The organism is Colwellia sp. BRX10-1 (assembly GCF_014077545.1).
Taxonomy (GTDB): domain Bacteria; phylum Pseudomonadota; class Gammaproteobacteria; order Enterobacterales; family Alteromonadaceae; genus Colwellia_A.
This window is the reverse complement of sequence record NZ_JACGWC010000014.1, coordinates 57,672-105,184: the sequence shown is the minus strand read 5'-3', so window position 1 is coordinate 105,184 and position 47,513 is coordinate 57,672. Positions and strand designations below refer to the sequence as shown.

General features: G+C 37.9%; 32 protein-coding genes. 14 read left to right on the top strand and 18 right to left on the bottom strand.

From position 1 onward, the window contains the following. From H4J75_RS12725 to H4J75_RS12695, 7 genes are all read right to left on the bottom strand, one after another. On the bottom strand, positions 1-818 hold an 818-nt coding region (locus tag H4J75_RS12725), incomplete at its 3' end, for a transposase (protein ID WP_182222344.1). A 165-nt stretch (positions 819-983) separates the two neighbouring features. Beyond that, entirely contained in the window at positions 984-1,727 is a 744-nt protein-coding gene (locus tag H4J75_RS12720; RefSeq protein WP_182222343.1) for an MBL fold metallo-hydrolase, read from the bottom strand. Between the two features lie 409 nt (positions 1,728-2,136). Next, positions 2,137-3,036: a prenyltransferase gene (locus H4J75_RS12715; protein ID WP_182222342.1), complete on the bottom strand. Its 900-nt coding sequence runs from the start codon at positions 3,034-3,036 to the stop codon at positions 2,137-2,139. A 192-nt stretch (positions 3,037-3,228) separates the two neighbouring features. After that, complete coding sequence (locus tag H4J75_RS12710; RefSeq protein WP_182222341.1) at positions 3,229-4,128, bottom strand: 1-acyl-sn-glycerol-3-phosphate acyltransferase; 900 nt, start codon at positions 4,126-4,128, stop codon at positions 3,229-3,231. Positions 4,129-4,706: 578 nt separating this feature from the next. Beyond that, the gene (gene pulA / locus H4J75_RS12705) at positions 4,707-7,514 is read right to left on the bottom strand and encodes a pullulanase-type alpha-1,6-glucosidase (RefSeq protein WP_182222340.1); all 2,808 of its coding nucleotides are present in this window, start codon (positions 7,512-7,514) and stop codon (positions 4,707-4,709) included. Positions 7,515-7,726: 212 nt separating this feature from the next. After that, positions 7,727-11,917, bottom strand: a complete 4,191-nt coding sequence (locus H4J75_RS12700) for an alpha-1,6-glucosidase domain-containing protein (RefSeq protein ID WP_182222339.1) — start codon at positions 11,915-11,917, stop codon at positions 7,727-7,729. A 273-nt stretch (positions 11,918-12,190) separates the two neighbouring features. After that, positions 12,191-14,329, bottom strand: a complete 2,139-nt coding sequence (locus H4J75_RS12695) for a pullulanase-associated domain-containing protein (RefSeq protein WP_182222338.1) — start codon at positions 14,327-14,329, stop codon at positions 12,191-12,193. 554 nt (positions 14,330-14,883) lie between these two features. Here H4J75_RS12695 and H4J75_RS12690 point away from each other — a divergent pair. The 9 genes from H4J75_RS12690 (at position 14,884) to H4J75_RS12655 (ending at position 28,724) form a co-directional block, all read left to right on the top strand. Further along, positions 14,884-17,895, top strand: coding sequence for a TonB-dependent receptor (locus tag H4J75_RS12690; protein WP_182222337.1), 3,012 nt, complete (start codon positions 14,884-14,886; stop codon positions 17,893-17,895). 83 nt (positions 17,896-17,978) lie between these two features. Continuing rightward, positions 17,979-19,568 carry a tryptophan halogenase family protein gene (locus H4J75_RS12685; protein WP_259366422.1) on the top strand — a complete coding sequence of 530 codons (1,590 nt, stop codon included), beginning with the start codon at positions 17,979-17,981 and terminating at the stop codon, positions 19,566-19,568. Between the two features lie 20 nt (positions 19,569-19,588). Beyond that, the gene (locus tag H4J75_RS12680; RefSeq protein ID WP_182222336.1) at positions 19,589-21,313 is read left to right on the top strand and encodes a CRTAC1 family protein; all 1,725 of its coding nucleotides are present in this window, start codon (positions 19,589-19,591) and stop codon (positions 21,311-21,313) included. A 96-nt stretch (positions 21,314-21,409) separates the two neighbouring features. After that, entirely contained in the window at positions 21,410-23,389 is a 1,980-nt protein-coding gene (locus H4J75_RS12675; RefSeq protein WP_182222335.1) for a vanadium-dependent haloperoxidase, read from the top strand. A gap of 41 nt (positions 23,390-23,430) precedes the next feature. After that, positions 23,431-24,843, top strand: coding sequence for an MFS transporter (locus H4J75_RS12670; protein WP_182214106.1), 1,413 nt, complete (start codon positions 23,431-23,433; stop codon positions 24,841-24,843). A gap of 168 nt (positions 24,844-25,011) precedes the next feature. Further along, on the top strand, positions 25,012-26,547 hold the full coding sequence (locus H4J75_RS12665) for an amidase (RefSeq protein ID WP_220465310.1): 1,536 nt from the start codon (positions 25,012-25,014) through the stop codon (positions 26,545-26,547). 104 nt (positions 26,548-26,651) lie between these two features. Continuing rightward, positions 26,652-27,230, top strand: a complete 579-nt coding sequence (locus H4J75_RS12660) for a peroxiredoxin family protein (RefSeq protein ID WP_259366421.1) — start codon at positions 26,652-26,654, stop codon at positions 27,228-27,230. A gap of 372 nt (positions 27,231-27,602) precedes the next feature. Further along, the gene (locus H4J75_RS19975; RefSeq protein ID WP_182231334.1) at positions 27,603-27,770 is read left to right on the top strand and encodes a hypothetical protein; all 168 of its coding nucleotides are present in this window, start codon (positions 27,603-27,605) and stop codon (positions 27,768-27,770) included. Between the two features lie 342 nt (positions 27,771-28,112). Continuing rightward, positions 28,113-28,724 carry a fumarylacetoacetate hydrolase family protein gene (locus H4J75_RS12655; protein ID WP_182222334.1) on the top strand — a complete coding sequence of 204 codons (612 nt, stop codon included), beginning with the start codon at positions 28,113-28,115 and terminating at the stop codon, positions 28,722-28,724. 397 nt (positions 28,725-29,121) lie between these two features. Here the strand turns inward: H4J75_RS12655 and H4J75_RS12650 are convergent, their stop codons facing one another. Further along, complete coding sequence (locus tag H4J75_RS12650) at positions 29,122-31,173, bottom strand: EAL domain-containing protein (RefSeq protein WP_182222333.1); 2,052 nt, start codon at positions 31,171-31,173, stop codon at positions 29,122-29,124. Positions 31,174-31,583: 410 nt separating this feature from the next. On the opposite strand from H4J75_RS12650, the gene H4J75_RS12645 reads away from it, so the two are divergent. After that, entirely contained in the window at positions 31,584-33,377 is a 1,794-nt protein-coding gene (locus H4J75_RS12645) for a lysophospholipid acyltransferase family protein (RefSeq protein WP_182222332.1), read from the top strand. A gap of 12 nt (positions 33,378-33,389) precedes the next feature. Here H4J75_RS12645 and H4J75_RS12640 read toward each other — a convergent pair whose 3' ends face one another. The 6 genes from H4J75_RS12640 to H4J75_RS12620 all read right to left on the bottom strand — a co-directional run bounded on the left by H4J75_RS12640 (position 33,390) and on the right by H4J75_RS12620 (position 36,969). Next, positions 33,390-34,136: an NRDE family protein gene (locus H4J75_RS12640; protein ID WP_182222331.1), complete on the bottom strand. Its 747-nt coding sequence runs from the start codon at positions 34,134-34,136 to the stop codon at positions 33,390-33,392. Then, positions 34,137-34,706 carry a hypothetical protein gene (locus tag H4J75_RS12635; RefSeq protein WP_182214097.1) on the bottom strand — a complete coding sequence of 190 codons (570 nt, stop codon included), beginning with the start codon at positions 34,704-34,706 and terminating at the stop codon, positions 34,137-34,139. Between the two features lie 39 nt (positions 34,707-34,745). Continuing rightward, positions 34,746-35,027, bottom strand: a complete 282-nt coding sequence (locus H4J75_RS12630; RefSeq protein ID WP_070374390.1) for an anti-sigma factor — start codon at positions 35,025-35,027, stop codon at positions 34,746-34,748. A 1-nt stretch (position 35,028) separates the two neighbouring features. Beyond that, positions 35,029-35,694 carry a sigma-70 family RNA polymerase sigma factor gene (locus H4J75_RS12625; RefSeq protein ID WP_182214095.1) on the bottom strand — a complete coding sequence of 222 codons (666 nt, stop codon included), beginning with the start codon at positions 35,692-35,694 and terminating at the stop codon, positions 35,029-35,031. 43 nt (positions 35,695-35,737) lie between these two features. Beyond that, the gene (locus H4J75_RS19970; protein WP_157470823.1) at positions 35,738-35,884 is read right to left on the bottom strand and encodes a hypothetical protein; all 147 of its coding nucleotides are present in this window, start codon (positions 35,882-35,884) and stop codon (positions 35,738-35,740) included. Between the two features lie 332 nt (positions 35,885-36,216). After that, positions 36,217-36,969 (bottom strand): ABC transporter substrate-binding protein, encoded by a 753-nt coding sequence (locus H4J75_RS12620; protein WP_182222330.1) that lies wholly within the window; start codon positions 36,967-36,969, stop codon positions 36,217-36,219. Between the two features lie 347 nt (positions 36,970-37,316). On the opposite strand from H4J75_RS12620, the gene hflX reads away from it, so the two are divergent. Continuing rightward, a complete protein-coding gene (hflX, locus tag H4J75_RS12615; RefSeq protein ID WP_182222329.1) occupies positions 37,317-38,669 on the top strand; it encodes a GTPase HflX in 1,353 nt (450 codons plus the stop codon). A 170-nt stretch (positions 38,670-38,839) separates the two neighbouring features. Here the strand turns inward: hflX and H4J75_RS12610 are convergent, their stop codons facing one another. Then, positions 38,840-40,513 carry a DUF342 domain-containing protein gene (locus H4J75_RS12610; RefSeq protein ID WP_182214091.1) on the bottom strand — a complete coding sequence of 558 codons (1,674 nt, stop codon included), beginning with the start codon at positions 40,511-40,513 and terminating at the stop codon, positions 38,840-38,842. 321 nt (positions 40,514-40,834) lie between these two features. On the opposite strand from H4J75_RS12610, the gene H4J75_RS12605 reads away from it, so the two are divergent. Further along, positions 40,835-42,058 (top strand): EAL and HDOD domain-containing protein, encoded by a 1,224-nt coding sequence (locus H4J75_RS12605; protein WP_182222328.1) that lies wholly within the window; start codon positions 40,835-40,837, stop codon positions 42,056-42,058. Positions 42,059-42,315: 257 nt separating this feature from the next. Here the strand turns inward: H4J75_RS12605 and H4J75_RS12600 are convergent, their stop codons facing one another. Further along, positions 42,316-43,572 carry a Y-family DNA polymerase gene (locus H4J75_RS12600; RefSeq protein WP_182222327.1) on the bottom strand — a complete coding sequence of 419 codons (1,257 nt, stop codon included), beginning with the start codon at positions 43,570-43,572 and terminating at the stop codon, positions 42,316-42,318. Beyond that, the gene (locus H4J75_RS12595; protein WP_146801079.1) at positions 43,560-43,973 is read right to left on the bottom strand and encodes a LexA family transcriptional regulator; all 414 of its coding nucleotides are present in this window, start codon (positions 43,971-43,973) and stop codon (positions 43,560-43,562) included. Before H4J75_RS12595 ends, H4J75_RS12600 begins: the two co-directional genes overlap by 13 nt. 151 nt (positions 43,974-44,124) lie before the next feature. Here H4J75_RS12595 and H4J75_RS12590 point away from each other — a divergent pair, with 151 nt between their 5' ends. Both H4J75_RS12590 and H4J75_RS12585 read left to right on the top strand, forming a co-directional pair. Continuing rightward, entirely contained in the window at positions 44,125-44,739 is a 615-nt protein-coding gene (locus tag H4J75_RS12590) for a PolC-type DNA polymerase III (protein ID WP_182222326.1), read from the top strand. 166 nt (positions 44,740-44,905) lie between these two features. Continuing rightward, positions 44,906-45,907 carry an endonuclease/exonuclease/phosphatase family protein gene (locus tag H4J75_RS12585; protein ID WP_259366420.1) on the top strand — a complete coding sequence of 334 codons (1,002 nt, stop codon included), beginning with the start codon at positions 44,906-44,908 and terminating at the stop codon, positions 45,905-45,907. A gap of 63 nt (positions 45,908-45,970) precedes the next feature. Here the strand turns inward: H4J75_RS12585 and H4J75_RS12580 are convergent, their stop codons facing one another. Further along, positions 45,971-47,170, bottom strand: a complete 1,200-nt coding sequence (locus H4J75_RS12580) for an ice-binding family protein (RefSeq protein ID WP_259364633.1) — start codon at positions 47,168-47,170, stop codon at positions 45,971-45,973. Between the last annotated feature and the right edge of the window lie 343 nt (positions 47,171-47,513).

Sequence of the window (47,513 nt, the reverse complement as noted above, 5' to 3'; positions counted from 1 at the left end):
AGTCTTGACAGTATATTTGCGGTTTTGTTATCGATAGCGCCTCGTTTGTCTGCTCTTATTACGCGACCTGTTTCATCTACAAGGGTTAAATAGTCCTTCAAGCTAAAGCGGATACCTGAGGTTTTCTCTTGCTGTTCATGGCCCGTAAAAGGTAATAACGTTGAGGGTTGCTCTCTGATAATGGCTGCTTTGATACGCAGTTGAATACTGGTAAAACTCGATTGCTCAGGTGTTGGGGCAATGCCCGCACGCACTGGATTTAAATCTACATAAGCCATACAAGCAAGTAATGCCCCTTCATCGAGCAGGGCTTGAGATTTAAAGCGTCCTTCCCAAAAGTGCCCAGTACATTCATCTTCTTTATTGGCTTGTCGAGCAATAGGCTCGTTTAATGCCCGCATATACCAACTGATATCGATTAAGCGCTGTTTATAGACCTGTGCTGTTTCTTCAACCATTTCCATTTCGAATGTCGTTAATGATTGCTCTTGTTGATATTGACGGGTCAACAGGGTGCCTTTAAACAACTTATGCCAACGGAACAGTACCTCGAGCGTCGTCCAGTTGTTAGCTTTTTCACTATCAACATGAAGGACTAAATGTAAGTGATTATTCATGACAGCGTGAGCACAAATATCAATAGCAAAGACTTGAGATAATGTAAAAATACGCTGTTCAATCCAATGACGCCTGTGCTCGTAACTGACACCGGTTTCTTTATCAACACCACATAAAAAGGCTTTTCGAACGGTTTGACTGCAAATATGATAATACGGTGTATCAGATAAACTAATTTGTTGTGAACGAGGCTTGGGCATAATAATTACCACACTTATAAGAGGGTAAACTAAGTGTAGTTTATTGTTGGAAAATTGAACGGTTTATTATGGGTGGCTTAATGGGGGATATTGAAAAAACAAACAGGTTATTATGGGTGGCTTAATTGGGGATATTTCTGTGTGACTAAATAATACCTTATAAAGCTATGTAAATATTTTTCGCAGTTTAGTTTTAATTGAGCGCCAATGTGTTAAAGGTAAATCTGGAGCTTTGGACAAGAGGTGTTGGTAGTCATCATCGCTAAGTTGAACCTCACCGCCATGAGCAAGCAAAATGGATTTAGGTTGAAGATTATGTAATTTAGTCAGTGAGCTTTTATAGCGATTGGGATAAAAAACGGGAAAAGGCGGAATAAATCGTCCTTTTACTTCCACCATTAGATCAGCTACATAAATAAGTTGACTTGGTTGGTGTAGCAAAGAGATATCTCTGTCGGTATGCCCTTGAGTATAAATGACTTGCCATTCAGCAAAGCCGGGTAAAACCTCGCCATCATTTATTTTTATGTCGGGCTTTAATTTGGAGGAGTACCAAAGGTTTTTTGCTGGTTTATTTTTACGTTTCGCAACCCAGCGAGTTAATGCCATATCGGTCAAGTGCATTAATAATCCGTCTACACCTGTGTACCAATGCCCAGAAACATTAGCAATGGCAATTTTACAACCAGTTTTTTTTCTCAATACATGAGCTGCTCCAGCATGATCTGGATGCATATGTGTGACGACTATGAGTTTAAGGTCCGAAAATGGACGTTGTAATTCTTCTGTTATAAAAGTCTGAATGGTTTCGACATCTGCACGGCAGCAACCATCGAGTAACAATAATTTTTCAGAATATTCTACTAAGTAAATAGATTGAATATAGCCTTCAATTTGGTGCAATTTCATTTTATAAAGATCATTAGTTTTTTGTTGTTTACTTATAACAAGCTTGATCCATAAATTCAAACACTCGTTTTAATCTTTATTTAATGCTGCGGCACAAATACAGTTATCCCAATGTAACATAGTGACGCCGGCAATGGTGGCATTTTGCCAGTCAGGTTATTCGATTAATTGGTAATATTTATAGTCAAACAATGCGTCTTTTTATCTGTGGGGAACGTCCGCTGCCGTATCAGATAAGACAGTTTTGGTACTGACTTAGGGTGTTAGGAAAGCTCTTTTGTGGCAACTGCTGCCCTTAGAGTTATATTTTAGAAGTTAGCTATTTCAGCGTTTGATTAAATTTTTTGAAAGGTATATTCGGTGCTTAAACGTAATAATTTCAGTTTCCAACGTTATTCAACTTCTACAATTAGTTAAGGAAAATGGTGATTGCTATCGTTAATGGTGTCAGTAATGCACAACTAACATTGTAAGCAAGGTATATAGGGTGTTGGCCAATATTTTCTTTAAATTTTATTGCTCCATATAAAGCGACAAAGGCCAATGCCAGTGGAATAAACGCCATTGCACTTAGTGTTGGTAATAGCTTTTGGCTAATAAAAAAGCCAAGTAATAACGTAGAGCACACCGAAAAGATGAAAAAAATGCTATTGCTTGCTTTTATGCCAAAGGCAATAGGAAAATGATTTCGACCAATACTTTTATCAGCATCAATATCAGGATATTGGTTTAAAAGTAATAAGTTGTTAATAAGAAAAAAAGGGATCAAACCTATTAGCCAAGGTGTTGTTGAAAAATGGCCAGATAAAATAACTTGGGTACCTGCCACCATCAGTAAACCAAAACAAAGACCAGGGGCAACTAAACAGATAATGGGCCATTTATTAATCCACTTTGTGTAACTAATAATAATGGCTAATCCAAGTAATCCCATTGGCACTAAGGCAATTACTGCTACGCCATAAAGGGTGACGAAATAAACACCAATCAGAAAGGTTAAAAGGGTTGTGACAATCGCGGCTCTTTTTACCCCAGGAAGTAACTCTGGATGCTGAGATAATAAACCGCTACCACCGCTAAAGGGGGTTCTAATTGTTTTCAGATCTAATCCGCTGACGTAGTCTTGATATTCATTAATGGTATTAACCGCAATGTGCGCAGAGATCGCCCCTAAAAAGGCAATGGCTAATACGGCATAATCAACCGCACTTTGTTCCATATAACTAATACTAGCACCCAGAAAAACACAAATAGGGGCTAATATTAAGAAAGGTAGGCGAAATGAAGGAATAATAGCGGTTAGTGTCATGTTTATTTATTATCCTTTATCTAGATAGTAAAATATTAGCGAAAAGTCTTTTATGTTCAAAGTTATTGGCGTTGAAGGCGTTATCAAGCCTTCAACGTGTTACTAAACCAAATTAACGTAACTAATAAGACTTAATAACGACAGGCATTAATTTTTAGATGGTTGGTAATAAGCACTCTTCGTAGTCATCGTTTATCCGTTAGGTATAACAAGTGAGTCATCTTGCGAATACAAATGTAAATAACAGCCTTTGCCCGCTAGAGTTAACCGGTAGGTAATTTCAGCTCTTTCTAAAAATCCTTGTTCAACAAGCCCGTTATCAATTAAAAAATCGAACATTGTATTCGACAGTTCACCCATTTTTGCTTTTGCACTTATTTCCATTTTAGTCGCAACACCTTTAATAGAGTTAATGGCGTAAAGTGCACGAATAATTGCCGCTTCTTTATCACCTATGCTTGGCATGGGTCCTTGGTAAGGGGGAAATTGTTTGGTGGGATATTTTCCATAAACACTTTTATAAGAGGCTTGCATCGCTTGAATATCATCGTCTTTATTATTGGTCAGTTTAAAGATGTGAAAAACACCTGTTTCTTTACTGAGGTAATCGACTTTGGCTAAAAAAATAGGTAATCCACATCCTTGAGCAACATGGTAAAAGCCTGTTTTCCATTTTGCTACTCCAGCTCTTGTACCTTCTGGAGTAAATAAGAAAAATACTCGTTTACCTTTTTGTGTTTCAATAAATTGCTTGATTTGTTCAACTTGCCCTAAGCCTGTAGATGAACGATCAATAGGCATAGCGCCAAGGTACATCAACCAACGACCTAAAAGAGGTATGCGGCACATGCTGTCTTTAATAGAAAAATATATTTTCACATCTTGCAATATCGCAGCGCCAAGCGCATAAACAAAATCCCAATTCGATGTGTGCGGTGCTGCAATAGTAATACCAGCACCTTCGGGAGTGGCTGTGCATAATTTCCAGCCCGAAATTTTAAACCAAAAACTAAAAACGAATTTTAAAATGTATTTACTAAAAATACCGTCAAAGATTGTTTTTTCACGGATACGAAGATTTTTTCTGGCCATAGTCATATAGTATTTAATGAGTAGTTAATATTTAATAATAGCATATTATACAGTTTATTTGACGCGATAGATCAATATATGAGGCGGTAGTTTTATTCATCAAAATACCGCTAAAATACTGTTTTAGGTTGCAGTAAAAAATATTATTTCCTTGTGTTCACCATCTGTTCAAAAGAAAACTTATCGTAAATAAATTGTTATTAAGTCGACGTGTTTTTTACGATGAGTATAACGAGCAGATAGTGCGACAAGTTATAAGGGCTAAACCGCACAAAAAATAAAATAGATAAACCGATAAACATCCAAGTTGATAATTTCAATTTTTACTTCTTCTAAAGTCATCTCATCGCATTCATTGGCTAAGATTGGAGTAGCCACACTTGCTTCAACAGTAGCCACATTTATTAGATCATATTTAAATTTTGACTCAAGGCTCACTACATTTAAAGTTTATTGTTGATATACACTGAGAGGGTTGCTCTAGGCGGGACTTCTGTTTATGGGGAGAAGTAGGGCTAGCAAGACTTTACTTTATGATTAAGTAAATAAAATCATTACTAGCCGCTAACGATAGCGCACTATTGCTCTTTGATAAAAACACTGGTGGTTAGTGCTGGAACAAAAAAGCTGTTTTCATTGCTGGTACTCTCTTTAACAACACTATCAACGCCCTGTTGTTGAATAGGATGCAATTGATATTGTGCTGCCTCTTTAAAAGGGATTGTTTTAGCGGTAGTGCTGGTATTAAAAATAACAACGAGCGCTGATATGTCAGCATCTACTTGCTGATATTTTTCGGCATCATCGATGCTCATCACAATTAAGCCAATTTGTTGTTCTTTACCGGTATTGTGAAATTTCACACGCTTTATTATTTGCTCACTGTTGGTAAGACGAAAAAGGGGGGTACTCATGCGCAGACTAATGAACTCTTTAAACACTTCTGCACTAAACTCTATGTCAGTTGGGCCAACAATATCTCGCCCTTCATTTTTTGCCAGTACTTTTTTAATCAGTGGCCAGTTTGCTTGGTCCTTATCTGCTGGCGGTAAACCGACATTATAATTATTGTTTTGCTTGGTAAAATCGACTTTATTAAACCAATCACCATAGTCGTAACTGTCGCGTAAAAATGACTTTGAACGTAAAAACTCTGATCCCATATGTAAGAATGGAATGCCCTGTGCGAAAATAGCAAAGGACAGTGATTGTAAGTGAATACGTACGCGATCTTTTGTTGAGGTATTAAAAGGTAAGCGGTATTGATTATTGTCCCATAATGTTTGGTTATCGTGCTTAGATACATAGTTAATGGTATCGGCAGGGTCTAATGCATAACCGGTTGGTTGGTCACCATAAGGAATTTCTTTACCGGTAACGTGTTTATCTTGAGCATTTTTAAGAGGGAAGTTAGCTAAATTAGCGGCTAAACCAATACGTAATTGATCTGCGGCGAGTAGATAAGCTTTTCTTGATGCGACTCGATCCACTAATTCATTAGGCATAGTGCTTAAACCACTGCCGATACCTTGGCTTTTACGAATATCATCGCCACTGGCGCTAAAGGCTCCACCGCGAACTGCATCGCGTAAACGGTCGGTAAAGGTACCGATTTCTGTGCCAGCCAATGCTAATTGGCTAGCTTGCGTAAAACGCTGATTATTCGCCACCTCACCAAAATTCCAACCTTCGCCATAAAAGTAGGTATCTTTATCAACCGCTTGTACTGCTTTTTTGGCTTTAAGCATCGCCGATTTGGGTTGGTGTGCCATAAGGTCGAAGCGAAAGCCGTCAATTTTGTAGTCTCTTGCCCAAACAACTAATGAGTCTGTCATTAACTTTTCCATCATGACATTTTCTGTGGCAGTGTTATCACAACAGGTTGATTGTGCGATTTTTCCGCTGATAGGGTCAAGACGATGATAATAATTAGGGACAATTTTATCAAGCACAGCAGTTGGCGCTAGCCCTGCTTGATGAGTATGGTTATAAACGACATCCATGATGACGCGAAAGCCTAGATTATGAATACTTTGCACCATTTGACGAAATTCAATAATACGTGCTGAGCCTTCAGGGTTTTGTGCGTAACTGCCCTCTGGAACAGTATAATGGAAAGGATCGTAGCCCCAATTGTAATTATCAATTTCTCTAAGAGAACTGACTATCGCTTGGCGCTCTTGTGTTGCAGAGGGAAGTGTTTTTAAATATTCTTCTATCGTCATTTCTTGGTCTTCGAGCCGACAAAGCTTATGTTCGGGCACGAGTTGGCAAAGTTTGCTAATAGGATTATTTAGATCAATAACTTGTGTGTCATTTTCGTTAGCGGTACCAATATCAAAGGTGGGCAGTAGATGAATATTGTTAATACCTGCTTTTTGTAGATCCTTAAAGTGTTTAATGCCAGCGCTATTTTTTTCGCTGAAAGCGGCGTACTTTCCACGAACAGCAGGTGATGATAGTTGCGGATCGTGGGCACTAAAATCACGAATGTGGGTTTCATAAAAAATATTATCTTCAGGGTTCTTAATTATAACATCTTGCTGTAATTCCCAGCCATTAGGTTTGTTTTTTGAGTCGTCTAAATTGATAACATGTGAATATTCACTGTTTGTTGAAAGGCTTAAGGAATAGGGATCTGTAGTGGTTAATATTTCAATTTTATCGCTAGCCGGGTGATATATTGTCAGCTGATACTGGTAGTAGACTTCTTGTTGAGTATTAATAACTGCACCAGACCAAATACCGGTATTGCTATCTTCTTTAAGTGGCACAACATGCGTCGCTTGCTTGTCTTTATTAAACGCTAATAAGGTTACCTGTTTTGCGGTCGGTGCCCACAGTGCAAACTCAATAGAATCTTTACTGAGAGTGGCCCCTAAATTATTTAGCTCATTAGCGTCGTTACTTTGTGAGGTAAACAAAACATCCAATAATTGAGCTGTTTGTACCTGTGCTGTGTGTTTTGAATTTGTGCCCTTGCTTGCAGAACTGACATATATTTTATTTTTCAGTGCTTTTTTAATCTTATTAGTAGCCAGCTTTACCTCAAATACATTAAATGAACGTAAATGTTTGGGGATAAGCAGACGATTTATTTCTCCTGTGAAGGGCGTAAGTGTGGCTTTTTCAATATGTCCGCCATCATCAAAAGTTAACGTATGTTGTTGATGTAAATTATCTTCAGGTAATAAAAGCAGTTCTGGGGTCAGCCAATGTGCAGAAAAGTCTTGGCTTACTAAAGGAGAAACTGCTGCTGACTTTACGCTCGTTTCTGTAAGCTGGGTTCTTGTTGGTATACTTTGATCATGCTGACATGAGCTTAGACATGTCGTTGTGATAATGATTAGGCTTAATTGTCGAAAACGAGCTAAAGAAATACGCATAAGGATAAATAACAAAGTAAATTAATGATGTTAATAAGTTACGCATTTATCAGCAATATAAACAGTTTATTCTAATTTTTACATACGTATTCAGCCAATCTGCTGACAAGTTATTTCCCCATAAAAAAGCGCCAAGAATATTCATCCTCAGCGCTTTCTATAGTGTTAGCCCAGCTTAAGTACTTAAGCTGTTCGATTAACTTACCTGATGACTATGGCTGACATTCTTGTATCGCTAAACGGCCAACATTATAGCCTTTACTTGGGTTTGCGCTGTAGAGTGTTAGTAAAAAGCTGTATGAGCCTGCCGCCAGTGTCGTATTGTTATTGGCGTCGCCAGCGTTATTATAAGCAACAGGGTAATTGATACCTAAGGCTAAATTCTCCCCTTCAATATCGTTACTATCGTTTTCTTGTACCCACAATTGTGTGGTCCAACTGCCGTCATCTGAAGCCAGTTTAAATTGCATTGCCCCGTCAAATTCAGCTACGGCTTGATACTGGTTATTGCCTTTGTAATGTAATCGAAACTCTTCAGTGGCATTCCACGCTGAATGATCGCCACGAACAAAGAGTTGGCCACTACCATTAATATCAAAAGGAATGTCGTCGCTTGAATCAACTAAAGCAGCACAATCTACTGTGGTGTTTTTGGTCACAATCGTTAAGCTTGGCGTCGATGTGCTGGCATTTAAGCTAAAGTTATAATTACCAGCAGTCGTGGTGGTTATTTCTATATTACCACTGTTATCGGCCGATGCTGTTATTGAGTTATCAGTGAAGGTGACATCACTAAAGGCGAGGTTTACAGCCGCCCAATCATCAGAACCCACTTTAAAAATATGCGTGCCAACCGCCAAGGTGAAATCAATCACATAGTCGCCGTTCCCTTGATAAGTAAACATATCGATTGCTGTTAAACCGTCGTCACCCCAATTATTCATTGACCCACGTAGGTAAATACTTGTCTCGCCATAAGGTGCGGGGTCAGGCGCATTTAAGGTCGCATCAGCTGCTAAACCAACGCCTTGTGCCATTGCTTGTGGTTTTACAAAGACTGCAGTAGTTAACGCAGGTACAGTGAAGGTGCCTTTTCCTGAAGCCTCAACAAATGATGCTGTTTGAACATTAGTATCGGCAGAGCTTTGTTGTACGCTGTGCAACTCAAAGCCGGTCGCAGTTAAAATACTTTGTGATTGCGCGGATGCAGTGCCGTTTATCACCACAACAAGTGCATCAATATTCTCATCAAGGTCAGTTAGACCGTTACCATCATCAATACTCATCACAATTAAGCCCTGAGTCTGTTCGCTACCGGTATTATGAAAACCTAAACGTGCACTAATATCAGCTTGCGTGGTTAACCTAAACAAAGGGCTTGAGGCGCGAATACTCAAAAACTCTTTAAATATATTTGATGAGAATTCAATATCACTGGCTTGTGGCGCTGTTTCGCTATTATTGATCAGTGCTGTCATCAACGACCATTTACTTTCATTGTCTTGCGCAAGTGGCAAGCCGACATTCCAGTTATTGGTACTCATAGTGAAATCAACTCTATTGAACCAGTCACCGGCATCATAAGTGTTTCGGTCCATTGATTTTGAGCGCAGTAAATCACCACCCAGTTGGAAAAACGGAATACCTTGACTGATTAACGGCAAAGTCCCAGCAATATTTTGTATGCGCACGCGATCATTAAGACTAACTTCGGTTTCAATGCCATATTGCAGTTGATCCCATAAGGTTTCATTATCATGTTTTGAGACATAGTTAATGATGTCGGCAGGGTCTTTTCCGTAAGAAGGTTTACTAAATGTACTACCCGCTTTGATGTTGTCATTCTTATCTTGTAGTTGATAATCTTTTTGGGTACCAGCAAGTCCTAAGCGAATAATGTCTTGGTCATTTAAACTACCAGTACTTTTAAATAAAGAGGCACTGCGAATAATGTCGCGAGGTCGATCGTTAAACGTACCGATTTGCGAACCCGTCATATTATTTTGATCCGCTTGTTGATAGCCTTTATCATCACGCGTCCAACCTTCACCGTAGAAATAGTTGTCGGTGTCTATTGCTTGTACAGCGGTGCGAGCACTTAAAATCGATGCTTTTGAATTATTACTCATGATGTCAAAACGAAAGCCATCAAACTTATAGGCTTGTGACCAAGTAAGTAATGAGTCTTGCATGAGTTTATGCATCATTTCATGTTCAGGCGCGGTATCTTGGCAACAAGTTGCTGTTTCAACATTACCTGAGGTTAAATCACGGCGGTGATAGTAACCGGGTACTACTTTATCAAGCACTGAGTTTTCCCATAAACCCGAAGAGTTAGTGTGGTTGTAAACAACATCTAAAACAACACGTAAGCCCATTTCGTGCAAAGCTTGGTTCATCGCACGCATTTCAGTTATGCGAGCGACACCGTCAGGATTTGATGAATAACTACCATCGGGCGTTGTGAAGTGTTCAGGATCATAACCCCAATTAAAGCTGTCTAAGCCTCGCAATGATTCGGCAAGCGCTTGTGCAGCTGTGCTGGTCGGGTCGTAACTGGCGAATACCTCGGCTAATGTATCACTAGCATTTTCAACACCACAAACAGGCGCGTCACTTTTCTTAGCACATAATTCGCTGACGGTATTATCAAGGTTAATACGATTAACGGCATCTTCATTTATGCTGGCAATATCGTTGGCGGGTAATAGTTGAAAGTGTGTTAAGCCTGCGTCAGCAAGAGATTTTAAATGTGTTACGGGTACAGAGGTTTCTTCGGTAAAGGCAAGGTAGTTACCTCGGTTTTCTACACGGGTGCTGGCGTCTAAAATACTAAAGTCACGTATGTGGCCTTCATATATAACACTGTCTTCAGGGTTAACAACTTCAGGAACGGTGTGACTGTCCCATCCGATGGGTTTTAAATCACTATCAGCTAAATTAACAAACTGAGAAAAATCGCCATTGGTTGATAAAGAAACCGAGTAAGGGTCTGTGGCTTCAATTGTTTCAATACGCTGATTTTGTTGATGATAAACAGTTAACTCATAGCGATAAAATAAGCGGTCTACTGTGTTTGGCGCGGTAAATGACCAAATACCTGTTGCTGCGTCAAGGGACATCGCATGGCTTGACTGTAAAGCTTTACTTGCGTTGTACACCTTAAGGGTAACTTGCTGTGCTGTCGGTGCCCAAAGTTTAGCGCTTATCTCGCTAGCACTGTAAATAATACCTAAATCTGCTTCGTTAGCATCGTTATTTGCTGAGGTATATAAAGCGTCTAAGATACGGGGTGTTTGTAGGTAAGTTGCGGCGATAAGTGAATCGTCACTCGCATATGAAATTGCCAATAATTTACCGCTAAGCATTGATTTGGCTTTACTTACCGATGCTGATGTTGCGGTAAATGCTGCTAAATCTTTATAGCGAGGCATATTAAGTGAAATCGCAGGGTGTTCGCCACCAGCTGCGGGTAGGTACTCAAGGTAGTTATCTCCAGAAATACCGTTTTCACCATCAAAAGCTAAGTCGTCAGTGGCTGAACTATAAATGCGTACTTTAGCTACGTTGGTACCGGCGTTCCAAAAAACGGTATTTTCATTGGCCCAGTGCGCAGCAACATCGTTAATTAATATGCCTGTTGGAAGTAAGGTCGCCTGGGTATATACATCACTGATACCTGATAGTGTCCAAGTCATGCGATCGCCGCTTAAATCAGCTTGATGGTCGATGCCACCTAAGTCTTTATCATCACCTTTATGAACAATAAAGTTAGCACAATCGCCATAACCTGCTTTTAAATCGATAAGCCAGTAAGCGCCGTAATTTGGATCTAGCCCTGTTTGTGCTTGCCCCGTTGCCCAGTCAGTATCGGCGTTGGCATAAGCGTCACAAGTCTCGTTGTTCCATAAATGTATGATCCAATCGCTGTAAGTTGCGTCCGCACGGTTATAGAAAATGACTAATTCGTTATCACCTGCAGTAACTATTGGCGCTGGTAATCCCGCTGTAGCAATATCAAAGGTCAGGCTAGCAGTAGCACTAGCATTACTCGGGTCGGTAACAGTCAAGCTTGCCTGATAGTTTCCTGCGCCTGATGAGGTCACGGTTGTTGAAGTATTGTTTGCACAATCAGCGATGGTCACTGTTGTTAAGCCATTGCCTGGAGATAATTGACAAGATAATGCATCGCCGTCACTATCGGTAACAGACCATGAATAAACGATTTCCTTAGGTGATGACTCAATAATTTCATGGCTGAAATTCGTCATAGTTGGCGCATTGTTCACCTTGTCAGGTATATTAACTTTATCACCACCATCACTGCCTCCACCGCCACAAGCACTTAATGCGGTGGTAACCGTTGCTATAAGGGCAACCTTTTTAAATTGAATTATTGTCATCTTATCACTCTTAGGTTTATGCAATATTTATCTGTTGCACATTTGAGCTACGCTAGATAAATATTATTTTTAATTATTCCTTCATACTAAAGAGTAGACTGGTTAATGAATAGCCATTACATACGTATTCAAGACAGATTAATGACCTTTTATTTACTGTTTAGCCACGTTTTGTTGACGATTGATAAGGGAATTATAGGCATAAAAAAACCGTGATAAATCACGGTTTTTACAATGAGATGCATTTACTACATCAATAGTAAATTTATTTGATTAGTTGGTTTTCTCAGTAATCGTTAACATAGGTCTTGATGGGTTAATTGCGTTCAATGTAAAGACATAAGTCGCTTCTTTAGTTACATCAAAAGTAATATCAGCACCGGGTAATGTTAAGGTTTTTGCTTCACCTGCGGTTAAGATATTATCATCAACAACACCGCCAACCGTAGAGTCTTCTTCCCAATCAGCAGAGGCAATTTTAAAATTATAGCTACGAACGGGTAATAACGTTTCTATTGTATAAATACCTGCAGCATAAGTTAGTATATAAGCCTCTTCGGTAGCCCATCCATTCATGTCGCCTTTAAGGTACATAGTACGTTCTTGGTAAGGGGCAGGCGCTTCGGTTACTGTTAATTTAGGCGCGGTGAAATCAGTCGCATCTAAAGTGAAGGTTAATATTTTATTTTCAGTCACTTCAATGGCAATATTATCTTCACCCGGTAAGGTTAATAATTTTTCTTCACCGATAACAACATCACCTTCGCCAGCAAAAGCACCCATAGTAGAATCGTTTTCCCAGCCATCTGACGCTATTTTAAAGCCATACTTTTTAGTGTTATCAATCAATGCATTTACCACGTAAGTGGTGTCGGTAAGTGCAAAGTCAAAGTTAGGTGTTGTTGACCAATCGTTCATGTCACCTTTTAAATACAAAGTGCGACCTGAATAAGGTACTGCATTCTCAATCGTTAATATTGGGGCACCTTTATTGGTGGCATCAAGTATAAATCGATAAGTACCCGCTGCAGCGGCAGTGAAATTAATGTTTTGAGCAACATCTTCACCAAAAACTAATGTGGTGGCGGTATCAAGTGGCACAACGGCACCTTCGGTAGCAATACCGAAATTAGTCGCATCAGTCCAATTAGCATCAGCCACTTTAAAGGCATAATCTTGCATTTCTAATGGATGTAAAGAGGTGTAGATATTTTCACCCTTATATACCATAGGAAGGGCATTAGCCCATTCGTTCATGTCGCCTTTAACATAAAGTACTTTGTCATAAGCAACTTCAATAACGGTTAACGTTGGTGCTTCAGTATCTGAAATATCTAAAATGAACTGGTAGTTACCGTTGTTAGGAATGGTAAGGCTAATGTTTTTACCTAGCTCTTCACTGGCAATCAATGTTTTACTTTCGCCAAGAACGACTGTTTCATCACCTTCACTTGCGCCAAAGGCATTGATAACATTCCAATCTGCATCAGCAACTTTGAAATTATAAGCTGTCGCTGAGCCCGTAACGGCTAGTGCCATCGTGTAGACACCTTCAGAGTAAACAAATTTATTGCTGTCGTCTGTGGTTTCCCAGTCAATGAGGCCGCGTAAATAAAGTTCAGCTGCGCCATCAACAATAGTTGGCACTGCATCTGGGTCGGTTACACACTCGTCACCCGCTTCATTAGCTATAAGTGGCGCTTCACACTCTAAAGGTGCCGGTGTTGAGCCACCAGGAACAACTAAAGAGGCAAACGTTCTTGGGAACGGAAAGATAGTGGTTTCTTTTTCTAGTAAGAATAATTCACCGGTATTAACTGTGCTTATATCAACAAGAATATCATCTTCACCTGAAAATTTAACTGAACCAATAGCATCGTAAACAATAAAGTTAATACAATTAGGTGGATCGATAGTATTCATTACCCAATAGGCGCCAAAATTATCATCAATACCTGTCCATGCTAATGAAGAGCCCCAAGGTGTGGTTCCTTCAGGACGATCAAAATCTGCATAGGAGTTACAGTCAGCGTTATTCCAAGCGTGTAAACCGGCAAGGTTATAATCTATCGCGCTGCCATCAGTTGGTGTTTCAAATTGAAAGTAAATAACTAATTCGTTTGCCGCTGGTGTGTAAGCTGGTACGGGCATAGTGATACCGTTAGAGCCATCAATCCATGCCTCTTTGCTCATTTCACAAAGTTGAGTGTCAGGGTTGGCAACTTCAGGGTAATTACAGGGGGTAATTACTAATTCACATGCATTACCTGTTTCGTTAATTGTTTCTGGTGACTTACACCAAAGAGGGGATTCAGTAACAGCATTACTTTCATCACTTCCTCCACAGCCTGCTAATACACTAACCAATACGGCTAACGTAGCAAACGATAATTGTTTCATATAACCAGTCATAAATGACATCTCCACTTAAATGTTGATAAGGTGCTAAGCCGTTATTTATATAGCAAACTTAGTACGTTGTTTTTATTTTAATAATTGTTATTGCTTTATATTGTTACTGTCACGTAATCAAAAAACGGTCTTAATCATCCATTAAAAAGTAGCTTCAGGTTATGTTGAATCTAATTTCATCATCCTTTCACTGGGGAACGATGTTATGCCGCGTTGACTATAAAACCTAATGCTGATGTTATGAATACGTATTCAAAGACCTACAGTAATCTGCTTTTATTCTTACTTTAATTTTTTAAGGTTATGTAATAAAAGGAAATAACGAGTTTACTTGCTTTCTAGAACCATCTTATTACTAAAGTTCGCTGATGGGTAATCGGTTGTAACTGTGCAAAAAATGATTACTATGAAGTTGTCACCGTAAATCTTGAAACATAAATAGATAGGGAATATCTCATAAAAATAATTGACTCCAACTCGCTGTGCGTTATCAACCATAGTGCAAGTGTAAGTAGGGGCTTCTCGATAATACATATTATTAGGAATATGAAACAATGAACAAATTCAAGCCAAATATATTAACACTCAGCTTAATAGCTGCGGGTTTATCATTTGCTAGTGTTCCCAGTTTTGCTCAAGATGCTCAAGAAGAAGTAAAAGCGCAAACTGTTAACGTTAACAAACCAAAAACATTAGAAGAAAAAGAAAATGCAGTAGAAGTTATTGAAGTTAGAGGTTTTAGAGGCAGTATTATTAAGTCTTTAAACACTAAACGTTTTTCAGACACTGTCGTTGATGCGATATCAGCTGACGACATTGGTGGTTTACCCGATGTATCTATAGCCGATTCTTTAACACGCTTGCCAGGTGTTACCTCTGTACGAATCGATGGCCAATCAAGCGAGCTGAATATCCGTGGTTTATCAGGTGGCTTTGTATTTTCAACATTAAATGGTCGCGAACAAGTTTCAACAGCAGGTGGACGCTCAGTTCAGTTTGATCAATTTCCTTCAGAATTAATTAAGCAAGCGCAAGTGTATAAATCACAAAAAGCGTCGCTTATAGAAGGCGGTATTGCCGGTACTATTGAACTAGAAACCGCTAATGCGCTAGATAATGAAAAAGAAACTAGCTTTCGTTTTTCAGCTCACGGAAATTGGAATGATGCCGCTGCTGGCAATGAAGATTCTGCTGACTTTGGTCGCCGCTTAACCGCTTCTTATCAAGCCAAATTCTTAGATGACACGCTTGGTCTTTCATTGGGTTACGCCGGTATGTTTCAGCCTACTGTGTCGAGCCGTTTCGTAAACTATCAATTTGACGACCGAGATTTATCAGAAACATATGATGGCGGTCCAGAAAGTCTATTAGTTTCATCTGGCTTTGAAGTTAATGAACGTGGTGGTGAAGATAGTCGTGATGCTTTTGTTTTGGCGTTAAATTGGGAACCTCGTGATGATTTACGTTTCCAATTTGATGGTTTTCATTCAAAGTTTGACTCAGAAAAATGGGATCGTGGTTTACGTATATCAGGCATAAATAACATTGCCAGCCCAGGACAGTCTTTACTCTTAACCGATCCGCTTATTGCTAACGGCGCACTTATCGGTGGTACCATCTCTCGTAATCCTAATGGTGATGCCATTGCGCCACCTTATAAAGGGTCTGATCGTAGCTTAAATATTCAAACACAAGCCGATGATAATACGACGAACAGTGAATTAAGCTCATTTGGTTTAAAGGGTGAATGGGAAATTAATGATGATTTATTAATGACCGTTGATTTTGCCCATTCTCAAGGTAAAGAGACCAGCAAAGATCAAGTTATGCGTATGGCTTATTTTAAAGACTCTAGCGCAGCAACTCCTATTATTGATAACGACATCATCTTTAGCTATAAACTTAATGGCTTAGAAAACCCTGATTTAGCCTTTAACCAAGACTTTACCGATACCGACCACATGATGGTTACCAGTGCAGAGTCATATCCAAGTATCGAGTCAAATGAATCAAATGCTGTACGAGTTGATTTCGCTTACCAACTTGAAAGTGACATCTTTAGTTCAGTTGAATTTGGTGCCCGTTTATCGGAACGTGAATACGAACTCGGCCGTGGTCGTTTCTTATATGGTACTACCGACGCAAATATGCGTAATGGTCAATACATCACTTATGCAGGTACCGATGAAGAAGGTAACCCGATAGAAACAGAACGTTTTGCTCCATTTCCATTATCCAATGATAACTCGACAGTAACGAGTATTAACGGTGACTTACCGGGTATGCCGAGTTTCTTAGCGGTTAACAACAACGATATTTTAAATGCTTGGATCCCAAATGTTGATCGTACGCCAGTACGTGACTGGAATCATAGCTGGACAATGACTCAAAATAATATTGTTGAAGAAGAAGTTACCGCAGCTTACGTGCAATTAAACCTAAACGCTGAACTGTTTGGTTTACCGTTAAGCGGCAATGTAGGTCTTCGCTATGTTGGCTCTAAACAAAGCAGCACAGGTTTAGTCAATGTGGGAGCGGGTAATGGTGATGTAATTTATGATGATGTTGGCGGTACAAGCGACGAATTCCGCCGTGAAACAGTCAGCGAAAGTTATAATGATTTATTACCATCTTTAAATTTGAATATTCAATTATCTGAAGACGACCAATTACGTTTTGCTTACTCAAAAGTTATGTCACGTCCAGATATGCCATCAATGGCTAACAGCGGTAACTTTAGATTTAATTCAGCGGATGACGGTCGAAACTATATTGATTTAGACAGTTCAACTAGCCCGTCAATACGTCCGTTTTATGCAGATCAAATCGATATTTCTTATGAGCATTATTTCTCTGAAACCGATGGCGCGTTTGTTTTTGCTATTTGGAACAAAGACATTGAAAACATGCCAGGTACAACCACAGATAAGAATTTTGATTATCAGGCTAATGGTATTGCTGTACCAGCAATCCCTGATGACAAGACGCATGCTGAGTACGATAGCGAAACAGGGGAGCCCATTGGCGAACCACTCGTTTGGGAAAATGGCACTTATTCACACGCCGCTAATAACGCAGAGGCAGGTTATATTCGTGGTATTGAAATCGGATATACGCAAACTTTTACCTTTTTACCTGATATGTGGAAAGGCTTAGGCGCTAACATCAATTTTTCTTACACAGAAAGTGAAATCGAACGTCCGTCAAATGTACCGGGTGAAGATGGTCAGCCAGGTCCAATCGAAGGTTTATCACCACGCGTATTTAGTGCAACACTTTTTTATGATTACGAAGATTTGTTCACCGCGCGTGTTAGTGCTCGTCATCGCGCAGAATACTTGAGTCGTCAAATTGCGATTGGTGATTCACAATCAGCGTACTTCCAAGAAGAAACGATTATTTCTGCACAAATGTCGTATAACTTTACTGAGAATCTACAAGGAGTCGTTTCTGTTGATAACTTAACAGACGAACCGAATATTTCTTACTTTGGTGATACTTCACGTACCGGAACAATTCAGTACTTTGGTCGCACAGTTTACTTTGGTATTAATTATTCAATGTAAATGAAAACTTAAAAAGGTGTGGATGAAACCACACCTTTTTTATTTGTCGATAGTCATGGTAATTTTTTAAGCAGTAAAAATTAATGATAAATTCAGCCCACCCAGATAAAACAGCACAAAGCACTTCCCCAAAAAAACTTAACATGGTGATTTTAGGTGGTGGTACTGCAGGTTGGATGACCGCTAATTTAATGGCTAAAAAGTGGCAAAACCACCTCGTTTCAATAACGTTAATTGAATCTCCTTCGCTCGGTGTTATTGGTGTTGGTGAAGGTTCTACACCACAATTAAAAAGCTTCTTTGACAAAATCGGTGTCACCGAACAAGAATGGATGCCGCAATGCAATGCGACCTATAAAAATGGCATATTATTCAATGGCTGGTCAACACGAGTAGGTTTTGAAAGTTATTTTCATCCTTTTACTTCGCTTATCGATGCCCATACGGCTCCTGCCTTTGTCTATAACACTCAGTATCGTCGTAAAGGTTATAACGTCGATTGTCATCCTGATCGTTTCTTTTTGTCTGCACAATTAGCCAAACAAAAAAAATCTGCGGTTGGCGAATATAATTTTCCTTTCGATATTGGCTATGGCTATCACTTTGATGCCATTTTATTGGGGAAGTTTTTAGGCAAAGTTGCGCAGAAAAAAGGTGTTAAGCATATTTTGGCGCAAGTTGATGAGGTAAACGTAAATGATGCTGGCGACATTCAATCGTTAACACTTGATAACAGCGAGGTCATTGCCGGTGATTTTTTTGTTGATTGCTCAGGCTTTAACAGCCTACTTTTACAAAAAACATTAAAAGTACCTTTTATCAGTTTTAAAGATAACTTATTTAATGACAGTGCTGTGACCATTTCTGTAGCAAGAGATGAAAACGCTCAGCAAGGTCTTAACTCACAAACTATTGCTACTGCGATGAAATGTGGTTGGGCGTGGGATATTCCGCTAACTAACCGCACTGGAAACGGCTATGTTTATAGTTCAGAGCACTGTACTGGCGAACAAGCAGAGCTTGAGTTACGAGAAAAACTTTCATTGGTCGATGAAGCCGTTGACGTTCGTCACTTAAAAATGAAAGTAGGGCGAGTCAAACAACATTGGCACAAAAACTGTGTCGCTATTGGCTTGTCGCAAGGCTTTATTGAGCCCCTTGAAGCGACCGCTTTACATTTTGTCCAAGAGAGTATTGAAGGTTTTATTGATGATTTCTCTCTCGGTCAGTACAGCAATATTTATCAAGATAGATTTAATGAAAAAATGAATCATCGTTTTGATGGCATTCGTGATTATATTGTCGCTCATTATCGCTTGAGTTCGCGTGACGACACCGAGTACTGGCGAAAAAATAGCATAAATCCCAATATATCTAACAATTTAAAGAAAATAGTACAGTGCTGGGTCGCGGGTGATGATTTAAACAAAGCCCTAATTCAACCAGGTATGGTGAGTTTTTACCCACCAGTTTCTTGGCATGCTATGCTTGCCGGTTACGGTATTTTTCCTGAGTTATCACAAGACAAACAACTTGCCGAAAAATTTGGCGAGCAGGCTCTTGATGCAGCACATAAATATGACTTAGCGCATATAGACCAGTTTATTCAACGCTGTTCAGTAAATTTTGCTGATCATCAACAGTTTATTAATGACAAGCTCATTAATAAATAAAGTTATTGATAGGTATTCACATGAAAAACACGCGATCATCACTTTACGTTTACCCCTTTCTTTTCTTATTAAGCTTAGCACTTACTGCGCTATCAGGTTGTGGTGGCGGAAGCGCGAGTAACGATAAGCCTGTCGAGAAAACAGGTGTTGAAACACCTGTTTTAATTGGGCCACAAGTTGTTGGTATTGCTGCAAAGGTTACTGAGCGGGCTGCCATTGGCAGCGCTAGTCATCAGTGCCATGCCGTTGAGAATAGTGCGCAATCATTACAGTTTTCGGAAATTTCTCAGCAAGCGGGTATTACCTTTAGCCATTCAATGCCCGATGGTGATGGCGTATTAGGTATGTCTGGTGGTGTGGCGGCAGGTGATTTTGACAATGATGGTTGGGTAGATTTATACGCGATAGGTGGTGAAGGGCAAGCCAATGTTTTATTAAAAAATCAAGGTGATGGTACCTTTACCGACCGAGCTAGCTTTTCAGGTGTTGCTCAAAAAAATAAAGGCAGTGGTCCTGCTTTTGGTGATTTTAATGGTGACGGCTTATTAGATTTATTTGTTGGTGGTGTCGGTGGCGATGCGGCAAATCTTTATGTTAATCAAGGAAATGAACAATACCTAGACATTACTGCGAGTTCAGGTCTGGTACTGCCGGGTAATAATTTTTCAGGCACTTGGGCTGACTACGATAAAGATGGTGACCTTGATTTGTTTGTTACTCATTGGACCGAAGAACGTAGCGGTTACTTTGCCTATTTTTGGCAGAATAATGGCGATTCAACCTTTTCAGATGTCACCTTTGAAGCCGGTATAAAAAATACCAGTAATGCCGATAAAACCTTAACCGCAACATTCTCTGATATTAATAACGATGGTTGGGTCGACCTACTCTTAGTAACAGATTATGCGCAAACCCGTCTTTACAAAAACAATAAAGATGGCACGTTTACCGATATCACTGACCATGAAGTGATAACAGATAATACTGGCATGGGCTCAGCAGTGGCTGACTACGACAATGATGGCGACTTAGACTGGTTTGTTAGCGCAATATCTTATCGAGACGAACCGGCAAAGTTAGGTTGGCTGTCTCCAGGCAATCGCTTTTATCAGAATCAGGGCGATGGCACTTTTCTTGATAAAACAGACGAGCTTGGTGTTCGTCATAGCTCTTGGGCATGGGCGACTTGTTTTAGTGATTTCAATAACGACGGCTTACAAGATTTATTTGTTGTTAATGGTATGTATGGCGAAAATATTGAAAAAATGTTTTTAGACGATCCTTCTCGACTCTTTCTTGCTAATGGCGATGGTACTTTTAAAGAGTCATCCATCGATGTCGGTATTGATGACAAGTCGATGGGGCGAGGCTTAGTATGTTTTGATTATGACAAAGACGGTGATCAAGATATTTATATTGCTAACCATGATGAGCCACCTAAGTTGTTTTGTAATAATGGAGGCAGTAAGACGGGTCAGAATAACTTTATCAATATCAAATTGATTGATGCAACCAGTAACTCTCAGGCCCTAGGGGCAAGGATATATGTCAGTAGTGGTGATATTCGTCAAATGCGGGAATTAAAATCAGGGACAAATTATGTCTCACAAAACCCGGTTGAAGCACACTTTGGTTTAGGTAAGTCGTCAATAATAACCCGTATACGTGTGGTGTGGCCTGATGGCGAAGAGTCAGTGATCACTCAAGTAGCGGTCAATAAATTTGTGACTATCGAGCGTATTTAGCCGCTATTGACTAATTATTTAGTTGCTAGCCAATAATTGTTAGAATCAAAATAAGTATAAAAATAATAAGTAGACCTTATGATTAAGCCGAGCAAAATGAAAATAGTAAAAAACATTATCCTGCCACTCATGTTAAGCCCATTATTATTAACGGCTTGCGGTGGTTCAAGTTCAAGCAGTAAAAATGAAGTGATTGTTGCTGCGCCAATAACAATAACACCCGAGCGAAGTGGACAGTCAGTTGCAAGACAGTGGAATGAAGTTTTACTGCATGCGATACGAAATGACTATGCGCGCCCTACGGTACATGCTCGAAATTTATTCCATATTTCATCAGCAATGTTTGACGCTTGGTCTGTTTATCGCCCGCAAGTGAAACCTTTTTTATGGGGCAATAATGTTGCTGGGTTTAATTGTCTTGCACAAGCCGTTGATTTGCCTATCGATATTATCCCTTTTCAAGAGCAAGCGATAAGTTTTGCCAGTTATAAAATGATCAAACATCGTTTTCGCTTATCACCTGGAGCCAATAATATTATTGCCACAGCGGATGCTTTAATGACGCGCTTAGGCTTTGATGTTGATGATACTTCTGTCGACTATGCTAATGGTTCAGCTGCAGCTCTTGGTAATGCTATCGCCCAATGCTATATCAATTTTGGCTTACAAGATGGCGCTAACGAACAACAGTTTTACAGTAATCGCCATTACCAATCGGTTAACCCTGCGTTAGCTTTGGGAACTGGGCAGTCGGGTAACCCGACTATTGTTGACTTAAATCGCTGGCAACCCCTTTCTATTCAGGGATATATTGATCAAGCAGGAAACCCTGTTGACGATATGCCTGAATTTTTAAGCCCAGAATGGGGACAAGTTGTTCCATTTTCCTTATCTGCAAATGACAAAACTGTTTTTACCCGTGATGGATTTGACTATCAGGTTTACCATGATCCAGGGATGCCGCCGTTGATAGGTTCAGATACAGCGGATTTATATAAGTGGGGCTTTTCGTTAGTCGCGATATGGTCAGCTCATTTAGATGAGAATGACGGTGTCGAATGGGATATATCGCCAAAAAGTATCGGTAACATTAATAGCTTTCCAACAACCTTTTCTCAATATAATGAGTTTTACAATCAACTTGACGGCGGAGATACCAGTGCCGGTTATATCCTTAACCCAGTAACTAACCAACCTTACCAAGAGCAGATTGTGCCTCGTGGTGACTATGGCCGAGTACTCGCCGAGTTCTGGGCAGACGGTCCTGAGTCTGAAACACCGCCGGGTCACTGGTTTGTCATCCTAAATACCGTTAGCGACCATAATTTACTTGAAAAACGTTGGGCGGGTACTGGCGAAATATTAGGTAATTTAGAATGGGATATAAAAAGCTATTTTGCCATGGGGGGCACTATGCATGACGCGGCAATCGCAGCTTGGGGGATCAAGGGGCGCTACGATTATATTCGACCTGTTTCAGCCATTCGTGCAATGGCCGACCTAGGACAAAGTAGCGATGAGCAATTACCTTCTTATCACCTTAACGGAATTCTTCTTGTTGATGGTTACATCGAACTTGTTGGAGCGAACGATGCATTAGCAGGGGACAATAAACAAAATGTCGGAAAAATTAAAATTTATGGCTGGAAAGGCCCTGATTACATTAACAACCCCGCTACTGATAAAGCCGGTGTTGATTGGATTTTAGCTGAGAATTGGTGGCCTTATCAGCGTCCCTCTTTTGTGACCCCACCTTTTGCCGGCTATGTATCTGGGCATTCTACTTATTCTAGAGCCGCTGCCGAATTAATGACCGCAATGACAGGTTCACGATACTTCCCTGGCGGAATGAGCGAATTTGACGTGGTTGCCAATGAGTTTTTAGTTTTTGAACAAGGGCCAAGTGTCAATATGACCCTGCAATGGGCGACTTATCAAGATGCTTCTGATCAATGTAGTCTGTCACGTATTTGGGGAGGTATTCATCCTCCTGCCGATGATATTACCGGTCGCTTAATTGGTGAGAAAATAGGTAAAAATAGTTTTGAGTTTGTACAAGACTATTTTAGTCAATAACCTTTAATGCGACTGCAAATAATAAAAAGAGAATAATAAAAATGTTGGCCATTCAAAAAAACCTTAGTAAATCTTTCTATATGCTATTGAGCCTACCCGCAACAGCGATGGGGTTTGCTTTATCAGTACAGATATCAGCGCTTAGCTGGATATTAACTACTCAATACGGTCTTGATATTCATCAGGTCGGCTTAGTGTGGGCCGCAGGACCTATTGCGGGGATTTTAGGACAAGTTATAGTTGGTATTATTAGCGATAATGTTTGGTTTTGGAATGGCCGTCGCCGTCCGTTTATCCTCATCGGTGGTGTGTTAGCCGCTATGATGTTATTGGCTTTACCCAATATTGATATTGTTTCTTCATCACTTGGCATCTCAGGATTGCTCGGCGTAGCGATTGCTGTTGCGTTAACCTTAGATTTATCGATAAATATTAGTTTTAATCCAACACGTGCCATTATCGCGGATGTAACCCCTGAAGGTGATGCTCGCACTAAAGGTTATACCTGGATGCAAACGGTATCAGGCTCTTTTGGTGTATTGGCTTATGCGGTTGGTGCTACGTGGGGGAACTTTATACTTATTTATTTAGGCGCAGGATTAGTGTTTTTTCTATCAATATTAGCTCCTTTTTTTATTAGCGAACCCAAAGAATTATTAGTAAGTCAACGCGATGTTATTCAAGATAAAGTCTCGTTTACAATGGTGTTGATGAACATAAAACCCTTGTGGGGCTTCATTATTTACGATATTTATGCGATGGCTTTACAAATATCAGGTATAAAAACCGATCATTACTGGGCTGAAGTTATTGCGGCAATCATTACCTTGTATTTTGTTGTTATTACTTTATTTGCTAAAGAGAGTTGCAGTGATAACAGCATTGGTTTTAGAAAAGTATTAGCCGCTCATTCCTTCAGTTGGATTGGCGTACAAACGATGTTTGTTTTTATTATTGCTTTTCTTCAAGACAAAATGCCAAGTTTGTCAGACGATGATTTAGGCAAAGTTATAGCGATGAGTTTTCTCATTTTAAGTGCAGTGTCTGCTTTATTACCGGCATTTGTGCTTGAACCGATAGCTAAAAAAATAGGACGAGTAAAAACCCATACCTATTGCATCGCCAGTATGGCCGTTGGCTATGGATTAGTCGTCATGTTTGGAGATGTAAAAGAAGTGCTTTACTTACTTATGGCGTTATTAGGAATTGGTTGGTCTGCTATTATTAGTTTACCGTTTGCCATTATGTCTGAAAAGGTTGAACAGTCTCGTATGGGCCTATATATGGGCCTATTCAACTTGTCTGTTGTATTACCGCAGTTGTTAGTTAGCTTAGCGATTGGTTTATTCATCAGTAAAGTTGCCGATAAAAGTGTAGTGTTTCAAATTAGTGCTATTGCACTCGCAATTTCAGCGTTGGCTTGGACGAAAGTACAGGAACATTCAAAAGCTTAATTCAGACAAAATAACCTTATAAAACGATAAGTATTAAACAACTTATCGTTTTTGTATCGATTTAATAACAGCAATTAAAGATTCTTTTCGTTTAATTATTAGCCATCTATAGACAAGTACCCCCAATTTAAATTATAAAATGCGCAACGTTATATTTTAGGAATTAAGATGAAAATTTTTCAACCGTTAGCTTTATTATTTTTTTGCTCGGTAATGGCTTTTAATGTTCGTGCCGATATTAATGAAAATACCACCATTAACGACATTCATCAGCAAATGCAAAGTAAACAATTAACCAGCGAACAATTGGTGCAATTCTATTTAAAACGCATTGCGACATATGATGACAAAGGAATGACGCTAAATTCAGTGGTGCAATTAAATAAAAATGCCCTCAAGCAAGCTAAAGCACTTGACCTTTATTTCCTTAAAAATGGCTTTAAAGGCAGCTTGCATGGTATTCCTATTCTACTTAAAGACAATATAGATACTACTGATGGTATGGCAAACACAGCAGGCTCAACTGCTTTAGCCAATAATTTTCCAGATGATGATGCTTTTTTGGTTAAACAACTCAAAGAAGCTGGCGCGATTATCTTAGGAAAAACCAATCTAAGTGAATGGGCAAACTTTCGCTCAACCGCTTCATCAAGTGGTTGGAGCGGTTTATATGGACAAAGTAAAAACCCTTACGATATAACAACTAGTCCTTGTGGCTCTAGTTCAGGTTCTGGTATTGCTGCTGCGGCTCACTTCGCTACGGTAACAATAGGTACTGAAACTGATGGTTCAGTGACTTGTCCTGCGGCAATTAATGGGGTTGTTGGAATAAAACCAACCTTAGGCACCGTTAGTCGCGACGGTATTATCCCCATTGCGCATAGTCAAGATACAGCGGGCCCTATGGCGAGAAATGTAACCGATGCGGTTATTTTGTTAGCGGCAATGGTAAAAGCAGACCCAAGTGATCAAGATGGAATGTCTTCAACGATAGATTACCTCTCACATTTAAAGCTTGATGGTCTTAAAGGTAAGCGTATCGGTATTGCTCGAAATCTAATGGGTTATCATCAAGGGCTAGACAATGTTTTTAGTCAGGCAGTACAAGATCTTAAAAGCCAAGGTGCAGTGATCGTAGACGACGTTAATTTTGAAAAAAAAGATCAGTGGGGCGATGCTGAATTTGAAGTGCTGCTTTATGAATTTAAAGACGAGCTCAATAAGTATCTTTCAAAAACAGCACCAGGCATGCCAAAATCACTCAGTGAAATGATTGAATTCAATAAAATAAATGCTGATATTGAAATGAAATATTTTGGACAAGAAATATTTTTGATGGCACAAGCTAAAGGGGACATTACTGATAAAGTTTATCTTGATGCACTCGCAAAAGCGAAACGTTTAACACAACAAGCAGGCATCGATGCGTTACTTGAAAAGCACAATCTTGATATGATTATTGCCCCAACCACAGGGCCCGCGTGGAAAATTGATTGGGTTAATGGCGACCATTATTTAGGTGCTGCATCTTCTGCTGCGGCAATATCAGGTTACCCTCATATTACGCTACCCATGGGCTATGTACATGGCTTACCTGTTGGCTTATCAATGTTTTCCGGCAAGTTACAAGAAGGTATCTTGATTGAAGCTGCTTTTGGTTATGAACAAGCGACTCAACATCGCGTTGCGCCAAAACTACAGTAATTATCTCTGGTAAATTAATAACAACTAGATGAAGTAAATAATGCAGATGCACGGTCTATAGTTTTAGTACAAACATTTACTTCATATAAGAGTTTATAAAAATTATGGTTAATAACAAAAAATATATACCGGTCATTGTCACTTTGCTTTTCTCTATGCTTTTTATTAACAGCGCTTTTGCCAAGCAGACTTCAATAAACGTTGGGCCTAAAGTGGGTGACAAAGCACCGGCTTTAACGGTAATAGATGCAACAAAATCAGTGGTTAACATTGAGGACTTAACCGCTGAAAAAGGATTAATCATCTTATTTTTTCGTTCAGCTGACTGGTGTCCCTTTTGTAAACGCCACTTAATTGAATTCAATGAATATGCTGATAAATTTAAAGCGTTAGGTTACGGTGTTGCGGCTATTTCTTATGACAGTACTGACATCTTAAACGATTTCTCTAAGGCGCATCAATTAACCTATCCTTTGTTGTCAGATCAAGCGGCGGCGACGGTAAAAGCCTATGGTATTCTTAATAAAGATTACCAAATGGGCGATGATAATTATGGCATTCCTTATCCTGGTGTTGTGATTATTGACCCTGCAGGGACTATCTTTCATAAATACTTTTTTGAAGGTTATCGCAAACGTGTAAAGTTTATCGATTTATACCAGCAGTTAAGTACCATCAAATAAGCGATAGATTTTAGTCGTATAACAGCCTCTACTTTTTAAAATAGTAAGGAATAGAGGCTAAACAATAATAAATAGATAATAATTTAAAAAAATGTTTACTTTCACGTTTAAGCTGTTTATAGTTGTTTTGTTAATTATCCCCCTCTCGTTTATTTAACCTATTATCACTTGTGATTAGTACTTGTGATAATCAATGTTATGTCTTTCCCTTTCACAGTCAGTCATCACTCAAATTACTAAGCCTAAATTGTTGTCTGAGGTTATCAAGATCCATTATTTCTTGATCAGATATTTATAAATATCTAAACGTTTTCACACAGTAATATGGCTTTTATTATTAATGCGCAGCAGCGCAAATTAAAGAGTTTTATTATGTCTTATACATATAAAGGAACGATTTATTCAATTAAATCACCTATTAATTTCATTTCAGTTAACAAACACAATGTTGTTGTTAACGATCAAAATGGTACTAAGTTAATCAAGTTTGGCAATAACACCGATTCTAAATGTTTTTTAGAATGGATATACCAAGCTTAATAACAAGATAAACCCTCAATTCAACACCATGAGTTGAGGCAATGATTTAAGTCGAATCTTAGCGATATAACCACTAAGCTTCGACTAAATCGCTACTTTTACTTCACTTCAATCAATCCCCCTGATTTATCATATTTGGCTAATCTAGCTACAATATTCTTTGCTAATTTCTCTAAATATCTATTAAATTATATTTATCTACGATATCGATAAATGATTAAGTTATCCTATGTTACGATTTTGATGCTAGGGTGTTTTACTTAGCTATTCATTAGCCGATGGCCCCGCTAACTGATATTAATAAAAATTAAGTTAACCTATTAAGACAAAGGAACAACATAAATGAACAGTGTTAAGCATGATGGTCTCGACTTTATCCCTTCAAAGGTTGTCTGCATTGGCCGAAATTATGTCGAGCATATTGAAGAGCTAAACAATGAAATTCCAGCAGAGCCGGTAGTTTTTATTAAGCCTAACTCCGCCATTTCTAATGAGATAGAAAGCCATCAATCTGATGAAATACACTATGAAGGTGAGATCAGTTTTATTATTAAGAACAATCAAATTTCTGGTATAGGCTTTGGCTTAGATCTGACAAAAAGAAAGCTTCAAAATGTGCTTAAATCAAAAGGTCTACCTTGGGAGCGAGCTAAAGCTTTTGATAAATCGGCCGTATTTAGCAACTTTGTTAACTGTGATGGCGATTATAAAAGTTATAAAATGGAGTTATTTATAGATAACCTTCTTATACAATTCGCTAATTACCCACTGATGATCAACAAACCTGAAATGTTAATCACTGATATACAAAGTTTCTTAACCCTTGAAGATGGAGATATTATTATGACTGGCACGCCTAAAGGTGTGGGCATTATAAATTCGGGTCAGTTATTTACCGCTAAAATATATAAAAATGAAGAAATTATTATTGAACAATCTTGGCTTGTTCAATAACTTTATAGGCGCTAGATAAAAAGGGCCATTAAATATAGCGCGACTAAAATAAGATGAACGCTTTAATTAGTCGCCCTCCAACGCTGCCTCATCGTTAAGGAAGGTTCATTAATAAAGTTGTTTTATGGCGAAAGGGACGTCATATCGACCTTGTTTAGCGTATATCACTTTATAAAACTTCCTTCATCTATCGATAGTGCATAAGACTTATACTCCATGTCAGATTTTAAAATATGTTTAGCTAGCCAGCTATAAAGAAATATCGCTCTTTTATGATGTATATCGATATTATAATGTGTGAGTTTTTCTTCTAGTAAATGAAATTTATTTCTTAGCTCAGCGTGCTTTCTTATATGATCTTCAGTGTCAGGATGATTCGGTAAGTTAAATGATTTCATTAGCCATTTTCTTTGTGTTGAGCGTTATGTTGATTTTTTTGTTTGAATGCTAACAACCACTTTTCAAAATCACTCGCACTTAGCGGTTTACTATAAAGAAAACCCTGATGGTTGCTACAGCCTAACTCACACAACTTATCTGCTTGTTCTTGCGTTTCTATACCTTCAGCAATGAGGCTAACGTTGAAGGTTTTCGATAGCAAAATTAATGCCATTACTATTGCTCTGTCTTCTGGACAATTTACAATATTATCAACAAAGCATTTATCAATTTTTACATTATCAATAGGTAAACTTTTTAAGCGTTGTAACGAAGAATAGCCAGTACCAAAATCATCAATTGCGATTTTGACTCCTAATTCTCTCAAAGCCACCAAAATAGCAGTGTGATGATTATTATCTTCAGAAAAAAGAGATTCAGTGACCTCAAGTTCAATAGCATTACCAGGGATCATCTCCTCTGTTAATACTTTTTGTACCTGAGCAAAAAGATCATTGCGATCAAACTGTCGCAATGAGATATTAATCGCCATAACCCCAGTAAACAAATTATTAATTCTCCACACTCGTAATTGCCGGCATGCGCTTTTTAAGACAAAGTGGCCTAGCTCTTTAATAGCTCCGTTTGCTTCTGCTATTGGAATAAAAAGGGCGGGTGATATAATCCCCTGCTCAGGGTGAATCCATCTAAGTAAGCATTCGATGCCATAAACTTCACCATTATCAGCATTTATTTGTGGTTGATACCAGACTTCAAACTGTTTATTTTCAATTGCTTGATAAATTTCTCTATCAAGTTCCATCCTACGTTTAATTAACTCTTTTTCTTTAGTATCAAATAATGAATAATAATTTCCTCCTGACTTTTTTACTTTCATCATAGCAACATCAGCAAATGAAATAAGCTCTTTAACATCAAGTGAATCTAAAGGAAATGTACTTACACCAATACTTATCGTTGTTTTAAACTCACCAAATTTGGTCTTAAAAGGTTTTTCAAAAAGGGATAATATTTGTTCACAAATTTTATCTAAATTTCTTAGTGACTTTTCTCCCTCAACAACAACTATAAATTCATCACCACCACTTCTTGCTATAATGTCATTGTCACGTAATTTAGCATTAAGCCTATTTGCGACACTCTTTAATAACTCATCTCCTACTTCGTGTCCTAGAGAATCATTAATAGATTTAAACCTGTCTAGATCACAAAAAAGCACAGCAAAGTAAGTGGGGGTTTCACGATGAAGTTCAGATAAATGTTCAAGTTTTTCAAATAATAGATGTCGATTAGGTAAGCTAGTTAATGTGTCGTGATAGGCATGAAAGTGAACTTCTTCTTCAGATTTTTTTCGACTGGTAATATCGGTAAACTGACAAATATAATTAGAAATGTGACCGTTACTGTCTTTGATACTGCTTATATTTAACCACTCAGGGTAAATTTCACCATTTTTTCTTTTATTCCAAATTTCGCCTTGCCAACCCCCTTCATTAATAAGCTTTTGCCAAAATTGTTTATAAAAATATTTATCTTGTTTTCCAGAGCTTAGGATAGCTGGGGTTTTCCCCCAAACTTCTTCTTGCGTATAACCGGTTATATGAGAAAAACCTTTATTGACTATTTGTATATAACCTTGATTATCAGTCACTACAATCGCTTCATTGGAGTGGTTAAAAATTTGTTCAATAATAGAAATATTAGATTTAGTAATATCGTTATAATTAGTTGCTTTAAAAAAGAGTAATGTTTGTTCTTCGTTATTTTTTGTTAAAGAAAAAAAACAAACGTCTACAGGAAGCTGTCTGTTATCTTTTTGCTGTAAAGTTGAGCTGAAGTGACCAAAGTCAGGGTTACTGTTATTTTGCTGAACTTTATCTGCAGAAAACTTGTGTATTTTATCAATTGAATAACCGAGTAAGTCGGTCTTATCAAGCCCTGTCATCAGTAAGTATTCAGTGTTTACTGCTACTAATATGTAGTTAGCATTTAATGTTAGAATACCCGCAGTTATTTCGTCTTTCATTAACGCTTTGTCCAAATAGCCCATATTTCATATTCCCTCATTAACAACATAGCGTGTCAGCATTATTAGTTGTTTTATAATCTTAGTTAAAATTAAGTAAAAAGCTCGTTTTTATGAAATTTATTTAACAACAATATGCGAGATAATGACTATAGTTAACTAAACCTTATCAGATGCTTAAGTTATAAATACCAATAATACACCTAAAGACTATATTCCTTTGTCGAGGGGGCGGGATCATAGGCTAATCCAAGTGTGTTATAGCTCTTATTGATAAATTCAGCCTTTGTGTGATAAAACATTATAAGTACTTTAATTTTTTAGTGAAATTTGTAACCTTTATCTTGCGTGTAACATCTAAAATAGTATCAAAAGTTAACGGGGAAGCCCTTCGATCGCGTTAATATAATCATTTCCTTATAACTGAAGACTTTATGAACAATGAACCACTAGAAAAACCTTATTCAGATTTACGTCTTGCGGCTATGGCGCCTAATACATTGCTGGGCACAATGCTTAAAATTACCGGGCCTTTTTGGGATAAGTTATTAGGGATAAGTAAACTGCGCAGGGTTTATGAGTCTTGTGAATTATCTGGATTAAACAAACAAGAATTTTCACAAAAATTACTCAATGGTTTAGGTGTTCAGGTTTCTGGTATTAATGGTGTTTTGGCAAAAATACCGCAACGTGGCCGTTGTATTATTGTCTGTAACCATCCTTATGGCATGATTGAAGGGGTTATTATTGCGCACTTATTAACCGAAGTTCGTGCTGATACCAAAGTCATGGCAAACGTCGGTTTAACAATATTTAAAGAAATTAAAGATTACTTTATCTTTGCTAATCCATTAAAGCCTAAAGCTTTGATCAATGGCTTAGCAATAAAACAATGTTTTCGACATCTCGAAAAAGATGGCTTGTTGGTCATATTTCCTGCAGGGCGTGTTTCTTTTTTTCAAGCGGATAAACAACGAATTGCCGATGCTGATTGGAATCGACTTGCAATTAAGCTTGCCACAAAAACAGACTCGCCTATCTTACCTGTTTTTATATCAGGTGCTAATAGCAAACTTTTTCATAATATGGGGAGAGTTTATTATCGTTTTCGACTACTAATGTTAGCGCATGAAATGTTTAAATTACAAGCACATAACATCGCTTTAAAAACCAATAATCTGCTCACCATAAAGCAACTTAATGAATTTAATGGTACTAAAAGAATGAATGATTTTGTCCGCTTACAATGCTATTTAAACGATGATAACTATTTTAGCCCTTGGCTTGAGCATGAGAAAAGAACATCATTTGAAGCGGTTATTCCTATGGTGGATAAAAAAGTAATGAAAAAAGAGCTTGCTCAACTGCCTGAAATACAACACTTATTAGATTTTAAATCATTCTCTGTCTATTATGGTTATCAACAACAAATTCCACATTGTGTAGAAGAAATTACTCGATTACGGGAAATAACGTTTAGAACTTTAGATGAAGGGAGTGGTGAAGCGTGCGATACCGATAAATTTGATGCAACGTACATGCATTTATTTATTTTTGATCATAAAAATGAAGAGATTATTGGTGCCTATCGAATAGGACAGACCGACCTTTTACAAAAAAATGGCGATGTATCAAAACTTTATCTTGCGCAAATGTTTGATTTTGCGCCTGAGTTTATTAATCAACAACAACCTTGTTTAGAAATGGGCCGCTCATTTATCATTGCTGCGCACCAAAACAGTTTTCATGGCTTACTGTTATTATGGAAAGGCATTGGCGCTTTTGTCTGTCAAAACCCACATTACCGAACATTGTATGGCACGGTATCATTAAGCAAACTATATGATCCTCGCTCAGTTGCCTTAATTGATGAAATTATGGTGACAGATAAAGAGGGCGTTAGCGCTAAAAAATCCTTTGCCGGGCAACTTCATCCAGAAGTAAAAGATTTTATTAGCGCAGCACCTGTCTCTTTAAATCAGTTGTCGGCATTAGTGATGGGCATCGAAGAAGACGGTAAAGATGTTCCGGTATTATTGAAACAATATTATAAGTTAGGGGCTAAATTTCATTGCACGGGCATAGATGTTAATTTCAATGACACGCCAGGCTTGTTGCTCAGTGTTAATTTACCAGCAGCACCTGACAAGCTATTAAAACTTTATTTAGGTTCATCTAAAACCGCGTATATAAATTATGATAAAAGTGATGAGTTAAGTGCCATTTGAGAATAATAAATATTAAGCGAATTCAATGCTCTCTTCTTTTGGAGACAAAACTGTGTGAGATTTTTGTACAACATTATCAAAGTACTCAAAACAAATTTCACTTTCTTTAGCGAGACAAGTTTTTATTGATAAGTGAGAGATACTGACTGTTCTCGCATCTTCTCTTTGCATATTAACCGCATATTTACCGTCTTTTTCTGTCGAAAAATGAAAATCTTTGTGTTGCTTTGATAATAATTCTTTACCATTAACAGACTGTTCAAAGCGATCTTTTCTCTTTTGGCGCACGTCAATAAAATCAAGACTTGATGATGTTATCGGTAAGTCAGCCTTACCATCAACGCTTACCTCAATCAGTTGCTTACCATTCCACTTTACGCAGTGAATTTTTGGTTTTTTAATCGATAAATCTTCAGGGAAAATGCACAGTTGAAAAGGTTGGAAAACCTTTAGATCCATAGTTTCTAATTGCTCAATAACACTCGTTTGGTTTTGCAGTAAAGAAAGAATAAGTTGTCCACGACTGATCACGTTATCGTGATTATTAGCCGGTGCTTGATAATTATTTAATAAAGCGAGCGATAAGCCTTTTTTGCTGACAGCTATCCATGTACCCGCACCAACAGGGTCTACGGGATAAATGGCGCCACTTATTGGATAATATTTAGGGGGAATAGCTAACAAGCGAGAACGTTGTTCATCACGATTGAAAAATAACTCATAACCATTATCATTGAGTAAATACGTTAACGTGCACATTTAATTAATCACAGATAAAAGTTTATTTTTACTTTTAGCATCAGTAGATTGTTCATTACACTGTCTTAAAAAAGTTGCTGTAGCAGGCGCCAAGCCAAAATCTTGGGGTAATTCGGTTGCTTGTAGCGCATTTTTTTGAGCAAAAGTTATCTGAGCAATCATCGCATAGTGATGAACAGCATGGCTACCGACAAAAACTAATTCTCTAGCAACAGAGGTTTGTAGTTTTTGTATATTTTTATTGGTTACCGATACTTCTGTCGCTAATGTTATCACTTGATTGAGCTTGTCTTCGGACATGCCTTGAATCCAATTAGCTATTTCATTTAATTTAGCGATAGCAAGTTCAGGAGATAACTCTATTTGGCCACCACGCATCCTAAGATCATAGTTAATCAACTTATTTTCAATACCTGACATTATCGCTAAATAATGATCAATAATATGCCGCATATGGGTGCCTGCAGAACTGATAAAGTTAGGTTGAACGATTTGTGTATAATTTTTTTTAGAGACAGTATTAAGATACAACTGACCTTGTTCAATAATTTCTAATTGACTGATGATCATTCTTTTTTAAATTTCCAATAGTAAAATTAATAAAATGAACTATTTAGACGTTCGACTCTTTAAGATAGCTTGTATAAGATCTTCTGGGACCTCTGGGCTCTGCTCAGCTTTAATAAACCCTGTTTGAGAAAGACGAATGGCATTTTTATAGCCCTCTAAGTAATCTCTGCATTCTGGGCACATACTTAAGTGCAGTTTAAATTTAAAGCTTTCAATGTAAGATAAATTACCGCCATGAAAATCATATAGAAAATTGTCAACCTCTTCGCAGGTCAACATACCTGGCATGTGCTGGGCTATTAATCGCTTAATCATTAACATATCAGTTTACCTTCCAATTTTTTTCTGCGTTCTTTATGTCTTCCTGTTCTAAAATAGTTTTTAAAAGTAACCTAGCTCGGTGTAATTGAGTTTTCACTGAAGCTTCAGATATTGCTAAAATTTCAGCCGTTTCTTTGGTACTTAGTTCTTGGATGTCTCTAAGCAGTAAAACGTTACAATATTTCTCAGGAAGTTGGTAAATAATATTATTAAGCGATAATTTTGCTTCACCTTTTTCAAATAGCATTTCAATATTATTATTTAGGTTATCGTTTAAGCTATGGCCTAAATTATCGGCAAATTGCGTACGCTCTCCATAGTCATTGTATTGCTGATAAAATGTTTCTATTGAGGTAGTGTTTTGCCTTTTTCTTTGTCGAAGCATCATTAGCGCTTCATTTACCGTAATACGGTGCAGCCAAGTCGACAGGTTTGAATTTTTTTTAAAAGAGGTGATATTGTTAAAAACTTGAATGAAGGCTTTTTGTAAACACTCTTGTGCATCGTCATCGGTGGGAAAAAAGCGCCATGCAAGGGTATACATTTTTGCGCTGTATTGACGTACTAATGCCTCGTAAGCGAAAGCATTATTATTGATCAGCCCCTCAACTAGTTCATCTTCTTTATCGATATCTTGGCTTAAAGTAGCGGAAGATTGTTTTTTCAAAAAAGTTGTAACCTTTTTAATTTTAGCGCATCAACTAACTAAGTTAACGAATAATTAATTGAAAATCACTATTTAATTTTAAGGCTGTTTTTTTAGTGTCATTAATGTTCACGATAATAGTAGCAGCCGTTACGGTACCTTGGGATGATGGCTGGTAAGCGATAACAGACCCAAGTGCACCTTTACCCATGAAAGAGTTATTGACCTCTAATAAATTAGTTATCGTAAAAGAAGTACTACAAAGCACGCTCATTATGATTATATAACGCTAAGCGGCAGTGTGGTGATGTTAAATAACGGTATTGCGTTTTCTGTAACCTGTTACTATTCGTCTTATTTATTATGGGTGGACTTTAACTGATAATAGGTAATAGGTAATAGATAAAAAGTGTTAACAGGCTTAAAGCAAAATTGCTTACGGGCACTTGATTACAGCAATTGAGTTGAAATATAAGATACTCTACCTTGTCTCTATTGCGTAATATAAAGCATTGTTATTGAGTCATCATAAGTCCCTGCAACTTACTTTTGCATTTCATGGCTTGCATAAATTTTTTCTATTGAGCCATTTTGTTTTAATTCTTTGATCACTTTATTTACCGCATCTTTTAGTGACTTGTCTTTAAAAGCCATATTCGAGTAGGTAAAGGGCCATAAATAATGTACGGTAAAATTGTTACGGGCTATGCTCGCTTCATCACTATAATATTTATTATTTAAATCATACCAAAATACGTTGATATCACCGACTCTAATCACATTTTCTCCAGAAAGCATCAGTTGAGTGGTCTCTTTAGGGTGGGCATGCTCTGAATATTTTGTATTTTCTTTTGCTATATTCTTAAATTGTTCACCAAGCAGCTCTGTAGCTCCTTGGTATGCGGCAATAGACTTTCCTTGCAAGTCACTTATATTATTAATAATTAACTGAGCTGACTTTTTCGAAACTGCTACATCTCTAAAGCGAAACACTGGCTCTGATAAGTAGGCTTTTACTTTTGAACTGGGAAAAATATTAGAAGCAACATCAATTGACTTACCATAGTTAATTTCATGTAAGATCCGGTTATTACTCATGGGGATGTATTGCACTTTATATTGTGGCAGCTTTTTGAATATTTCATCAATGATTTCAACAAATAAGCCTTGTGTGCCTTTTTCAATAAAATAAGGAGGAAAGTTACCTACACCCACTTTTATGACTTGCTGCGCCGTTGACACCGTTGAGAATAAAAGTAGATAGGTAAAAAGTAGGCCGCTTAATATTTTTGACATGAATATAACACCACAACTAATTGTTCATTGATTAAGAGTGTAGTTAAATAATAGTAAATAAGGTAATTTAAATCTGTTGATATTATTAATCTTTTATTAATAGATTACAGCAAGTTTTAGGCTTTTAGTTGGCGGTGAATCATAATCGCGTGCATCATACTAAGCCGCGTTTATTCTCTTAATCGCGGGATCTGCTACCGACATCATTCAGTGATTTCTTATCAACTAAAATAAACTCGCTATTTAGTCTGCCATTGCCCTATAAAGCTTAGCTATAACAGCGTAGGATAACACTACTTTAGATAAAAACTTAGGTTTGCACTTCAGGTGCACTAACATAAATAATTATGCAACTAACAGCAAAAGCATCACTTACTAACGCTTTACTTATTTCTATTTGCACACCGCACTTTAAAGGTGATGAAGCAACAGAATCACTTGCAGAGCTTGCGCGCTTAGTGACAACACTTGGCTTCAAAGTGGTTGGCACTCAATCTCAAAAGCAGAGTTCGACTAAGAAAGTTAATGTACTGGGCTTGGGGAAATTAGCTGAAATAGCTCACATTACGGGTAACCAGGGTGTCGTTGAAGGCTTAGATGACGCTGATGATTTACTCGATGAAACTGACATTTCTGCTGTGCCTTCAGATATCCCATCAGAAAACCTGCCTTTTGGTTGTGCAGATGTCGTGGTCTTCGATTGTGACTTAAGTCCATCTCAACTGCGTAACGTCGAAAATCAGTTAGGCGTAGAGGTGTTTGATCGCACCGGTATTATTATTGAAATATTTAGTCGTCATGCGCGTACTAAAACAGCAAAACTACAAGTTGAAATTGCTCGTCTTAATTATGTAGCACCACGACTTCGTGAAACATCATGTGGTGATAAAGAACGTCAGATGGGTAAAGGTGCAGGTGAAACAACGCTTGAACTTAACCGCCGAGCAGTACGCGACCAATTAGCCGACCTTAAACGCGAATTGGTCAGTGTTCAACATGAAATGAAAGGCCGACGTATTCAACGTTCTGAGCTTTTTTGTGTGGCATTGGTGGGATATACCAATGCGGGTAAATCATCAATGATGCGAGCGATTACCGGTAGTGATGTTGTTGGCGAAAACAAACTTTTTGCAACACTTGATACCACAGTTCGTGCACTATACCCAGCCACACAACCACGGATATTAGTGTCAGACACGGTTGGATTTATTAAAAAGTTGCCGCACGATTTGGTTGCCTCATTCCATTCAACCTTAGCCGAAGCTCATGATGCTTCGTTACTCTTATATGTGGTTGATGCTTCGGATGCTTCCTTTCGTTCACAACTCGATGTCGTGCACGAAGTGCTGGCAGAAGTCGGTGTTGAAGACAGTAAGAAATTACTGGTACTCAACAAATCTGATCAACTTAGTATTGAGCAACAACAAGCACTGATGGAAGAGTTTCCTGATGCTATGATCACCTCTACTCGAAATCCTCTTGATATCACTAAGCTGCATAAATATATTGTTAACGCAGCGCAGGACGATATGATTGAAGATGAGATTATTATTCCTTATACCGCTAAAGGTATCATAGGTGAAATTCGATCGAGCATGAGTGTTACCAAGGAAGACTATGAGTATAGTCACATTAAACTTACAGTACGCTCAAACGCGATTGATTTAGAGAGATTAAAAAAGCGTATGCAGAACTTATAAAGTGATGGCTGTGCTGTTCATTAATTTGAGCAATGTCTGTGGTGACCCCGGTGATTTATTGCTGAGTCATTAATGTTCTGGGATTATACACGGATAAATATTTAAAAATCTAAGGTTTCTCTAGTGAATCAGTATGGTGTTCGAAGGTTAATTCATTTAAGTTATTTCAATTAATTAACTATTGGCTCTATACTGATTTTATTTTCAAGCCACTTTATCTGTGTGGCTTCATGGTCACGCTTAAAAGCATAGTTTTTAGTGGCGACTTCAATATTTACACCTGAAAGTATTGATTGATATGCTGTTAGCTCAAAAATCGCTAAATGCTCATTGATATTATTCGCTTTTTCTAGCCATTCTTTATTGAGTTTACCTAACAAGTATAAGTGCTGCTTTAATGCATGGGTAATACGATTTATCTGTTTAGTATTCTCGTTATCTAGGTCGTTAGCCTTTTGTAATAATTTATATATTCTAGGTAAGCGCCTAATTATTTTATAGTTTGCTTCATCTGCACTTATTTTTAATTCTTCGACAATTTTGGGCCAATAATTGAAATTTAAATAGGTCATTGCGCCACAAGCTGAACCAAGAGTGCCTATATGAACGGAACCTCCTGTGAGTACACGGCTACCAAACAACTTTCCATCCGCTTTATCATTAGTGATATTACCCACCCATAAATCACCTTCAACTGTAATGTGGCTATGAGAAATATATTGTGTAATGTTAATATCTTTTTTACAAAAAAAATCGACATATTGTGCAAACTGCGCGCTAATATCTCCATCTGCTTTGATCATTGTACTGTTCTTTAACTCATTTTTGTCTGATATTTGTCGACCAATAATGCCCAGTGCAATCGATATATTGCCGCCTGCAGAAATTGAAGCGGTTTCAACTAACCCACCAATGACGATGTCTTCAGTTGCGGATAATTGCATACCTTCACAAACATTGCCTTGCACATAAATAGAGCCATCAAAACGAATGTTTCCGGTGCCAACATCTATATTTTCAATTTCCAGTAACTTATGCACAGCGACACTATTATCTAAATACTTGGGCATACCATCAATAGCAGCAACAAGAATGTTGTTGTTTTCATCTAAAAAAGACGAACCTTCAGACTCCTCTAAAAAACATGTTTCACCTGATACTGCATCTATAGCCGCTCCGGTTACATCAAAGCCTTTAACACCATCGGTTGGTGGTATTAGCTTAGCTAATTTTTTACCTGCTTTTACATGAATTAAATTACCTAATTCACGCATATCTACATTGCCATTTTCGAGCTTCTTAGGACACATAATTTGCTCTGCGGGGTTATCGACTAAATATTTTACGTAACCATCCTTTCCATTTCTGCTCATTTTACCTTTTGCTATTTCGGTAGATATACTTTTACCTCCTTGAAGTAACTGCCCCTCTTTTACAATATTGATGATGTTTTCTTTAATGATACCCTTGGTTATATTGTTTTCTTTTAATACATTAATAACATCAGTATTTTCAATGGCTTTACCACCATAAGCTGCGGTAAATTCTAATGTAGCTGACATATTTTCAGGCCCCAATGTGACCTTTAAATTCGCATCAACAGCATTTGCTATGATTGAACTTATACCTGTCGTCGTTTTTGATTCATCACTCTCATCACTTTTAGCCACTTCTGCTAGTAGTAACTCCATCGCCCCGTCAATCAGTAAAAAAGTAGAATATGTAGATAATTTGAATGTTGTTTGTAGTTTTTTTAAGTTAGCTTTTGGCTGTCCTTTAACAGGCGTGATGGTCATTAATAAATCTTTATCTTCGTTTTGAAGTGTTAATTTTATATCACACATATATTCTTCATTGATTTGTCTGCATTAATATCAACTTTATCATTTAAATTGAGGTTAATTGCTAATAAATAAGGTGTTTACGGCTACTGCTGTAATATTGTTTATTATTTGAATACTAATAAATTCAGCCTGTTCACTGAATTGACAAGATTAAAGTTTATCGACTCGTTTTAATCTTTCAATGCGTGTTTTTTAGTCTGCTGTCACTGTACACCTAACTAACCATACGTTGATAGGTTTTATTATGTTTTATAAGTATTTACATAGATTTTCTAGGAAGATCAACTACTATTAAAGGACGAAATCTCATAGGTTTGATTAATGGAAATAGTATTAAACACTTTCATCGCAAGGCAAGCGATTTTAGATATAAATCTTAAAACTATCGGTTATGAATTACTCTTTAGAGACAGTTTAGAGAATGTATTTAATGGGGATTCTCCAGAAAAAGCAACCTCAAAAGTTATATTTCAAAACCATATATTGGGTGATTTAGCCGATGTTTGCCTTGGAAAATTGGCCTTTATTAATTTTGATGAGTTTACCTTATTACAAAAATCGCCTTTGCTCTTTAACCCAAAAAATATCGTGGTTGAAATTATTGAAACAGTTAACATCTCTGATGAACTCGTTTTCAATGTTGCTCAACTTCATAAAAAGGGTTATGTCATTGCGTTGGATAATTATAATTTCGAAAGTAAATGGGAAGTGTTTTTTCCATATATCTCTATTATTAAAGTTGACATTGAACAGGTTACTTTCACTCAAATAGAAGGGCTGAAAAAACGCCTATTATCAACTAATAGTCATATAAAAATAATTGCTGAACGCATTGAAACGAATCAGCAGTACCAACAATTTAAAGCGCTAGCTATAGACTATTATCAAGGCTACTTTTTTCACAAACCCGAGATAAAGTCCGGCACGTCTATATCTCCTCTAAAAATTAATTTAATTCAACTTTTTTTAGAAGCTTACAAACCACACTTAGACTTCAACCAACTGACTGAAATTATTAGCCGTGATGTAACGTTAGTGAGCGGTATATTAAAGTTGGTAAACAGTGCCGCAGAGTGTGGCAATATTGAAATCACTTCTATTAAGCAAGCTATTACCTACTTAGGAACAGATAAAATAAAGCCGTATGTTGCAATTATATCAATGTCAGCATTATCATCTGAAAGTTCACCAGAACTTTTTATCGAGTCTTTAGTACGCGCTAAAATGATGGAACTCATAACGAAAGAAAAATCATTCAGTCACCTTAATGAAAAAGCTTTTCTAACCGGAATATTGAGTAATTTAGATGCCATATTAAATTTACCCATGGCAGATATTGTAAAGAGTTTTCTTTTTTCATCTGATATCAAACTGGCGTTATCTGAGCAACAAGGTGAATTGTCAGAACTATTAACATTGGCTAAGCATTATGAAGTATCAACGAGTAAGCGTGTTACTCGTTGTATTGACAGTAATAAAATTTCTGAAACTAGATTGTTAAATTGTTATTACGACGCATTAAAGTGGGGGATGAACATCTTTTAAGGTGGTAGCCCTTTGACATTTTATATCACTAGCAACTTTATCCTTAAATATTATGAGTTCAAGGTTACAGTGACTAAACTTACGAATAACACTAACAACTAATTTTGGGAATGTCTTGCCAGTTACTTGTGGTTACCCTTGTGTTGTTGGCTTAAAAAGTGTTTTTTCATTTGCCTAGCAACTAATTTTGGGGATGTCTTGCCAGTTACTTGTGGTTACTCTTGTGTTGTTGACTTAAAAAGTGTTTTTTTATTTGTTTAGCAACTAATTTTGGGAATGTCTTGCCAGTTACTCGTGTACTGTGGACTTAAAAAGTGCCGTTTCATTTGCCAGGAGTCTGATTTTCCCTCTGCGCCCAAGGTCAATGTCCCCTTACCGTAACGACTATTAATACTATCAAGACAATTCATTAGTATTGGGTTTGAATGATCAGATAAAAATAAATCAGCTTGTTGATGTTGTCTGCTTTCCAAGGCGATTGCACCGACACCACAACGATAAAAATGCACACCTGGTATAAATATTTCAGCGAGTATTAAACTGACCGCTGTAGCAATATCACAACTATTATCTGTTGCTAAAGGAAAAGTATAAACCATTGTTTGTTTATAATAATTTTCATCATGGGGGGAGCTTGAAGCGAACACGAGCAGTTTTTTGATAAGTGAAGATTGACACCTTACTTTTTTAGCGACTATCGTACTATGGGTAGTTAAGGCTGCTTGTAATGTATGTATATCTACAATACGTTGACCAAAACTACGTGTAGAGAATATTTCCCGTTTAGGTGCTTTTACATCATCCCAGCTTAAACAGCTAATCCCCTTTAATTCGTTAACCGTACGTTCAGTGATAACACTAAATTGCTTGCGCATAATTTTAGGGCACTGCATTGATAATTGATGAGCTGTGCTAATATTTTGCTGCTCTAGTCGCTGAGATATTTTATTACCAATACCCCAAACCTCATTTACCGCCATTTTTTCTAATATTTCTTTCGCACTTTGCGCGTTATCAATAATGGCAACACCCTGGTAACCGTCAAGTTTTTTAGCTGCATGATTTGCTGCTTTAGCTAAGGTTGATGTTGTGCCAAAGCCAACTCCCACCGGTAACCGAGTTTCTTTCCAAATAGCACGTCTTATTTCATGGCCGTATTGGTGCCAATCTTTAATAACGCCACTATAGTTTTTAAAATGTAAAAATGACTCATCAATTGAGTAAATATATTGGTCATCACAATACCTAGCAATAACATTCATCATTCTTTCACTTAAGTCAGCATATAGCTCGTAGTTGGAAGAGCGTACCACTACACCATGCTTATGTAGTAAGTCCTTTATCTTAAAATAGGGGGTGAATTTTGGAATACCCAGCCGTCGAGCAATAGGACAAACAGCACAAATGCAGCCGTCGTTATTCGTTAAAACAACAACGGGCTTGTTTCTTATGTTCGGGTCGAAGACTTTTTCTGCGCTGGCATAAAAAGATACTGCATCAACTAATGCATACATGCGGTTAATTCAGGAGCTTGATGATGGAGTCGAATAGAGCGAGTAACAATACCTTCTAATTGAAAGTCGTCTTCGGGCTTGATGCTAACTGGCGCAAAATCTTTAGACGCTGATAACAGCCGAGCTTGCTTTTTATCAATCAACTTACAGACAAAGCAGCCATTGTAATTTGCCACGATGACATCACCATTTCTGGCGGTGAGTGAGCGATCAACGATAAGTAAATCACCATCAAAAATGCCCACACCCTGCATGGACTCACCAGATGCTTGGCCAATAAATGTGGCATTAGGATGCCTAATAAGAAGTTTATCTAATGATAACCCCAGTTCTTTATACTCGGCTGCGGGTGATTCAAACCCTGAAATACCTGCTTCAATGTAAATAGGAATAACTTTCATTACTTAAATCTCACCTGTGTTTTTATACAGTATAGTTTCTAAGTTGATTATTGAACAGAATAATTTAACATTGCTTACGAGTAATGATTACTTTCATTTTGAAATATAGCCGTTAAAATCAGCGCTGCATAAATTTATAGGGTTAACTTAGATGCATGAAAATGCCAATTCGTTAGTGGTACTTGATTTTGAAACCACAGGACTATCACCCAATCAAGGTGATAGAGCGATAGAGATAGGTGCGGTTAGAATTGTAGACGGTAAGGTTACCGATAAATTTCAATCATTAATGAATCCTGGTTTTAGGATCAGTGGTTTTATTGAGCAATACACCGGAATATCTAATCAGATGCTTGCTAAGGTCGGCTCTTGTGGTGAAGTGATGGCACAATTTGCCGATTTTCTGGGTGACGATAATTTACTTGCCCATAATGCTTCCTTTGATCAAAAATTCTTGGACGCTGAGCTTAATAACATTAATCGAAAATACTTTGGGCAATTTATTTGTTCATTACTTGTTTCTCGCAGAATCAATATAGACGCACCTAATCATAAATTAGGTACGCTTATTCGTTATAAAAATATTCCATCAGATGGGGCTTTTCATCGGGCGTTATTTGATGCTGAGATGACGGCAAAATTGTGGTTGTTGATGCTTGATGATATTGAAGAAAAAATTAACCACGAGTTTGTACCTTTTGCATTAATACAGAAGTTATCAAAGACAGCAAAAAGTGACGTAAGTAAGCTGTTAACTAAATGGTAATTTATCTTGTTGGTTTTTAATTTTTTATCTCAGGTATACTCACAGTTCAACGTTTATTAGAGTTAACATTATCGACTATCCAGATAAAAAAGCCCCAGAAGAAATAGATCCCATACTGCCTTCTATAGCTGTATCAAATTTACAGCTTAAAATAGCTACTTTTAATTTGTTTAATTATCTTGAGCCGCCCAATGCTTTCTATGAATTTGAACGAATTTATAGTGCTGAGCAGTGGCGTAAAAAGCAACATTGGATTGCTGAATATTTACGTGAATATCAACCTGACATTATTGGCTTCCAAGAAGTCTTTAGTCCTGAGTCTCTAGAGCAATTAGTTGCAGGGCAGGGCTATTGTTATTTTGCCGTGGTTGATGAACCACAAGTGATAGATGATTTTATTTATAAACGTCCTGTTGTTGCCATAGCATCTCGTTACCCTATTGTTGAAGTTGCTGCGGTAAAAGCAAACACTGAACTTGCACTATCATTAGGTTTAACTGATAAATTCTCTTTTAGCCGAAAAGTGTTAAGGGCAACAGTTGATGTGCCTCATATGGGTAACTGTGATTGTTATGTTGTGCACTTTAAATCTAAGCGCTCTATGATTGAAGTCGATGATAAAAATATAAGTCGCACGCCAGAGCAAACCATTATTGAAAGCCTAAAAGCACAAGTGGCAGGTGGTTGGGGCTCAACGATACAACGTGGCAGTGAAGCGGCGTTATTAATGATTGAAATAATAGCGCGGCGTGAGACTACCGGTCAGCCAATGGTATTAATGGGCGACTTCAATAATACCTTAACTGATGGTGTGCTAAGTCATCTACTGACTAACACCCTACGCTTTGTTTCGGCCATTGACCGTGATGCCTATCTTGCTAAATATTGCTTGCAAGATGCTTGGGATTTATTTCAAGTTGCAGTGAAAAATGAAACTCATCAAGAGGAAAAAATACAGCGCACTCCGACACATTATTTTGGTGCGAGCAGCTCAGTACTTGATTATATATTATTATCATGTGATTTTGACGCTAGTTATCACGATAGTCTTTATCAGGTCAGTGCGTACGACACCTATGATCGACATTTAATTAATCCTATCTTTGAACGAGATGGCGAAAGTACCGATCACGGTATTGCCTTGGTTACACTAACGTTAAGATCATAAATTAGTCAAAGACCCAAATAAAAAAGGCTCCCAAAGGAGCCTTTTTTATTGGTGATACTGAATTTACGTTTTTTTACGTTGCGCTTTAATTGCCAAACCAAAAAGTGCTAGAGCGAATAACCACAGTGTTGCAGGCTCGGGAACTTGAGTGACGGCAATGCTATCTGCAGAAGCTCTGGACTCGCCATTGGTACAATCTTTTTTACCAATAACAGTATCAGCACCAAATTCAATAAAATTACTTGCTGAATAAGCGCCGCCACAATCATCGCCTATGCCCGCTATCATTGAATCAGCACCTGTTTGAACAAAACCTCTAGCAAAAATATAACCTCTAGCCTCAGCGCCGGCGCCGAGTTGTGTGTAACCTGCTGAGCCGGTTTTATCGCCAAGAACATTCCAGATAATAGTGCTGTTATCGGTAACATCTTTCAATAACACTGTTGAGTTTGCAGAGAAGGTCAGATAGTTGGCGATATTAAAAATCCAAGAGCCATCGATACCTTTACCATCAAGCGTTAAGGTTTTACCTATCGCGATGGTTAAATAATTTATTGTGCTGTAGATACCCGCTTCAAGTGTTTCGTCGTTGGTGCCAAAAGTGGTTGATACAAGTTCTGTTCCTGTCCCCATGTCTTTTATATCTTGTTGCACAGACATAATGAGCGCTTCCTGACTATCAACGATGGTGGGCAGTGCAACCATTTTCAAAGAATTAGCAGTAAGCGTACCAACGATTTCAACACTTGCACCAATGGTGGTGGTGGTTCCAGCATCAACATCGCCCCCGAAAAGTGAGCCTGCACCAACGGTTACTGTGCTGCCAGCCAAAACATTGCCGCCAACCTCAACGGTTGCCGATATGGTTACTGTTGTGCCAGCGCTTAGCTCGCCATCAACTTTTGCACTCGCACCAATAGTTGCTGTGGTACCTGCAATAATAGAGCCGTCGACAACAGCAGAAGCGCCTAGGGTAACGGTTGTTGTACTTTGAATATAGCCATCGACACCGGCAGCTGCGCCAAGTGTTACTGCGGTTCCAGCCTCAACGTTACCACCGACAATTGCATCAGCTGCTAGTGTTATCGCAGTAGCACTTTGGATATTGCCACCAATAGTTGTTCGTGCGCCCATGGTTATATAACCACTGGCATAAAGCGACTGGTTATTTAGTTCTGAGCCTAGCAAAGGTTGAAAACTCGCTTGTGCGTCAGACACAGCAAATAACACCACAATACAGAGGATTGAATTGATAAGTTTCAAATTAGACACCATTTCATATAGCTGAGCGTTCAGCATATAAAAAAACTTAATTTTTATAGAACAAAAAAACTTATTCCAAGAATTGTACAACTGTATAATAGCAGATAAGACGGTGTGTTGTTTGTTATTCGAACATTTATATCGTAAGTTATTGTAATTATTTTCTTTTGTTTTTTATTACAAAGCAGGTGATATGTTCATAAGTTAACATAATACGTCAAGAGGTTAACATGATGCACAAAAAGGTTAGCGAGATGTGATGCAGGCAGATCACAATTATAATTGTCTTGTTAAATAATGTAGTAAAACGAGCTATAGCCAAAATGCATAGTTAGCACAAATA

Coding starts and splice junctions, on each gene's coding strand:
- H4J75_RS12720 (WP_182222343.1), bottom strand. CDS start 1,727: ATGAAATTGCACCAAATTGAAGGCTATATTCAATCTATTTACTTAGTA.
- H4J75_RS12715 (WP_182222342.1), bottom strand. CDS start 3,036: ATGACACTAACCGCTATTATTCCTTCATTTCGCCTACCTTTCTTAATA.
- H4J75_RS12710 (WP_182222341.1), bottom strand. CDS start 4,128: ATGGCCAGAAAAAATCTTCGTATCCGTGAAAAAACAATCTTTGACGGT.
- pulA (WP_182222340.1), bottom strand. CDS start 7,514: ATGCGTATTTCTTTAGCTCGTTTTCGACAATTAAGCCTAATCATTATC.
- H4J75_RS12700 (WP_182222339.1), bottom strand. CDS start 11,917: ATGACAATAATTCAATTTAAAAAGGTTGCCCTTATAGCAACGGTTACC.
- H4J75_RS12695 (WP_182222338.1), bottom strand. CDS start 14,329: ATGACTGGTTATATGAAACAATTATCGTTTGCTACGTTAGCCGTATTG.
- H4J75_RS12690 (WP_182222337.1), top strand. CDS start 14,884: ATGAACAAATTCAAGCCAAATATATTAACACTCAGCTTAATAGCTGCG.
- H4J75_RS12685 (WP_259366422.1), top strand. CDS start 17,979: ATGATAAATTCAGCCCACCCAGATAAAACAGCACAAAGCACTTCCCCA.
- H4J75_RS12680 (WP_182222336.1), top strand. CDS start 19,589: ATGAAAAACACGCGATCATCACTTTACGTTTACCCCTTTCTTTTCTTA.
- H4J75_RS12675 (WP_182222335.1), top strand. CDS start 21,410: ATGAAAATAGTAAAAAACATTATCCTGCCACTCATGTTAAGCCCATTA.
- H4J75_RS12670 (WP_182214106.1), top strand. CDS start 23,431: ATGTTGGCCATTCAAAAAAACCTTAGTAAATCTTTCTATATGCTATTG.
- H4J75_RS12665 (WP_220465310.1), top strand. CDS start 25,012: ATGAAAATTTTTCAACCGTTAGCTTTATTATTTTTTTGCTCGGTAATG.
- H4J75_RS12660 (WP_259366421.1), top strand. CDS start 26,652: ATGGTTAATAACAAAAAATATATACCGGTCATTGTCACTTTGCTTTTC.
- H4J75_RS19975 (WP_182231334.1), top strand. CDS start 27,603: ATGTCTTATACATATAAAGGAACGATTTATTCAATTAAATCACCTATT.
- H4J75_RS12655 (WP_182222334.1), top strand. CDS start 28,113: ATGAACAGTGTTAAGCATGATGGTCTCGACTTTATCCCTTCAAAGGTT.
- H4J75_RS12650 (WP_182222333.1), bottom strand. CDS start 31,173: ATGGGCTATTTGGACAAAGCGTTAATGAAAGACGAAATAACTGCGGGT.
- H4J75_RS12645 (WP_182222332.1), top strand. CDS start 31,584: ATGAACAATGAACCACTAGAAAAACCTTATTCAGATTTACGTCTTGCG.
- H4J75_RS12640 (WP_182222331.1), bottom strand. CDS start 34,136: ATGTGCACGTTAACGTATTTACTCAATGATAATGGTTATGAGTTATTT.
- H4J75_RS12635 (WP_182214097.1), bottom strand. CDS start 34,706: ATGATCATCAGTCAATTAGAAATTATTGAACAAGGTCAGTTGTATCTT.
- H4J75_RS12630 (WP_070374390.1), bottom strand. CDS start 35,027: ATGTTAATGATTAAGCGATTAATAGCCCAGCACATGCCAGGTATGTTG.
- H4J75_RS19970 (WP_157470823.1), bottom strand. CDS start 35,884: ATGGGTAAAGGTGCACTTGGGTCTGTTATCGCTTACCAGCCATCATCC.
- H4J75_RS12620 (WP_182222330.1), bottom strand. CDS start 36,969: ATGTCAAAAATATTAAGCGGCCTACTTTTTACCTATCTACTTTTATTC.
- hflX (WP_182222329.1), top strand. CDS start 37,317: ATGCAACTAACAGCAAAAGCATCACTTACTAACGCTTTACTTATTTCT.
- H4J75_RS12610 (WP_182214091.1), bottom strand. CDS start 40,513: ATGTGTGATATAAAATTAACACTTCAAAACGAAGATAAAGATTTATTA.
- H4J75_RS12605 (WP_182222328.1), top strand. CDS start 40,835: ATGGAAATAGTATTAAACACTTTCATCGCAAGGCAAGCGATTTTAGAT.
- H4J75_RS12600 (WP_182222327.1), bottom strand. CDS start 43,572: ATGTATGCATTAGTTGATGCAGTATCTTTTTATGCCAGCGCAGAAAAA.
- H4J75_RS12595 (WP_146801079.1), bottom strand. CDS start 43,973: ATGAAAGTTATTCCTATTTACATTGAAGCAGGTATTTCAGGGTTTGAA.
- H4J75_RS12590 (WP_182222326.1), top strand. CDS start 44,125: ATGCATGAAAATGCCAATTCGTTAGTGGTACTTGATTTTGAAACCACA.